General features: G+C 68.8%; 50 protein-coding genes, 1 tRNA gene and 1 pseudogene (1 of these 52 running past the window's edge). 28 read left to right on the forward strand and 24 right to left on the reverse strand.

The genetic code is table 11. From position 1 onward, the window contains the following. Positions 1 to 426: 426 nt before the first annotated feature. From ACFFC4_RS07560 to ACFFC4_RS07595, 8 genes are all read left to right on the forward strand, one after another. Positions 427 to 702 carry a hypothetical protein gene (locus tag ACFFC4_RS07560; protein ID WP_375499388.1) on the forward strand — a complete coding sequence of 92 codons (276 nt, stop codon included), beginning with the start codon at positions 427 to 429 and terminating at the stop codon, positions 700 to 702. Between the two features lie 84 nt (positions 703 to 786). Next, on the forward strand, positions 787 to 2016 hold the full coding sequence (locus ACFFC4_RS07565; protein ID WP_375499390.1) for a DUF1972 domain-containing protein: 1230 nt from the start codon (positions 787 to 789) through the stop codon (positions 2014 to 2016). Between the two features lie 27 nt (positions 2017 to 2043). After that, entirely contained in the window at positions 2044 to 3189 is a 1146-nt protein-coding gene (locus tag ACFFC4_RS07570; protein ID WP_375499392.1) for a glycosyltransferase family 4 protein, read from the forward strand. A gap of 13 nt (positions 3190 to 3202) precedes the next feature. Next, complete coding sequence (locus tag ACFFC4_RS07575; RefSeq protein WP_375499394.1) at positions 3203 to 4081, forward strand: O-methyltransferase; 879 nt, start codon at positions 3203 to 3205, stop codon at positions 4079 to 4081. Positions 4082 to 4339: 258 nt separating this feature from the next. Beyond that, complete coding sequence (locus tag ACFFC4_RS07580) at positions 4340 to 4930, forward strand: hypothetical protein (protein WP_375499396.1); 591 nt, start codon at positions 4340 to 4342, stop codon at positions 4928 to 4930. Between the two features lie 35 nt (positions 4931 to 4965). Then, complete coding sequence (locus ACFFC4_RS07585; RefSeq protein WP_375499398.1) at positions 4966 to 9156, forward strand: LamG-like jellyroll fold domain-containing protein; 4191 nt, start codon at positions 4966 to 4968, stop codon at positions 9154 to 9156. A 75-nt stretch (positions 9157 to 9231) separates the two neighbouring features. Further along, entirely contained in the window at positions 9232 to 10191 is a 960-nt protein-coding gene (locus ACFFC4_RS07590) for a glycosyltransferase family 2 protein (protein ID WP_375499400.1), read from the forward strand. Further along, complete coding sequence (locus ACFFC4_RS07595) at positions 10188 to 11126, forward strand: glycosyltransferase family 2 protein (RefSeq protein WP_375499402.1); 939 nt, start codon at positions 10188 to 10190, stop codon at positions 11124 to 11126. Before ACFFC4_RS07590 ends, ACFFC4_RS07595 begins: the two co-directional genes overlap by 4 nt. A 5-nt stretch (positions 11127 to 11131) precedes the next feature. On the opposite strand, the gene ACFFC4_RS07600 is transcribed toward ACFFC4_RS07595, so the two are convergent. The 6 genes from ACFFC4_RS07600 to ACFFC4_RS07625 all read right to left on the reverse strand — a co-directional run bounded on the left by ACFFC4_RS07600 (position 11132) and on the right by ACFFC4_RS07625 (position 17955). Continuing rightward, entirely contained in the window at positions 11132 to 12199 is a 1068-nt protein-coding gene (locus ACFFC4_RS07600) for a glycosyltransferase (RefSeq protein WP_375499404.1), read from the reverse strand. A 164-nt stretch (positions 12200 to 12363) separates the two neighbouring features. Further along, positions 12364 to 13479 carry a glycosyltransferase gene (locus ACFFC4_RS07605; protein ID WP_375499406.1) on the reverse strand — a complete coding sequence of 372 codons (1116 nt, stop codon included), beginning with the start codon at positions 13477 to 13479 and terminating at the stop codon, positions 12364 to 12366. Next, a complete protein-coding gene (locus ACFFC4_RS07610; RefSeq protein ID WP_375499408.1) occupies positions 13476 to 14150 on the reverse strand; it encodes a methyltransferase domain-containing protein in 675 nt (224 codons plus the stop codon). The genes ACFFC4_RS07605 and ACFFC4_RS07610 overlap by 4 nt, the downstream gene beginning before the upstream one ends. Before the next feature lie 64 nt (positions 14151 to 14214). Next, positions 14215 to 15375, reverse strand: a complete 1161-nt coding sequence (locus ACFFC4_RS07615) for a glycosyltransferase family 4 protein (RefSeq protein WP_375499410.1) — start codon at positions 15373 to 15375, stop codon at positions 14215 to 14217. Next, entirely contained in the window at positions 15368 to 16723 is a 1356-nt protein-coding gene (locus tag ACFFC4_RS07620) for a lipopolysaccharide biosynthesis protein (protein ID WP_375499412.1), read from the reverse strand. The genes ACFFC4_RS07615 and ACFFC4_RS07620 overlap by 8 nt, the downstream gene beginning before the upstream one ends. After that, positions 16720 to 17955, reverse strand: a complete 1236-nt coding sequence (locus ACFFC4_RS07625) for a hypothetical protein (protein ID WP_375499414.1) — start codon at positions 17953 to 17955, stop codon at positions 16720 to 16722. Before ACFFC4_RS07625 ends, ACFFC4_RS07620 begins: the two co-directional genes overlap by 4 nt. Positions 17956 to 18269: 314 nt before the next feature. Between ACFFC4_RS07625 and ACFFC4_RS07630 the strand changes: the two genes are divergently transcribed. Continuing rightward, positions 18270 to 20318, forward strand: coding sequence for a polysaccharide biosynthesis tyrosine autokinase (locus ACFFC4_RS07630; RefSeq protein WP_375499416.1), 2049 nt, complete (start codon positions 18270 to 18272; stop codon positions 20316 to 20318). Here ACFFC4_RS07630 and ACFFC4_RS07635 read toward each other — a convergent pair. Beyond that, on the reverse strand, positions 20306 to 20896 hold the full coding sequence (locus ACFFC4_RS07635; RefSeq protein ID WP_375499418.1) for a low molecular weight phosphatase family protein: 591 nt from the start codon (positions 20894 to 20896) through the stop codon (positions 20306 to 20308). The genes ACFFC4_RS07630 and ACFFC4_RS07635 overlap by 13 nt on opposite strands. A gap of 505 nt (positions 20897 to 21401) precedes the next feature. Between ACFFC4_RS07635 and ACFFC4_RS07640 the strand changes: the two genes are divergently transcribed. The 4 genes and pseudogenes from ACFFC4_RS07640 to ACFFC4_RS07655 all read left to right on the forward strand — a co-directional run bounded on the left by ACFFC4_RS07640 (position 21402) and on the right by ACFFC4_RS07655 (position 26175). Next, complete coding sequence (locus ACFFC4_RS07640) at positions 21402 to 22787, forward strand: right-handed parallel beta-helix repeat-containing protein (RefSeq protein WP_375499420.1); 1386 nt, start codon at positions 21402 to 21404, stop codon at positions 22785 to 22787. 97 nt (positions 22788 to 22884) lie between these two features. Next, positions 22885 to 23316, forward strand: coding sequence for an adenylyltransferase/cytidyltransferase family protein (locus ACFFC4_RS07645; protein WP_375499422.1), 432 nt, complete (start codon positions 22885 to 22887; stop codon positions 23314 to 23316). Between the two features lie 932 nt (positions 23317 to 24248). Then, positions 24249 to 24419, forward strand: a pseudogene (locus ACFFC4_RS07650) (pentapeptide repeat-containing protein); the annotation flags it as partial. 541 nt (positions 24420 to 24960) lie between these two features. Beyond that, positions 24961 to 26175 carry a right-handed parallel beta-helix repeat-containing protein gene (locus tag ACFFC4_RS07655; RefSeq protein ID WP_375499622.1) on the forward strand — a complete coding sequence of 405 codons (1215 nt, stop codon included), beginning with the start codon at positions 24961 to 24963 and terminating at the stop codon, positions 26173 to 26175. Positions 26176 to 26204: 29 nt separating this feature from the next. Here ACFFC4_RS07655 and ACFFC4_RS07660 read toward each other — a convergent pair whose 3' ends face one another. Genes ACFFC4_RS07660 through ACFFC4_RS07670 form a run of 3 tightly spaced genes read right to left on the reverse strand, consistent with a single transcriptional unit; the run spans position 26205 to position 28839 of the window. Further along, entirely contained in the window at positions 26205 to 26954 is a 750-nt protein-coding gene (locus tag ACFFC4_RS07660) for a CDP-alcohol phosphatidyltransferase family protein (RefSeq protein ID WP_375499424.1), read from the reverse strand. Beyond that, positions 26951 to 28672, reverse strand: coding sequence for a DUF4012 domain-containing protein (locus ACFFC4_RS07665; RefSeq protein ID WP_375499426.1), 1722 nt, complete (start codon positions 28670 to 28672; stop codon positions 26951 to 26953). Before ACFFC4_RS07665 ends, ACFFC4_RS07660 begins: the two co-directional genes overlap by 4 nt. A gap of 44 nt (positions 28673 to 28716) precedes the next feature. After that, positions 28717 to 28839, reverse strand: coding sequence for a hypothetical protein (locus tag ACFFC4_RS07670; RefSeq protein ID WP_375499428.1), 123 nt, complete (start codon positions 28837 to 28839; stop codon positions 28717 to 28719). Positions 28840 to 28919: 80 nt separating this feature from the next. On the opposite strand from ACFFC4_RS07670, the gene ACFFC4_RS07675 reads away from it, so the two are divergent. Further along, a complete protein-coding gene (locus tag ACFFC4_RS07675) occupies positions 28920 to 29345 on the forward strand; it encodes a hypothetical protein (RefSeq protein WP_375499430.1) in 426 nt (141 codons plus the stop codon). A 50-nt stretch (positions 29346 to 29395) separates the two neighbouring features. On the opposite strand, the gene ACFFC4_RS07680 is transcribed toward ACFFC4_RS07675, so the two are convergent. Further along, positions 29396 to 30175, reverse strand: a complete 780-nt coding sequence (locus ACFFC4_RS07680) for a hypothetical protein (protein ID WP_375499432.1) — start codon at positions 30173 to 30175, stop codon at positions 29396 to 29398. A gap of 391 nt (positions 30176 to 30566) precedes the next feature. On the opposite strand from ACFFC4_RS07680, the gene mfd reads away from it, so the two are divergent. The 3 genes from mfd to ACFFC4_RS07695 all read left to right on the forward strand — a co-directional run bounded on the left by mfd (position 30567) and on the right by ACFFC4_RS07695 (position 35472). Beyond that, positions 30567 to 34142: a transcription-repair coupling factor gene (gene mfd, locus ACFFC4_RS07685; protein ID WP_375499434.1), complete on the forward strand. Its 3576-nt coding sequence runs from the start codon at positions 30567 to 30569 to the stop codon at positions 34140 to 34142. Between the two features lie 69 nt (positions 34143 to 34211). Continuing rightward, on the forward strand, positions 34212 to 34829 hold the full coding sequence (locus ACFFC4_RS07690; RefSeq protein WP_375499436.1) for a hypothetical protein: 618 nt from the start codon (positions 34212 to 34214) through the stop codon (positions 34827 to 34829). A 7-nt stretch (positions 34830 to 34836) separates the two neighbouring features. Beyond that, positions 34837 to 35472, forward strand: a complete 636-nt coding sequence (locus ACFFC4_RS07695) for a MazG family protein (protein WP_375499438.1) — start codon at positions 34837 to 34839, stop codon at positions 35470 to 35472. 112 nt (positions 35473 to 35584) lie between these two features. Here the strand turns inward: ACFFC4_RS07695 and ACFFC4_RS07700 are convergent, their stop codons facing one another. Together ACFFC4_RS07700 and ACFFC4_RS07705 are read right to left on the reverse strand one after the other, a co-directional pair. Continuing rightward, entirely contained in the window at positions 35585 to 36040 is a 456-nt protein-coding gene (locus ACFFC4_RS07700; protein ID WP_375499440.1) for an EAL domain-containing protein, read from the reverse strand. After that, positions 35979 to 36833: an EAL domain-containing protein gene (locus tag ACFFC4_RS07705; RefSeq protein WP_375499442.1), complete on the reverse strand. Its 855-nt coding sequence runs from the start codon at positions 36831 to 36833 to the stop codon at positions 35979 to 35981. The genes ACFFC4_RS07700 and ACFFC4_RS07705 overlap by 62 nt, the downstream gene beginning before the upstream one ends. Positions 36834 to 37000: 167 nt before the next feature. Here ACFFC4_RS07705 and ACFFC4_RS07710 point away from each other — a divergent pair, with 167 nt between their 5' ends. The 6 genes from ACFFC4_RS07710 to ACFFC4_RS07735 all read left to right on the forward strand — a co-directional run bounded on the left by ACFFC4_RS07710 (position 37001) and on the right by ACFFC4_RS07735 (position 43799). Beyond that, positions 37001 to 38323 (forward strand): MFS transporter, encoded by a 1323-nt coding sequence (locus ACFFC4_RS07710; protein WP_375499444.1) that lies wholly within the window; start codon positions 37001 to 37003, stop codon positions 38321 to 38323. Between the two features lie 870 nt (positions 38324 to 39193). Continuing rightward, positions 39194 to 40492, forward strand: coding sequence for a diguanylate cyclase (locus ACFFC4_RS07715; RefSeq protein ID WP_375499446.1), 1299 nt, complete (start codon positions 39194 to 39196; stop codon positions 40490 to 40492). 113 nt (positions 40493 to 40605) lie between these two features. Then, positions 40606 to 41910 carry a phosphopyruvate hydratase gene (gene eno / locus ACFFC4_RS07720; RefSeq protein ID WP_375499448.1) on the forward strand — a complete coding sequence of 435 codons (1305 nt, stop codon included), beginning with the start codon at positions 40606 to 40608 and terminating at the stop codon, positions 41908 to 41910. Between the two features lie 7 nt (positions 41911 to 41917). Beyond that, a complete protein-coding gene (locus ACFFC4_RS07725) occupies positions 41918 to 42352 on the forward strand; it encodes a septum formation initiator family protein (RefSeq protein WP_375499450.1) in 435 nt (144 codons plus the stop codon). Next, complete coding sequence (locus ACFFC4_RS07730) at positions 42349 to 42894, forward strand: DUF501 domain-containing protein (protein ID WP_375499452.1); 546 nt, start codon at positions 42349 to 42351, stop codon at positions 42892 to 42894. The genes ACFFC4_RS07725 and ACFFC4_RS07730 overlap by 4 nt, the downstream gene beginning before the upstream one ends. Continuing rightward, the gene (locus tag ACFFC4_RS07735; RefSeq protein ID WP_375499454.1) at positions 42891 to 43799 is read left to right on the forward strand and encodes an exopolyphosphatase; all 909 of its coding nucleotides are present in this window, start codon (positions 42891 to 42893) and stop codon (positions 43797 to 43799) included. The genes ACFFC4_RS07730 and ACFFC4_RS07735 overlap by 4 nt, the downstream gene beginning before the upstream one ends. Here ACFFC4_RS07735 and ACFFC4_RS07740 read toward each other — a convergent pair. Then, positions 43796 to 44197: a DUF4235 domain-containing protein gene (locus ACFFC4_RS07740; RefSeq protein WP_375499456.1), complete on the reverse strand. Its 402-nt coding sequence runs from the start codon at positions 44195 to 44197 to the stop codon at positions 43796 to 43798. The two genes, ACFFC4_RS07735 and ACFFC4_RS07740, sit on opposite strands and share 4 nt — an antisense overlap. Positions 44198 to 44214: 17 nt before the next feature. Between ACFFC4_RS07740 and ACFFC4_RS07745 the strand changes: the two genes are divergently transcribed. Then, on the forward strand, positions 44215 to 45000 hold the full coding sequence (locus ACFFC4_RS07745; protein WP_375499458.1) for a uracil-DNA glycosylase: 786 nt from the start codon (positions 44215 to 44217) through the stop codon (positions 44998 to 45000). On the opposite strand, the gene ACFFC4_RS07750 is transcribed toward ACFFC4_RS07745, so the two are convergent. Together ACFFC4_RS07750 and ACFFC4_RS07755 are read right to left on the reverse strand one after the other, a co-directional pair. Beyond that, positions 44993 to 45256 carry a hypothetical protein gene (locus ACFFC4_RS07750; RefSeq protein ID WP_375499460.1) on the reverse strand — a complete coding sequence of 88 codons (264 nt, stop codon included), beginning with the start codon at positions 45254 to 45256 and terminating at the stop codon, positions 44993 to 44995. The genes ACFFC4_RS07745 and ACFFC4_RS07750 overlap by 8 nt on opposite strands. A 91-nt stretch (positions 45257 to 45347) precedes the next feature. Further along, a complete protein-coding gene (locus ACFFC4_RS07755; RefSeq protein ID WP_375499462.1) occupies positions 45348 to 45734 on the reverse strand; it encodes an acyl-CoA thioesterase in 387 nt (128 codons plus the stop codon). A gap of 48 nt (positions 45735 to 45782) precedes the next feature. On the opposite strand from ACFFC4_RS07755, the gene ACFFC4_RS07760 reads away from it, so the two are divergent. Further along, positions 45783 to 45855, forward strand: a tRNA-Leu gene (locus ACFFC4_RS07760). Here ACFFC4_RS07760 and ACFFC4_RS07765 read toward each other — a convergent pair. The 3 genes from ACFFC4_RS07765 to ACFFC4_RS07775 are packed head-to-tail and all read right to left on the reverse strand — an operon-like array spanning position 45815 to position 46847. Beyond that, positions 45815 to 46303, reverse strand: coding sequence for a CBS domain-containing protein (locus ACFFC4_RS07765; RefSeq protein WP_375499624.1), 489 nt, complete (start codon positions 46301 to 46303; stop codon positions 45815 to 45817). The genes ACFFC4_RS07760 and ACFFC4_RS07765 overlap by 41 nt on opposite strands. Further along, positions 46254 to 46430, reverse strand: coding sequence for a DUF5302 domain-containing protein (locus tag ACFFC4_RS07770; RefSeq protein WP_375499464.1), 177 nt, complete (start codon positions 46428 to 46430; stop codon positions 46254 to 46256). The genes ACFFC4_RS07765 and ACFFC4_RS07770 overlap by 50 nt, the downstream gene beginning before the upstream one ends. A gap of 12 nt (positions 46431 to 46442) precedes the next feature. Beyond that, positions 46443 to 46847: a nitroreductase family deazaflavin-dependent oxidoreductase gene (locus ACFFC4_RS07775; RefSeq protein ID WP_375499466.1), complete on the reverse strand. Its 405-nt coding sequence runs from the start codon at positions 46845 to 46847 to the stop codon at positions 46443 to 46445. A 96-nt stretch (positions 46848 to 46943) separates the two neighbouring features. Here ACFFC4_RS07775 and ACFFC4_RS07780 point away from each other — a divergent pair, with 96 nt between their 5' ends. After that, positions 46944 to 47936, forward strand: coding sequence for a pirin family protein (locus ACFFC4_RS07780; RefSeq protein ID WP_375499468.1), 993 nt, complete (start codon positions 46944 to 46946; stop codon positions 47934 to 47936). Here the strand turns inward: ACFFC4_RS07780 and ACFFC4_RS07785 are convergent. After that, positions 47921 to 48682, reverse strand: coding sequence for an ATP-binding cassette domain-containing protein (locus tag ACFFC4_RS07785; RefSeq protein WP_375499470.1), 762 nt, complete (start codon positions 48680 to 48682; stop codon positions 47921 to 47923). The two genes, ACFFC4_RS07780 and ACFFC4_RS07785, sit on opposite strands and share 16 nt — an antisense overlap. Before the next feature lie 77 nt (positions 48683 to 48759). Here ACFFC4_RS07785 and ACFFC4_RS07790 point away from each other — a divergent pair, with 77 nt between their 5' ends. Together ACFFC4_RS07790 and lon are read left to right on the forward strand one after the other, a co-directional pair. After that, entirely contained in the window at positions 48760 to 50907 is a 2148-nt protein-coding gene (locus tag ACFFC4_RS07790) for an MMPL family transporter (protein ID WP_375499472.1), read from the forward strand. A gap of 94 nt (positions 50908 to 51001) precedes the next feature. Continuing rightward, entirely contained in the window at positions 51002 to 53329 is a 2328-nt protein-coding gene (lon, locus tag ACFFC4_RS07795; RefSeq protein ID WP_375499474.1) for an endopeptidase La, read from the forward strand. 5 nt (positions 53330 to 53334) lie between these two features. On the opposite strand, the gene map is transcribed toward lon, so the two are convergent. The 4 genes from map to ACFFC4_RS07815 form a co-directional block, all read right to left on the reverse strand. Next, on the reverse strand, positions 53335 to 54102 hold the full coding sequence (gene map, locus ACFFC4_RS07800; RefSeq protein ID WP_375499476.1) for a type I methionyl aminopeptidase: 768 nt from the start codon (positions 54100 to 54102) through the stop codon (positions 53335 to 53337). A gap of 4 nt (positions 54103 to 54106) precedes the next feature. Continuing rightward, entirely contained in the window at positions 54107 to 55645 is a 1539-nt protein-coding gene (locus ACFFC4_RS07805; RefSeq protein WP_375499478.1) for a class I adenylate-forming enzyme family protein, read from the reverse strand. A 124-nt stretch (positions 55646 to 55769) separates the two neighbouring features. After that, entirely contained in the window at positions 55770 to 56978 is a 1209-nt protein-coding gene (locus ACFFC4_RS07810) for an acyl-CoA dehydrogenase family protein (RefSeq protein WP_375499480.1), read from the reverse strand. A 79-nt stretch (positions 56979 to 57057) separates the two neighbouring features. Further along, positions 57058 to 57671, reverse strand: partial view of an acyl-CoA dehydrogenase family protein gene (locus ACFFC4_RS07815; protein ID WP_375499482.1) — the 3' portion only. The gene runs 691 nt beyond the window's last position; the window shows 614 of its 1305 coding nt (coding positions 692–1305); its start codon lies beyond the right edge, outside the window; the stop codon is at positions 57058 to 57060.

A 57671-nucleotide genomic window follows, 5' to 3' on the forward strand; every position in this document is an offset into this window, starting at 1 on the left:
CCACCAGTGCCACCAGTGCCACCAGTGCCACCAGTGCCACCAGTGCCACCAGTGCCACCAGTGCTGCCGGTGCCGCCGGCCGGGCCGTCCGCGACCTTCGTGCCGTCCGAGCCGGCTTTGAGCCCGGCAGGGCCCGGCAGGCGCCGGCAGATCCAGCCAGGAACCAGCTGCGAATCGGTTGCGAACCGCGCCTGCAACTTGGCCGCAACCCGGCGGCACAGCACGCCGGGCGCGGCTCAGATGCGCGCCCGGACCCGCTCGCGGCGAAGTTTTGCCGGCCGAGTAGCGAGCCCAGACTTAACACGGTATAAATGTCGAGTCATTCGTTTCTCAGGTCCGTAGCTACGTCGCTGCCCAGGGAAGCGGAAGCGCACGGGGGGGATTGCACGTGCCGCGCACTACGCGGCGGGTGCGCAACGGGGGGTCATGATCGACGCAAGCGGGACGGGCACGGCGCCGCGGATCGCGGCTGCGCCCGGACGTGCACAGATCCTGGCCGGTGACCGTGCACGCCAGAGCTCAGACTCAGGCGATCTGCTGTTTGTGCCATGCCCGAGCGAGATCCGACTGCGCAGCGATGTGTCCGGGGAAGATTCGATCAAGCTTGATCTGCGCTACGTCGAGAACTGGTCGTTGGCGACCGACACGGCGGTAGTGCTGAAAACGGCCCGCGCCGTGCTCGCGGCTCGAGCCGCCTATTAGCGGTCGCCGGGGCATGTTCGCCGGCTCGGCACGATGCGGGCCGTCACAACTGAACGTCATTTCGAGAATCGGGGGGATTCACGAATGAAGATCGCATTGGTGGGCACGCGTGGAGTGCCCGCACGTTACGGGGGCTTCGAGACCTGCGTCGAAGAGGTCGGCAAGCGCTTGGTCAAGTCGGGTCACGAGGTCGTCGTCTACTGCCGCAAGGCCAACGCCGATGACGCTGCCGAGCTGCTCGACCAGTACGAGGGTATGCAGCTGGTTCATCTGCCCGCAGTCAGCAAGAAGGCGCTCGAGACAATGAGCCACACAGCTCTGTCGGTCAAGCACCTGCGTAAGCACCCGGTCGACGTCGCAATCGTCTTCAACTCTGCAAACGCCCCGTTCGTCCCGTTCCTGCGTTCGCAGGGCATCCCGGTTGCCACCCACGTCGACGGGCTGGAATGGATGCGCAGCAAGTGGCAGGGTGCCGGCCGCCGCTACTACCGGATGGCCGAGTCCATGGCCGTGCGCTGGTCCGACGCGCTGATCGCCGACGCCCAGGGCATCGCGGACTACTACCGCATGGAATTCGACGCCGACACCGAGCTGATCGCCTACGGCGCGCCGATCGTGTCCGACGAGCACCACGACCGGTTGCGCCAACTCGGCGTAGAGCCGGGCAAGTTCCACCTCGTCGTGGCCCGCTTCGAGCCCGAGAACCACGTCGATGTCATCGTCGACGGCTACCGGCAGAGTGCCGCGACCTTGCCGCTGCTGGTGGTGGGTTCCGCGCCGTACGCCGACGAGCACACCGCGCGCATCCACTCGCTCGCCGACGAGCGGGTGCAGTTCACCGGCGGGATCTGGGACCAGGACCTGCTGGACCAGCTGTACGCGAACTGCGCCACCTACCTGCACGGCCACTCCGTGGGCGGCACCAACCCGTCCCTGCTGCGGGCCATCGGCGCGGCCGCGCCGGTCATCGCCTACGACGTCAATTTCAACCGAGAGGTCGCCGAAGACGCCGGCGCGTACTTCCGCACTGCCGCCGACGTCGCCGCGCAGATCGAGCACGCCGAGCGGACCCCGGAGGACACGGCCCGCCGCGGCACCGCAGGCCAGCTGCTCGCCTACCGCTACGACTGGGACGAGGTAGCCGCCAGCTACGAGGCCCTGTGCGAGCGGCTCCTCACGGTCGGGGTGCGCCCGCGTCGTGACCTTCCCTCGGGACGCCGCAACGGGTTGACGGCCTACGACGCAACGGCGCCCCGGACCTACGTCCAGGACAGTTTTGGTGCCTCCGTGCCGGAGCGACAGACGCTCGGCTGAGCCGAGAGGCAGGCGGCACTGAACACGATGGACCGGGTACTTGTCGCACATCCGTCTGCTGACGTCTACGGCTCCGATCGCCAATTGGTCGAATCGATCGCCGCAGTACGGGCGGCCGGCGCCCGGGTGATCGTCTACCTGCCCGCCGGCGGCCCGCTCGAGCCGCTATTGCGCGACTGCACGGTTCGGATCATGTCGTTCCCGGTCCTGCGCAAGGCGTTGTTGACGCCGCGTGCGCTGATGCGCCTGGTCGTGACCACCCCGCTGGACCTGTACCGGCTGGTCCGGACCATCCGCGCAACCAGCCCGGATGCCGTGTACGTGAACACCCTTACGATCCCGCTGTGGATCGTGGCGGCGCGGCTCACCCGGACACCTGTCCTGGTCCACGTGCACGAGGCCGAGCAGGACGCACCGTGGCTGCTGCGGTTCCTGCTCGCCCTGCCGTTGGTTCTCGGTACGGTCGTCCTCGCGAACAGCAACGCGTCGCGCCGGGTACTTTCCACGGCGCTGGGCCGCGCCACGCCCGAGATCCACGTCGTGACCAACGGAATCCCCGACGCTGGGGCCGATGGCTACGACGCGGCCGAACCGGGTCGCCTGGCCGTCATCGGGAGGCTGTCGCCGCGCAAGGGCATCGACGTGGCCCTCGAGGCCGTCGCCCTGCTGCGCGCCGACGGCCGGGACGTGCGGCTCGACGTCGCGGGCAGCGCCTTCCCGGGCTACGAGTGGTACGAGGCGCAGCTGCGGCAACGGGCCGAGCGGCCCGATCTGGCCGGCCGGGTTCGATTCCTGGGTTACGTGCACCCGACCTCGCAGGTGTTGGCCGACGCATGCGCCGTCCTGGTGCCGTCGCGCACCGAGCCGTTCGGCAATACCGCCGTCGAGGCGCTGCTGGCCCAGCGTCCCGTCATCGCGTCCGAGGTGCAGGGACTGGCCGAGATCGTCCACGACGGTCAAACCGGCCTGCTCGTACCGCCCGACGACCCCCGTGCCCTGGCCACAGCGGCAGCTCGGGTGCTGGATGACACGCGGTGGGCCGCCCGGCTGGCCGCAGCCGGCCGTGTCGACGCACGGGAGCGTTTCGGAACCGAGCGCTACCAGGCGGAGATCGTCCAGGCAGTGACCGAGACCGCGCGCCGCCGCCGTGCCGACCTCAAACGGCTTTCCTGAGTACGCTGCTGCAGTGCCGTTCTCGCCTGCGCTGATCTCGTCGCTCAGCCACAACACCGTTCGCAACAGCCGTCGCGTGCGCGGACGTGTCCGGCTCGCGTCCGCTGACGTCACCGGCGTAGCGCCCAACGCAGTGGTTACCGCCTTGAAACGAGCAGCAGTCGGTCGGCCCAGCGCCGCTGAACGCCGGTGGATCGAGCGCGTCGAACTGATGCGCGCACTGCTGCTGACATCACAGGCGCCGCTCGAGATCGAAGATTTCGGCGCCGGGACCGGGCACCGCTTCGACACCACCGGAGCCACCCAGACACGACACATGGTGACCAAGACGCTCGGTTCGATGACGCTGTCGTCCAAGCCGCCACAGTGGGCCTACCTGCTGTTCCGACTCGTGCGTGAGCTCAAGCCGTCCGCAGTGCTGGAGATGGGCGCTTGTGTAGGTATCTCGGCCTCGTACGAAGCCGCAGCGCTGGAACTCAACGGCGCCGGAACCTTGCTCACCCTCGAGGGCGCTGACGTGTTGGCAGAGCGCTCGGCGCACACGCTGTCGGAACTTGACCTCGCGCACCGTGCCGGCGTCCGGTTGGGGCAGTTCGCCGACACGATCGGGCCGGCGGTCGCCGAACTTTCTCCGCTGGGGTTCGCGTTCATCGACGGGCACCATGTCGAGGCCGCCACCCTCGACTACATGGAACAGATCCTGCCGGCGATGTCGGACGAAGCGGTCTTCGTGTTCGACGACATCGCCTGGTCGGACGGTATGCGCGCGGCCTGGAGTCGCATCGTCGCTGACGATCGATTCGCGCTCACCATCGATCTGCGCTCGGTCGGCATCGCCGTGCTGAGTGCGTCGGCGCAGTCACGGCACAGCCTGGCCATCCCATACTTCTGACGGGCTCCGCCGCTCGGTATTCGAGCGACCGGTCCGGGCGTGGGACGCTCGTCCCGATCACGAGCGGAATCAGGGCCGAAGGTCCCCGCCCTCTGAGTGGCGTCCGCTTCACACGGATGCTACATTTGAATGGCTGGTTCGCAGCTGCGTACCGGCTCGGGGGGGACTGTTTTTCATCGGGGGATGATTGTGCGTGGGCTGAGCGCCCTTGCACCCACGTTCGGTTTTCGATCGGGGTGCTGGGTCACGCGTACCGCGATGCGGCTGGCCGCGTTGACGGTTATCGCCGCGATGGGCGCCGCCTGTACATCGTCGCAGAGCCGATCCTCGTCCGCGACCTCCGTGGCACCGTCGGGCAGCAGCGCGAGCGCCACGCCCACCTTGCGCCCCGTGCCCAGCACAGCAGTACCGGCGCCGCAGCAGGGCAATCTCCGTTCTGACGTCCCGTCCCGTGCGGTTCGCACGCTCGCCCCGGTACCGCTGAGCTCTGCCGCAAGCTTCAACAACAGCGTGTCGGCAAAGCTGCAGGGCGTCCGCCGGACACAGGTAACCGCTCGCCTGCCCGGCGAGATCTCCGGAGCCGCGCTGTCGGTGACAGTTTCGTTCACCAATCGCGCACGATCGGCGGTCTCGATGGTCAATGTCGTCGTCAACGTCACCGACGGGGCCGGCGTACCGCAGGTGCTGGTCGAGAGCGCGTCCACCCGCGTGAACGGCAAGCTGTCGCCCGGCAGCAGCAAATCCGGGACCTATCTGTTCAGCCTGTCCAAAGGGTTCGATAACCCAGCGACAGTAGGCGTCAGTTATTCGACTGCCGCACCCGTCATTTTGTTCGTCGGCAAGGTCTGATTCCGGGGGGAACGGCAGTGCACAAGATTTCGCGTTTGGGAAACAGAATGGTCGCGGTCACCGCGGCCGCCACACTCGTGGCGACGGGCGCACTGACGCTCGCGGCCGCGACACCGGCTGCCGCGGCGCCCGCGCCAGCGGGTGTCTCGCCGGTCTTGCAGCGCAGCGCGGCGAACGTCACCGCTGACGCACTGCCCACCGTGCAGATCGACGGCGTCGTGTGGTCGCAGGCCGTCGTCGGCGACACCGTGTACGCCGGCGGCGAGTTCGCGAATGCCCGGCCTGCCGGCGCGGCCGCCGGGACCCAGTTGACCCCGCGCAGCAACCTGCTCGCGTACAGCATCTCGACCGGTAATCTGGTCACTTCTTTCGCGCCGTCGCTGAATGCACAGGCCAAGATCGTGGTTGCGTCGCCGGACGGTTCGCGGATCTACGTGGGCGGCGCCTTCACGCAAGCCAACGGCGTGACTCGCAACCGGATTGCGGCCTACAGCACCTCGACCGGGCAGTTGGTCAGCACCTTCGCGCCGTCGCTCAACGCCGGTGTGTATTCGCTCTCGGTGTCGAACACGGCCGTCTACGTCGGTGGCGCGTTCAGCTCCGCCAACGGGGTCGCGCGCTCGCGCCTGGCCGCTTTCAACCCGGCCAACGGAGCTCTGCTGTCCTGGGCCCCGAGCGCAGACGCGTCAGTCAACGCGCTGCAGGTCGTGCCCGACCAGAGCCGCGTGATCGTCGGCGGCTCCTTCCAAACCATCAACGGTGCCCCCGCCTACGGCCTCGGTGCTGTCGACACGACGGGAGCGCTGGTGCCCTGGGCCGCCAACCAGGTAGTGCAGGACGGTGGCTCGAATGCGGCCGTCATTAACCTGTCAACCGATGGCACGTCGATCTTCAGCTCGTCATATGTCTACGGGCAGGGCGGCAACTTCGAGGGCAACATGTCCGCTGACCCGAACACCGGCACGATCAACTGGTTGGCGGACTGCCACGGTGACACGTACGGCACCTTCGCCACCGGCGACATCGTCTACTCCGTGGGCCACCAGCACTTCTGCTCCAACATCGGCGGTTTCCCGGACACGAACCCGCGCAACATCTGGCACCGCTCCACGGCCTTCACCAACCACGCCACCGGCACCGTCCAGCCCAATGGCGAGCCCGGCGCGGGCTACGGCAACTTTGCCGGCCAGCCCAGCCCGTCGTTGATCGACTGGATGCCCGACCTGGACTCCGGTACGTACACCGGCCAGTCGCAGGCGGCGTGGAGCGTTTCTGGTAACTCGCAGTATGTCGTCGAGGGTGGTGAGTTCCCGAAGGTCAACGGGACTGCACAGCAGGGTCTGGTGCGCTTCGCAGTTCCCGCGAAGGCGCCGAATAAGCAGGGCCCGAGACTGAGCAGCAGCCAGCTGAAGATCACCACGTTGGCGCGCTCCAACACGTCCGTGCGTGTGACGTGGGGCTCCGACTGGGATCGCGACGACCAGAACCTCACGTACACCCTTACCCGCAACGGTAAGACGGTGTACACCACGACTGCGCCCTCGCAGTCCTGGAACCTGCCGCAGCTCGGCTACATAGACACCGGACTGACCAAGGGCACCACGTACACCTACCGCATCAAGGTCACCGACCCGTCGGGCAACCTGGCCTATAGCGATAACGTCACTGCCACGACGCCCACCACCAACAGTGCTGCGGACGGTCCGTACGTCCAAGACGTGTTGCAGGACGGTGCCAGTGACTTCTGGCGACTCGACCAGACCAGCGGGGCGACCGTCAATTACGACTACGCTGGTTTCAGTGACCTGACCCTCGGCTCCGGGGTGACCGGCGGCGCCACCGGCGCAATCAACGATCAGGACGCCGGTTCGATGTTTGACGGCTCAGGAACCGGTTCCGGTGGTACCACCACACCGATCGTCGGGCCCAATACGTTCACTGAGTCGGCGTGGTTCTCGACCACGTCGACCTCCGGCGGGAAGATCGTCGGGTTCGGTGACAAGAGTTCCGGGACCAGTTCGAACTACGACCGGCACATCTATATGGACGCCGCCGGGCACATCACCTTCGGTGTCTACAACAACAACGCCTACGTGATCACCTCGCCGAAGTCGTACAACGACGGCGCGTTCCACCAGGTGGTCGCCAGCCTGAGCAGTGACGGGTTGCGCCTTTACATCGACGGCAAGCTGATCGGCACGAACGCCGGCACGACAATCGGCCAGGCCTTCACCGGTTACTGGCGCGTCGGCGGTGACTCGAGCTGGAGCGGCAGCAACTTCTTCACCGGCACGATCGACGACGTCGCTATCTACCCGACGGCGCTGACGCTGGCCCAGGTCAGGCAGCAGTACCTCGACAGTGGACGGACGCTCGCCGGGAGCACGGCTCCCGCTGACTCGTACGGCGCCGCTGTGTACAACGACGCGCCGGCGCTGTACTACCGCGTCGACGAGACGTCCGGGACGGTTGCTGCCGACCGGTCCGGCAACGGAGCTAACGGCACGTACTACGGCGGTGTGACGCAAGGGGCGAGCAGCCCGGTGTCGGGTGCGACGGGCACGGCAGCAGTGTTCAACGGTGTCGACGGCACGGTGTCCAGCAACGACCTCGCCTACAACCCGACCGTTTACTCCGAGGAGCTGTGGTTCAAGACCACGTCCACGGCCGGCGGCAAGCTGATCGGTTTCGGTGACGCCCAGAGTGGCAACAGCGGCAGCTACGATCGGCACGTCTACATGCTCTCCTCCGGCCAGCTCGTCTTCGGCACTTACACCGGTCAGCTGAACCTCGCGACGTCGCCCAAGAGTTACAACGACGGCTCGTGGCACTATGTGGTCGCAACCCAGGGTCCTGACGGTATGACCCTTTACGTCGACGGGGTAGCCGTGGCTTCCAACCCGCAGACGCAGGCGCAGGCCTTCAATGGCTACTGGCGCATCGGTGGCGACAATCTCAACGGTTGGAACGCCAACGGCGCGTTCTTCGCCGGCACGATAGACGAGGCTGCCGTCTACTACAGCGAGCTGACTTCCGCTCAGGTGGCGGCACACTACCGCGCGTCCGGGGCAGCCGTCGCCACGAACCACGCGCCGACCGCGTCATTCACGTCGACGCCGACGAACCTGTCGGTGGCCTTCGACGGGTCGGGGTCCAGTGATCCCGACGGTGACGCGTTGACCTACGCGTGGACGTTCGGCGACGGCACTACGGGCACCGGCGTAACGCCGTCGCACACCTATGCGGCAGCGGGTACGTATTCCGTGCAGTTGACGGTGTCCGACCCGGGTGGTCTGACTGGCACGAAGACGGCGTCGGTCACGGTGAGCAAGGCGAACCAGGCGCCGGTGGCGTCCTTCACCTCGACGCCGACGAACCTGTCGGTGGCCTTCGACGGGTCTGGGTCGAGTGATCCGGACGGCGACACCTTGACCTATGCGTGGACGTTCGGTGACGGGTCCACGGGCACGGGGGTGTCACCGTCGCACACCTACGCAGCAGCGGGCACGTACTCGGTGCAGTTGACGGTGTCCGATCCCAGTGGCCTCACCAACGTCAAGACGGCGTCGGTCACCGTAAGCCCGGCCGCTCCGACCGTGTTCGCCTCCGACTCCTTCACCCGGACCGGGACCTGGGGCTCTGCCGATGTCGGCGGCGCCTGGACGCTGTCCGGCGGAGCGAGTTCGTTCACGACGGATGGCAGCCGCGGCAACGTCAAGCTTGCGGCCGCGTCAGCCGGCCCGCTCGCGCTGCTCAACGGTGTATCGGCCACCAACGTCGACCAGACCGTCGACGTCAGCGTGGACAAGGACGGCTCCGGTAACGGCACGTTGGCGATGCTGCTGGCGCGGCGCTCGGGTGCCGGCGACTACCGCCTCAAGCTGAAGTTCCTGCCCAGCGGTGTCCTGCATCTCGCGTGGTCGAAGGTGGTTGCCGGCAAGGAGACCGTCGGCTCCGAGGTGACGATCAAGAACGTGACCTACGCGCCGGGCGACGTGTTCCGGATGCGCTTCCTGGTGTCCGGTAACGGCACCACCACGACGGTGTCGGGCAAGGCCTGGAAGGTCGGCACGACCGAGCCGACCGCGTGGCAGACCACCGGCACCGACACCGAGGCCACCCTGCAGGGCGCCGGCGCGGTCGGGCTTTACACCTCGCTGGGATCCACGGCCTCGAACAGCCCGGTGACCGTGTCCTACGACAACTACACGGTCAAACCGGCCTGACGCTATGCGGGGACGGTCGGGAGAGCCGACCGTCCCCGCAGTCGTTGACGGCAGCGCCGACAAACGGGAGACAGCGTGCAGGCAGCGACCGTGGTCGTCGTCAATTACGGCTCGCACCAGCTCATCGACCGTAATCTGCCCGAACTCGGTGAGACGGCGGACGTCATCGTCGTCGACAACCCGACCGGAGCGAACGAGCGACAGGCGATCCGCGAGCTGTGCCGGCGTCGGCGGTGGGCGTTGATCGAGATGCCGCGCAATGTGGGGTTCGGCGCCGCGGTCAACGTGGCGGTGCGTCAAGCCCCCGATGACGTCGACGCCGTCGTCGTCCTCAACCCTGATTGCGCGCTCGATGTCGCGGTCGTGTGTGAGCTCATCGCTGCCAGCAGGTGTGACCCGGACGCGCTGGTGACCCCGACGCTGGCGAACACCTCCGGCCACGTCGACTACGCCGGCTCGACGATGTCGCTGCGCACAGGTGAGATCAGGGGTGCCGCGTCGACCAGGCCGTACCGCACAATGCCTCGAATGCTGACGAGCGAATACGCCCCTGCTCGCGCGGACTGGGTGCCCGGCACCTGTCTGGCCCTGTCCCGAGATCTGTTCGAGCGCCTCGGTGGCTTCGACGAGGCATATTTCCTGTACTGGGAGGACGTCGACCTCAGTTACCGCTGCGTTGCGGCGGGCGGCCGGCTCGTCGTCCGACATGACCTGGTGGCCGTCCACGACAGCGGGGGCACGCAGGGCCCGCAATCCGGCCGGGCCAAATCGCCGACGTACTACCGCTACAACTGCCGCAACCGGCTGCTGTTCGCCGCCCGGCACCTCGACCGTCGCTCGCGCCTGGCCTGGGCGCTGCTCACACCCGCGGTCGGGTGGGAGATCCTGCTGCGTGGTGGTCGCCGGCAGCTGCTCCGGTCGTGGCGTCCGTGGTGGGCGGCCCTGCGGGGCAGCCTCGAAGGATTGCTCCTGTTGCTGGCCCGACGCGGCACGGTCACTCCCGCTCCGGCGATCCAACCCCCCGCGTGCCGATGACCACTACTTACACCGTCGCTGTCATTACCTACCGCAGGCCGGTCGATCTGGCCCGGCTGCTGCCCGGCCTGCGCGAGCAGGTCGCCGAGCTCAACGCGCGGTCCGAGCCGTCCTACGACGGGCGGATCCTGGTGGTCGACAACGACCCGGCGGGCAGCGGGTCGCCGGTCGTCGCGGCCTACGACGACGTTGCCTACGTGCGCGAGCCCGAGCCGGGCATCGCCGCGGCCCGCAACCGCAGCATCGCCGAGACAGGCGAGCGCGATCTACTGGTATTCATCGACGACGACGAGGTCCCGCGCGCCGGCTGGCTGGCGGCACTACTCGACATGCACCATCGAACGCACGCCGAGGCGGTCACCGGATCCGTCGTGTCGACCTTCGACGCGCCAGTCAACGAGTGGATCACCGCGGGTGAGTTCTTCACCCGTCGGCACCGGCAGGGCCTTGCGGCCGGCACCGAGCTGGCAGTCGCGGCGTCGAACAACCTCCTGCTCGACCGGCGGGCACTGGATCGGTTCGGCATTCGCTTCGATGCGGATTTCGGCCTCAGCGGGGGATCGGACACCTTGTTCAGTCGCGAACTGGTGTCTCGCGGAGGCCGCATCGTGTGGTGTCCCGACGCGTGCGTAGTCGAGCACGTCCCGGCGGCCCGGCTGAGCCGCAGGTGGCTGCTGACCCGCGCCCTGAGCTACGGCACGACGGACTGCCGGGTCGCGATCCGACTGGCCGACGGTCGCGGGCCGCGGCTGCAGGCCAGGGCGCGATGTGTCGGGCGGGGCATACCCAGGGTGCTCGTCGGCGCGGTGCGTCAGGCGTACGGCCGCCTTACCGGCTCGCCGCGGCACCAGGCCCTCGGGGCGCAGACGCTGTGGCGGGGCAGTGGCCTCGTGCTGGGTTCGTTCGGCTACAGCTACCAGCGGTACCGCCGGTAGCTGAATCAGCCGCTGCGGCTCGACACCGCGTCCTGATACCAACCGTGGACGAGGCCAGGCAGCCGGCCCCGGCTCCAACGGTCGTAGGGCGCGACCGGAGTCCCCGCGGCCCGAACCGCCGCCGCTGCGAGGTCGGGGACCGACGATCCGCCCATCGCGACGACGTGCGCGTTCGGTCCAGCGAGCAGAGCCGGTCCGCCGTGGTCGAAGCACACGACCGGGCAGCCCATCGCGGACGCCTCTGCCGCTGCCCACCCCGCCGAGTCGTGCAGGGACGGGAACAGCAGGACGTCGGCGTGCGCGAGCGCCTCGAGCACCTCCGCCCGGGCGGTGTGCCCGTGGAAGACCACCCGGTCGGCGACGCCGAGCCGCTCGGCAAGCTGTCGCATCCGGGCGTCCTCGGGCCCGCTGCCGTACACGTCAAGCGTCCACTCGCGAAGGGGCGGCTCGGCGAGGGCACTGATGGCGAGGCCGGCGCCCTTCCAGGCCACGAGGCGGGCGACGAAGATCGCCCGACCGGCGCTCGAGCCCGGTTGCCGACGACTCGAGGGCATCGGTCCCAGGGCAGCGTTCGGTTCGACGACGACCTTACGGGCTGCGCGGAACCGGTGGGCAACCTCGGCGTTCTGGGTGATCACGACCTCGGCCCGCGCGGCGGCCGGGTCGCCCCAGAGGCGGCGGCAGATGCGGGTGAAGACCGACCGTCCGGTCTCGCCGATGAAGCCGCGCACCCCGACCCAGCGCGCCATGCGCACCGGCAAGTAGGTGGCGCCTCCGACCGGACCCCAGACCAGTGGTACGCCCGCCAGCCGCGCAGCCCCGCAGGGCAGCCAGTCGGCGGCGAACGTGACGTGGTGGACGACGTCGAAACCCACCTGCGCGTGCAGCTGGCGCGCGGTGCGGGTCAATCGGCGCTGCCACAGCGCGTAGTACCAGTACACGTCGAACCCGCGCCGTTTCCAGGCCGTGACGCGGGGCGACAGGTCGAGGTAGGTGACGGTGAGTCGCTCCGCCAGCGCGGGATCGGCCGACAGCGCAGCGTCGACGGCGGCCCGGAAACGTTGGCGGGTCACGAGCCAGACACGATGGTGGCGTGCCGCGGCGCAGACAACGGCCCAGCCGGCGCTCGCCTCGGACTCGTCCCCCGGCCCGCACGCGTACGCAGAGATCAGTACGGCGAGCCCGTCGCGTTTCGGGCGTCGTGGATTGGTGCCCCCGGCCGCCGCCGGTGGGCCGGTCACTGCGCACGCGGCGCCGGCGAACCGGCCCGCCGTCGCAGCCGGGCGCTGCCGGCCCGCACCGAGTCGGCTGCGTCGCGGTAGGCCGCGGCGTGTTCGAGCGCAGCGTCGGCCCATTCGCGACCCGAGAGGTCGGGGGAGCCGCCCGTCGAGGCCGCCGTCGTGGTGAGCGCCCGTTCGAGGGCGGCCGAGTCGACGGGGGCTTCGAAACGCAGCACCCAGTCGGCACCGACCTCGTCGGCGAGTGACCTGGTGACCTCGTTGTCGGGCACCAGGACGGCGCGACCGATCGACAGCGCAAGTAGCGCAGCGCCGGAATTGTGCATAGCCCGGTAGGGCAGAACGACCAGCTGGCTGGCGGCGATCTCTGCGACGAGTTCGGAATCGGGCACGAACTCCGTCCGGGCCGTGATGCGCCGGTCCGCGGCCACCGCAGCGGTCACCAGGGTCGCGGAGTCGTGGTCGACGACCCGGCCTGCGATGTGCAGGGTGACGGTCGGGTCGGTGAGCCCACGGAAGGCATCGACCAGCGCGTCCAGGCCTTTGAAGCTACGGATGATGCCGAAGAACAGGATGCGTCCCGGGACGGGCTGCGGCCGCTCCGATGCCAGGCCGGGAACCCAGTCCCGGTAGTGACCGTGCAGGACGGTGCGGGTGGGCGTCGCAGGCGGCATCGGCGTGTGTGGGTTGAGCCGGATGGCGACGGCGGTCCGCCTCGCGAGCACGGTGGTGGCCAACCGTTCGCCCGCCGAGGGCCGCTCGTGTGGCTCCACGTTGTGCAAGGTGCGCACGATTGCCTGGCGCCGCAGACCGGTGCTGATCATCAGCGCAAGGAACAGCAGCAGTCGCGCGAGCGCAGTGAACCGGTTGCGCCCACGCAGCAACCGTTCGGGCCAATGCACGTGTAGCACGTCGTAGCTGCCGCCGAGGGCCCGTCGCCAGCTGAACAGCTCGGTGTCGACGTACGGCGTCAGGCACGTCACCAGCTGCTTGTTGTAGGGGTTGGTCGTGGCCTCCAGCCGGGGGAACGACAGTAGCACCGACAGCCGGGGGCCTGAGGTGTCCGACACACCCGTCGGGGCGCGGCCCGCGCCGGACGGACTGCCGGAACTCACGCCGGTTTCGTCCCTTCCACGACCAGCGCCGTCGCCTCCTCGGCAGGGTGCATCCGGACCTCCAGACCGGCGAGCGGCGCATGTGCGCTCTCGCCGGGACGGACACGAGTGACCACGAACCCGGCCTGCTCCATCTCGGTGGACAGCGCGGCGTAGTCGTAGATGAAACCGAGGTAGTGCTGTGCGCCGACGTAGACCTGACGCAACAGCTCCACCGGGTGCACGAAGTCGCGGCCGCGCTCGCGGTTGCGCTCCATGCCCAGCCGGGCCAGCTCCCCGTTCTCGAGATACTGCCGCGCGACGGCCTCGACGTCCGGGGTGGCGAGGCGGAAGACACCACCCGGAGCCAGCGCTGTGAACGCATGCCGGAACACCTCGCGGCCCTGCGCGAGGGTCACGTGCTCGATGACGTTGTCGGCGTAGATGTAGCCGACACTGCCTGCCGGTACCGGCCAGGCCGAGGTCGCATCGAGGTACAGCCGGCCCTGCCAGACAACGTCGGTGTTCACCCAGCCGGGGACGGCCTTGCGGCCGGCACCGATGTTGACCTTCACCTCGCCGGCATCCCGGGCCGCCGCGAACTCCTGCTGGAAGCGTCGCTCGCGGGCCGGTCGCGTCACTCGCTCGATGGCGGGGTGCGCGAATCGGGAGAGCTGGGAACGGGCGGTCATCTGACCTCTTTCTGCAGGTGCGGCATGCCTCGGCGGGCCGAAACTAACGCATCGGATGCGGGTCTCACGGGTGCACGACTTCGCGCGGGTCGGGGCGGGCCTCGGGCTCGCGACCCTCCCGGGTGCCGCCCATCAGCCAGGCGTCGGCGGCGAGCCTGCCGTCGGTACCCGGCAGATCGTCGAGCACATCCTTCGCCGGTCGTTGCGCCTGCAGCGCGGCGATCACCGCGCGGGCGATCGCATCGGTATCGGAGTCCGTGGCCACGACGACGTGCCCGTGTGCGCGCAGCCAATCAGCCAGACCGGTCTGGTCGGTGGTCACGACGGTGCAGCCGTGGGCCAATCCCTCGACGATCGGCAGGCCCACCTGCTCGCGCCAGATCGGGGTGGGCTGCGACAGCAGCACCACGACACCGGCTCGCCGAAGCTCGCGGTGGATCTGCGGGCGAGGAGGGTCGATGAGCACGTCGATGCCCGGGTCGGCCGCTGCCGCGTCTCGAACCGCCTGCTCGAGCGGACCCTTACCGACCACCGACAGGCTGGTGCCAGCGCCGCTCGCCCGCACGGCGGGCCACGCCCCTAGTAGCCGGTCGATGCCCTTGCGCTCGGTGAGTCTGCCGACGAACAGCACTCGTCCCGGTTCGCGGTTGTTGTTGTCGTCGTCGCATTCGCAGGCGGCCGGCAGGGCCGGGATGACCACCCGCACGGCGGGTAGGGCGCCCGGGGGGAACGAGGCGTCGTACAGTTCCGCCGCAGCCGGCGTGCCGAAGGCAATGCGGTCGAGGCGGGCAGCGATCCAGCGCGTCATTGCGATCTTGGCCCGGCTCGCCACCTTCGACCGTAGCGCCCGGGCCCCAGAGACGCTCGGGTCGGCTGCCACGTAGGGGTAGCGGTTCTCGATCGCGTAGCAGCCGACGACTAGCGGCCTGCGCCGGACGGCGGCCACGGCACGGGCCGTCGCGATTGACACGCAGGTATCGGCCAGGCCGAAAGGCATCAGGGGTTCGTTGACCTCGAGGACTTCCAGGTCCGAACGCAGCACAGTGCCGAGCCGGGACGGCAGCGACCCGCCGATGAGGTCGAGCCCCGCGGCCAGCTGTGGGTCGAAGTCATATTTGCGATTGGCATAGAGGATCGTCGCCGGCAATTGCTGATGTGCTCGTTCGAGGTGCGCGGTGCGGACGTTGTGATAGATCCGCCCACGTCGGTGGGCAGCCCTACGCACGAGCGCGCCTAAGGTCTCGCCGCACGTACCACCAGTTGGCGACGACCTGGCAGCAGAACACACCGACCGCGGACCCGATGACCGGGCCTACCGCGCCCCACCGTTCGGCCAACACCCATGACAGACCAAGGTTGACGGGCAGCAGCAACACGATCATCAGGGCCTGGAAGCGCAGACCGCGGGCGTCGGTCATGTACATGCCGAGTGGGTACTTGAGGGCTTGGAACACCATGAACACCGAGAAGGTGATGACAAGCGGCAGGTCCAGGTGTACTGCTCCGCCAGAGGCGGTTTTCGCCAGCCAGGGTGACGCGAGCGCAAGACACAGGCAGATGACGGCGGCCGCGCCGCCGAAGGCCAGCGACATCCGGGCGGGTGACGGAGCGTAGGAGTCCTTGCGGGCTCGCGCGCGCGCGAAGATCGGCCAGAGGGCGACACCGGCCGAGCTGACGACAGCCCAGACCGGGGTGAAGATCTGCGAGGCGAGGTTGTACCGGGCGAGGTTCGGCAGGTCGGACACATGGCTGAGCACGAGCCGGTCGGTCTGCATTGCGATGGGCAGGGCCACCATCTGCACAACGACCGGCCAAGCGGTACTGAAGACCGTGGCCCCGCGCACCGTTCGCACCCGCGGGGCGTCGCGGATCGCGCGACCGACCAGCGGGTGCACTCGCCGGCTGGCCACCACCGCCGCCACCCCCGAGATGGCGAAGGTGGTGAGGTAGGCGACCACAGCGACGTAACCGCCGAGCGGCGCGTCGACGGCAATGATCACGACAACCGACAGCAGCACGACCGGCGTCTGCAGGCCGAGCAGCAGCACCGCTACGTGGTTCTTCCCGAGCCCGCGCAGGATCTGCTGCCCGAAGCCGACCAGCAGGGTCAGCGCGAAGGCCACAACGCACAGGCCCGCCGCCCGTGAGCCCGACCCCGGGAGCAAGCCTGCACCGAGCAGGCTCGGCCACGCGTTGCTGGCGGTGAAGAGCCAGGCCGCCAGCAGCAGCACCACGCACGAGCACGCCAGCACCCGCAGCCCGGTCGTGAGGATGCGCCTGACCGCCGGGTCGTGTGCGGGGTCGTCGGACTGCCCGATCCCGTTGATCACCGAGGCGGTGATGCCGAGGTCGGCGAACGGGACGAGCCCGGCCAGCCCCACGAGCAGCCCGTACTGCGCGAAGGCACCTTCGCCGAAGTGTTCGATGATGAGCCGGGTGTTGATGATGCCCAGGATCGCGCTGACCGGCAGGATGAGGACACGCGCGCCGGCGCTGCGGCCGATGCTCAGCCACGTCTGCCGACTAGAACCGGCCGTGGCCACCGACTCGACGCCGCTGACCTGGGCAGTCATCGTCGCGCCGCCGCGCGCCGGACACCGGCGCCGGGGGAGACCGGCGCAGGAGGACGTGCGGGTCGACGATCGCGCGCCGCCAGCGCGAGTCCTACGGCCACAATCAGGGTCGGCGCAGAGGAGTAGATGGGGCTGAACAGGACGTTCCATAGGGTCCAGACCGACACGAAGAGCAACACCGGGTTCGGTGCCCCGGACTTGATCGTGAACGCGAGGGCGCGGACGATGTGGAAGACGAACAGGGCGAGCAGCAGCACCCCGGCCACTCCCCACCCCGCCCACAGGTCACCCAGCAGCGAATGCAGCTCGATGTGGCCGCCGAACATGAACTTCTCGACGTAGCCGTTGTTCGGGTTGTAGTTGATGCTCGACAGCCCCCGCTTGGCCACCAGCACATCGTTGTCCGTCGGAACCACGCCGACGCCGAAGCCGAGCGGCCGATGGCGCATCAGGGAAAGGGTCGCCTGCAACTCCGGGCGACCGCCGAGGATCACCGACCCGGACTGATCGATCTGTTCGATCGTGCGGGCCTGCGCGTTGGCACCGAGGTAGCCCGACACCAGCAGCCTCGTGCCCAGCCAGTAAGTAGCCGCCGACAGGCCGACCAGCATCGAGATGGTCAGGGCGATCGACCCGCGGCGCGACATCGCATCGGGACGGGCCTGCCAGGCAGCGAGGATGGCGCAGATGAGGAAGGTTGCGCTGTAGGAGCGTGAGTCCGACACGGCGGACACCAGCGTCAGCAGCAGCAGCACCGCCACACCGCGTGCGGCCGCCCGGCGCGGGCGCAGGTCAGCATCGTGAGCGGCCACGGCAAGCAGCGTGATGGCCAGCGGGATGGCCCACGTGTTCTTCCACGGATTCTGTGCACCGGCTCCGAACAGCGCACCGTGCGCGAGCATGCCCGCCCCGAACGCCGCGCCGACGGTGGCGATCGGCACAACGGTGCGCGCCCACAACACCACGCCGGCACCTGCCAGGATGCCCATGAGCAGCGCCGTGGACTCGAACTGCTTGTTCAGGCTCACCGCATGATCGGCGGCCGCCAGCTGTTGCAGCGCAAAGCCCGAGACCAGGGTCAGGGCGCCCAGCGTCATGAGGCCCACCGCGCCACGGAAGCGCCGGAGCAACATCACCCACAACGGGGTGCACAACAGGGCGAGAGCGTAGCCGCTCGTGATCCCCGAATGCAGTGATTGGCGCAGGCCCAGTAGGAACAACAAGACCAGCACGATTGCGCGCTCCGCGGTCTCGAACCCGTCGCCGTGTGGCAGTTGACGGCCCTGCCCGGGCTTCCGGGGCGTCGAGGTGCCACGTCGAGGCGCCGCCGTTACCGGCGCTGCGACCATGGCGCATCCCCTCTGACGCGTGTGCACGCTCGGGCGTGCGCAGTGTGTTCGAGCTTTTCGTACCGTACGCTTGTCATAATATTCGTGTTAGGTTCAGAATAGTAGTGGACGGGCACGGCGCCGAAATACGATCCGCGGCCATCGGTCGCACGTAGTGCGAGAACCTGTCGCTTGATCGGATCAGGAGGTCCGTGCACGTGGAGTTCACCCGGTTCGTCCGCGCGATCCGCAAGAGCTGGTGGATCATCGCGCTGCTGATGATCGCTTTCGGCGGCGGTGCGCTCGCCTACAGCAACGGTCAGGCGCCGGTCTACGCCAGCCACCTCAAGTTCTACGTCGGTTCGCCATCGATCGACGACTCGAGTGCCAACTCGACGAACCAGTTCGCCGAGGATCGGGCCACCTCCTACGCCGGCCTGGTGTCAAGCGACAGGCTGGCCGAGCGCATCGCCGGCCAGCCCGGTCTGCCGTCTTCCGCCGGAGCGATCAGCGCAGCCATCTCGGCCAGCGCCCAGCTGAACACGGTCTTCATCGACGTCACCGTCCAGGACACGTCGCGAAGACGTGCCTTCGCGATCGCCAGCGCGGTCGGCAGGTCCTTCCCCGGTCTGGTCGACGAGCTCGACAACACCCAAACCGGGACCACCGGAGCCACCGTCAAGCTCACCGTCGTCTCGGGCCCGTCGTCCTCGGGCGTGCCGGTCGCGCCGCGCACCCACCTCAACGTGGCGCTCGGGATCGCGCTCGGACTGCTACTCGGGTTGGTGATCGCCGCTGCGCGTGAAGTGCTCGACAACTCGGTGCGCTCGCCGGAAGACCTGGCTGCCCTCACCGGGGGGCCGGTTCTGGGCGTCATCGGCCACGAGCGCTCCATCTCCGCCCACCCGCTCATCATCGGCGAGATGTCGGCCAGCCCGCGCGCCGAAGCGGTCCGTCGGATCCGGACGAACCTGCGCTTCATGGCCGCCGCATCACCGACCCGCGTCGTGGTGATCACCTCCTCGGTCGAGGGCGAGGGCAAGTCCACGATCTCGGTGAACCTCGCACTGTCGATCGCCGAGTCGGGACGGTCGGTGTTGCTGATCGAGGGCGACCTGCGTCGCCCCGGCGTGAGCCGGCTGATGAACATCGAGGGCAGCATCGGTCTCACGAACGTCCTGGTGGGCCAGACGGCCATCGACGACGTGCTGCAGCCGTGGGGTTCGACCGGGCTGACGGTGTTGCCGAGCGGCACCCTCCCGCCGAATCCCGCCGAGTTGCTGGGCAGCCCGCGCATGCGCGAGCTGCTGACCACGCTGAGCGCCCGCTTCGACGTCGTGCTCATCGACTCACCGCCCCTGCTTCCGGTCACCGACCCGGCGCTGCTCGCTGCCGGCGCCGACGGCGCCATCGTCGTCTTCCGGCACGGCCGGACGCGGCGGTCGCAATTGGTCAACGCCTTGGAGCAGCTCGAGTCGGTTGACGCACGCGTGATCGGGACGGTGCTGAACATGCGTCCGACCTCGCGCAGCGATCGCCGCGGGTACGGGCACTACTACGGCGCCGAGCCGTCGAAGCGCTGGTGGTCGCTGGGGTTGCTGGGATTGCTGCGTCGTCATCGCCCGAGCGCTCCCGCCGTGTCGATCGAAGCCTTCGAGCAGGCAGTCACGGCCGAACGCTTTGCAACTGCGGCTGTCGTCGATGCGCCGGTCGCCGCCGAAGAGGTCCACGCCCCCGCTGAGCAGTTCGATCCGCGGCTGCCCGACGAGCCGATGCTCGACCGCGCCCAGCACGAGGTGGCAGCGCTGCGCCGTTCCGGTCGAAGTCGAGGTCGACGACGGCTGCGCCTGCCGGACGCCGGCGAACCGGTCACGGTGACCGAGCCCGTGGTCGTCAACGGCGCCGTGCCGGAAGACGGGGATTTTAGGACCGACGGCGTCAGCACAGTCGAACCCGACGCCGACAAGTCCGTTGGTGAGGTGTTTGACGCCGTGCCCGCTGACGACAACGCGGCACCGGACGTCGATGCCGTGCTGGAGCCCGACGCCATTCCTGACGGCACTCGGGCGCCCATCAACACGCAGGTGGCCCGCGACAAGAGCCGGGTCGCGCGCGAGAACGGGTCGACCCACCGCACCCGAACCCGCCACAATCGCGCGTCCCGAGAGGTACGTGCCGCCCGGCACGACGACCTCGACTCAGACGACGGCGGCTATGCCGACCTGGACGGGCTGCTGGAAACCGGGAAGTCGGCTCACCGCGCGTGATTCGCCGCTACGCGCATGGGTACGAGTGGCGCACTCAGTGCGGTTACGGCGCCCCGGATCTGGCCAGCGCAGGCGGGCAGCTTGCGCCGTAGGTGACGCACCGGGTCGACGATATCGTCGGCCCCGGCCTGCGGCGGCTGGGTATGCGTGCGCGCCTGGTTCACCGCCTCGATGAGTGCGTGTCCGGACGCGACGGACTCGTTCGGCAGCTGCGCGGCCAGCCGAGCAAAGCTCAGCAGGGCGAAGGTGTGGTGCAGCGCGCGCGGCCACATCTGCACGACGACCTGGCGGTGTGCTTCCTCGGCGGTCAGCACGAGGTCGGCCTGCTCGACCAATTGCGCCGTCAGCCGGCGACTACGCCAGGAGCCTGCGTCGCCGCTCGGGACACCCACCAGGGCGGCCACTCTGCTGTCCAGCTCTTCACCCTCGCGGGCCTGAGTTCCAGCCGACCCGATCACCCAGTCCGCTCGGGCGGCCAGCTCGGCGCGCAGCAGGTGCTCGGCAACCGGCGAGCGGTACCGGTTCGCGGTGCAGACAAGCAGAACGGTGAACGGCGTCCGTGCGCCGGTAGCGTGCAACGGTGCCTCCCCCAGTGCCCCTCGACGATACCGTTCGCGGCGCCCGCATCACCTGCCGTTTGTTTAAGTCGTCGTTTACATAGCAAGGACACTGGGCATAGGATCTGTGTAAAATTGGTCAACTCCGGCGGGGGAGTGAGCGAGCAGTGCCGTGCCCCGTCGGTTCTTCGTTTCGCGAGCCGCTGTCACCCACGCCACCGGCCTTGCGGTCGTTGCGGTCGGGTGTCTCGTCATCGGTGTCGATGCGACGGCTGCCGGAGCTGTCACTCGAACGCCGACCAGCCCCGCACCGACCAGCACGACGTCGGCCTCACGCTCGGCTGGCTCGGTCGTCGTTGGCACTGCTCGCTACCCGGTTCCCAGCCGCGCCATCGTTGTGTCCCCCACGGGTGCGGATACCTCCGACGGGTCGTTGGCTCACCCGTTGCGCACCGTCAAGGCGGCTTTGAGTCGCGCCACGGCGGGCTCCACCATTGTTTTGCGGAAGGGCATCTACCACCAGAGCGTGAACGTCGCGCGTTCCGCGTCGGTCACTATCCAGGCCTACCCGGGTGAAGCGGTGTGGTTCGACGGCAGCTCGGCCGCGACGCAGTGGACCCGTGCCGGCGGCTCGTGGGCGACGCCGTTCCACGCGCACTTCGATCACTCGGCCAGTTTCACGTCGGGCTCAGATGCAGGTGGGTTCGTCAACCCCGCCTTCCCCATGGCCGCCCACCCCGAGCAGGTGTTCGTCGACGGGGTGTCGCAGCGCCAGGTCGCCGATGGCGCCACGCCGCTGCCGGGCCAGTTCTCGGTCGACCCCTCGGCGGGTCGGCTCCTGGTCGGCTCGAATCCTGCCGACCACGCCGTACGGGTCAGCGACCTGACACAGGCTTTCGTGGTTTCCGGTCGCGTCACGCTGCGCGGCTTCGGGGTGCGCAACTATGCAACATCACTGCCGCAGATCGGCACGGTGTACCTGGGCGGGCACGTCGGTGGGGACCGCCTGGAGAACCTGGTCATTACCCAGAACGCCACGCAGGGCCTGTCGGTGGGAGCGAGCAACACCACCGTCACGCACGTGACGGCCTCCGACAACGGGATGACGGGTATCCACTCGAACCACGCCCGGAACCTGGTCATCCAGAACAGCCTCATCACCGGCAACAACCGCGAGCACTTCAACGACGCGCCCGCCGCCGCCGGCATGAAGATCACGAACGGCGACGGGATCATAGTGCGCAACAACGTCGTTTCCGCGAACGTGTCGGTCAACGGCATCTGGACGGACGTCTCCACACGCAACTTCGACATCGTCGGCAACACGGTGCGCGCCAGCGGCGGCCGGTTCGGCATCATTACCGAACTGTCCGACTCCGGCATCGTCGCCGGCAATGTCGTCGCCGGGGCCCAGTACGGCTACACCGCGTTCGACACCGGCCACGTCAAGGTCTTCAACAACACCTTCTCCGACAACCGGGTCTGGGACGTGGGCCTCACCCAGGACGCACGGCGCAACTCCGATCCGGTCACTCGTTCGGCGGTCCCGTGGTTGGTGCGCAACATCCAGGTGACGAACAACGTCTTCGGCGTCAACCCGATGTTCCAGTTCTACGCACTGGACAAGGCGACCCATCGTCCCGCCTCGCAGATGAGGATCGTCGTCAACGGCAACTTCTTCCGAGCCGGCCGGGCCGTCATGGTGGGGTGGGGCGGCGGGGACAACGTCACCGTGACGCGCTTTCGCACGCCGCAGAGTCTCGACAGCGCCCTGCGGGTCTCTTGGCGAAATGTGCTCCAGCAGACGGCCCCTGCCGACGCGCGCACGACGTCCATGGCGGTCCCGCTGCCGGCTGACGTCGCGGCTGCGATCGGCCGGACGACCGGAACGCGGCAGTTCGGAGCATCCTGATTCCGCGCCTTGTTGGTATAGTGTGAAGTGGCCGGCGTCGAGCCGGTCGGGTCGCAGACGGGTCGAGAAGATCCGTTGTCATGGGGGGTCGACCTGAATGGCTAACTCGGTAGTCGGTTACGTACCGGGCGTCTTCGACATGTTTCATGTCGGGCACCTGAATATCCTGCGCAACGCTCGGCTGGCCTGCGATCACCTCATTGCCGGGGTAGTCAGCGACGAGCGCGCGACCCTGACCAAAGGCAAGCAGCCGATCGTCGCCCTGCCCGAACGACTCGAGATCGTGCGGGCCATCCGCTTCGTCGATGATGCAGTCGTCGAGGACGTCGACGAGAAGCTGACCATGTGGGAGCGTCTGCGCTTCGACGTCATCGTCAAGGGCGATGACTGGCGCGGCACTGCGAAGGGCGACAAGCTCGAGCGCGACTTCGCCTCGGTAGGGGTCACCGTCGTCTACCTGCCGTACACAGTGCACACGTCCAGCACGCTGCTTCGGCAGGTCCTGCACTCCCGCGTGACAGCTCAGTAGTACACCCAAAAATCTTAAACTCACACGGTATTAACAACGTGCGGGTGGGTACTACTCGGACAGCGATCGGACGCCAACGCGGAAGATCGCCCGTCGAGACGGTTCAGCCGATGAGCCGGTTTCGACACCACTTAATCAACCGGGCGGGGGGCCGACCGAAAGGCTTCCCCCATGCCATTCGCCACTCCAACCCAGCGTCGCCGGCCACTTCCGTTCCCCCCACAGCCCGCTGCCGAGCAGGCCGGGCGCCGAGGTGTCCGGCCGGCTCTTGCACTCGCCACCGGAGCCCTCGTCGCCACTGCCGCCAGTTCGCTGGTCGTGCTGGGGGCCGAGGCCGCCCACGCCGACACCTACGTCGCCGCCGGCGGCTACGTCGCGCAGGACACGTTCGGGCGGACCGTGTCCGCGGGCCTCGGCAGTGCCGGTATCGGCGGGCGCTACACGACATCGGGCAGCGCCGCCAAGCTGTTCGCGGTCGACGGCACCCACGCCGTCGTCGGGCCGGTGCCGACCGGCAACGCCGCCGCGGCGACGCTGCTCTCAGTGCGGGCCGTGGACGTGCTGAGCACCCTTGACTTCACCGTGCCGACCCCGGCGTCGACGGGCAGCGGCGAGTACGTCGACGTCGAGATGCGCCGCCAGGCCAATGGTGACACCTACCGGGCCCGGGTCCGCGTCGCGACCGATGGCCGGCTCATCATCGGGATCACCCGAGTCCGCAGCGGCGTCGAGACCCAGGTCGGCTCCCTCGTCGACACCGGCCTACGCGCAACCCCCGGGCAGGTCATCCGCCTGCAGGGCTCGGTGACCGGCTCCAGCCCGACGGTGGTGAATGCGCGGACCTGGATCGCGGGCACGACGACGCCCGGCTGGCAGACGACCTACACCGACAGCGGTTCGACGCGCATCGCCGACCCGGGCTCGGTCGGCGTGTGGACGTACACCTCGGGTGGCTCGGCCGCGACGACCGTGCAGCTCGACACCTACTCGGTGGTGACGCTCTCGGCCATCGGGACACCGCCGGCGGCTACGTCCAGCGCCCCGACCTCGAGCGCGCCGACCTCGAGCGCGCCGACTTCGAGCGCGCCGACTTCGAGCGCGCCGACCTCGAGCGCGCCGACCTCGAGCGCGCCGACCTCGAGCGCGCCGACCTCGAGCACGCCCACCACCAGCGCGCCGGCGCCGACTTCGAGCGCGCCGACTTCGAGCACGCCCACCACCAGCGCACCCGTTGCGCCAGTGGCCGTCGCGACGCGCGGCTCTGTGCCGGTCGGCTCGGCGGCGTACCCTGTGCCGGCGAACGCAATCTTCGTCTCGCCCACGGCGGGCGTGGATGCCAACGCCGGAACACTGGCCAGCCCGCTGCGCACCGTGCAGGCCGCGATTGCGCGGGCCGTCGCCGGCCAGACGATCGTGCTGCGCGGCGGCACCTACCACGAGTCGGTGACCGTGGCGCCGACCAAGAGCGTCACCATCCAGGCGTACCCGCACGAGGCCGTCTGGTTCGACGGCAGCGTCGCGGTGTCGAACTGGACCCGTTCGGGCTCGACCTGGGTGAGCAACGGCTGGACCGCTCAGTTCGACCACTCGGCGAGCTTCTCCAAGGGCTCCGACGCCGGCGGCTTCGTCAACTCGACCTACCCGATGGCCGCCTACCCGGATCAGCTGTTCGTGGACGGCGCACAGTTCGCGCAGGTCGCGTCGACGACCACTCCCGGGCCGGGCCAGTTCGCGGTCAACGACTCCACCGACCAGCTCATCCTGGGCTCGGACCCGACCGGTCACTCCGTTCGCGCCAGCGACCTCAGCCAGGCGTTCGTGGTGTCGGGACAGGTGACGGTGCGCGGCTTCGGTGTCCGCCGCTACGCCACCTCGTTGCCGCAGATCGGCACGGTCTACCTCGGCGGCAGCGTCGGCGGCGATGTCCTGCAGAACCTGGTGATCTCCGACAACGCGACGCAGGGCCTTTCGTTCAGCGCCTCCCGCACCCTCGTCGACCACGTCACCGCGTCAGCAAACGGCATGGTCGGCATCCACAGCAACAACTCCAGTGGTTCAGTGATCCAGAACAGCCTGATCTCGGGCAACAACACCCAGCACTTCAACTCGGCTCCCGCCGCTGCGGGAATCAAGGTGACGCGTGACGACGGTCTGGTCATCCGCAACAACGACGTTGTCGACAACCTGGGCGTCAACGGCATCTGGACCGACGTCAGCGTGTCCAACTTCGCAATCGTCGGCAACACGGTGGCCCGCAACAACGGGACCTACGGGATCATCACCGAACTGTCGGACACCGGCATCGTGGCCGGCAACGCGGTCTCGGACGCAACCCGCGGATACACGGCCTTCGACACCGGCAATGTCCGGGTGTTCAACAACGTGTTCTCGGGCAACAGCGTCTGGGATGTCGGGGTGTGGCAGGACGCTCGGCGCAACACCGGCAGCAACGCGACGACCATCCCGTGGATCAGCCGCAACATCAGCGTCTCGAACAACGTGTTCGCCTCATCGACCGGGATGTTCCAGTTCTACGCACTCGACAAGGCGACGAACACGCCGGCGAGCGGCATGAACCTGGTCGTCACCGGCAACGTCTTCGGGCTCTTCCCGAGCGGACCTCGCATGGTCGGCTGGGGCGGCTCGAACAACGTGCAGGTGACGTCCTACGCCTCGCCGGCGGCGCTCAATACCGGCGTGCAGGTGTCGTGGCGCAACATGCAGGTTCAGCTGCAGGCGCCGGCCATGGCGACACCGGCACTCACCGCAGCGGGCACCTTGATCGCCGTCCCGTTGCCGGCCGACATCGCGAGCCAGCTCGGCGTCGCGGCCGGTACTGCGCAGTTGGGTGCTTTCTGACCCGAGACCCGGGTGGCCTCTGATCAGCGTCAGAGGCCACCCATCTCGGCGAACCACCGCAGGCACCCGATGAGCAGAAAGCCGACATTGGCCACCAGCAGGATGCTGTAGACAATGCCGAAGGTGAGCTGGAGGGGCAGCAGGAGCATGGTCAGGCACAGCACCCCGTAGTCGTTGGGGAGCACGACGAGCGAGCGCAGCACCGGCGCTCGCTCGTCGGGCGTTAAGCTCGCGGTGGTCACGGCGGTGCCGCCCTGCTGGACCCGCGCGATCCGGCGCAACATGTCGGACAGGATCAGCGCGAAGAAGAACACGCATGACACGGCCGAGAAGGCCAGCGGGACGAGCAGGACGCTCGGGTGTCGCAGGTCGTAGAAGCGATACCACGACACTGCGACGGCAAGGTGGAAGGTCGAGATCTTCACCGCGTCCAGCACGTGGTCGAGCCATTCGCCGGCCGAAGAGCCCCCGCCCCGCAACCGGGCGACCTGCCCGTCGGCCGAGTCCAGGGCATACCCCAGTACGAGCAGGACGGTCACGACGACGGCCGTGACCAGTGCCGGATGCAGGCTCGCGAACAGCCCGATGGCCGTGAACGTGCACGCGGCGCTGAGCAGGCTGATCTGGTTCGGGGTGAGCTTGAGTGCGAACCCGAGTGCCGCGAGGTGACGCCCGAGCGGGCGGTTCACCCAGCGCGAGTACCCGCCCGCGCCCCTGTTGCTCTTGCCCGCCTTGGACAACCGGGCAACGATGCGCCGATGCTCGCCCAGACTGATCACCGGGAGGCGTCGCAGGCGGTGGAAATCCTGGTGGTCAGCGGCTTCACCAGCGGTTGGCGCAGCACCGTGAGCGAGGACTGCGGGACGGGTTCAGTCAACGTGACGGTCACCGTGCGGGACTGTTGCACCGGCAGTTCCAGGTCGATCGTGGTGGCCGGCAGGCCCTGCTCGACGCCGGAACTCGTTGCGACGGGGCGGCCGTCGACCTGCACCGAGGTCACCGTGGCTCCGGAGCTCGCGTAATAGGTCACAAGCAGCCGGTTGTCGCCGGGCTTCGCCGTCGCGGCCCGATCGTCGGCACGGAAGGTGACGTACGGCGGCAGGCCGGAGCTCGGCGCATCGTTGGTCAGGGTCATCGTGGCCACGGCGGTGCTGCCCGGCGTGCACTGCGCGCGTCGGTAGGTCATCGACCTGCGTAGGTAGAAGTCCAGCTTGCTGCCGGCCGCGTTCACGACGGTGAACCCGGTGAAGGCATCGGAATTGCGCAGGTCGGCTGCGTACCCGGCCTCGACCAGCCTTCGCTCGATGGCAGGGTCAGCGCTCCACAGGGCGAGCCGCCGTTCGCTGACGCCGCGGTGCAGCGCTGCCAGAAACCGCACGGGATGCGCGCCACCGCTCTTCACGAGCTTGGCTGCAACAGCGGCAGAGATCCTGTTGAGGTAAGCATTTCGGTCTGCGTCCTTCGCGTACTTCGAATACTGGTCCTTCTCGGTCAGACCCACCACCTCGTTGCCCGCCACGGTCGAGCCGTTCGGCAGCACCGCCGGCCCGGTGACGTCGAGCAGGTAACGCAGAGCGGTGGGATCGATGACGACGGCGCCGTCGATGGTCTGGCCGGTCTTCGCCCGCCACATGCCGGCCAAGATGCGTGCCGCGTCCGGAAAGTTCGGGCTGACGTCAGAGTTGACGAAGTAGTTCTCGGGGTCGTCCTGCCCGTAGCGGGCTGCGTACTCCGGTCCGAGGTCGATCCCGGAGCGGACTTTCCGAAAGTCTGAGTCGTTGCCGAAACGGGAGAACTTCACCTTGCCTCGATCGACGGTGAGGATGGCGTAGGCGCCCGGCAACCCGCCGAGGCCACGCGCTTCGGCCTCGTTCATGAAACCGACGAAGTACCGCTGGGGCGCCTTGTCGCCCAGCATCGGCAACACAGCGCCGGTGGCCCGCTCCGCCTGATCGAGCGCGGGGGTCAGTGATGTGAGCTGGTCGGACACCCGGTTGCGCGGGGTGGACACGAGCGGCAGCCAGGACCCGGGGGTGGCGCGCACCGCCCGTTGAGCGTCGTCGACCGCGCGGCCGGTGACGGCGAGCCGGGCCAGCGCTTGCCGCGCTGCGGCGAGATCGATGCCGCTGCTGGCCCGATGTCCGGACGTGAGGCGCCGCAGCGAGGTGACCAGCGGGGGCGCTGTCCGGGCGATCCGATTGGCCTGCCTCGCGATCACTCGCGAGGTGTGCAGCGGCGTACCGACCAACGGCAGATTGGCCCCTACCCACCAGGCAGGACCTGACGTGAGGTTGTGTGCGCTCGCCGATCGGTCTGCTATCCGCGACGACAGCTGTTGCACCTTCGCAAGGTCACCCGACGCCGCGGCCTTTTTCAGGTCACGCACGTCGTACTGCGCGGATTCGAGCCTCGAGCGGGCCACCAGGCCGGTGACGATGATCCAGATCAAGGCCAGGCCTACGAGTCCGACGATCGCCGCGAACAGGCCGAAGTACACCCTTTCGGCTCGCGTGCGCGCAGCCGGCTCGCCGTCGGGTGCGCTCAGGCGCAGTCCGCGATCCCGACGGCCGGTGCCAGGAATTCGCGGCGCCGACCGTCGGGGCACGTCAGGTCAGCCGTGGCGACGACGACGACGGCCGAGGCCGAGGAAGATCGCGCCGCCACCGATCAACGCAACTGCGATCGTGGTGGCAGCAAGCGTCTGGAAGCCGGTCGAGGACAGGCCCTGGTCGCGGTGGGTGTTCGTGTTGGCAACCGAGGACGAGGACGAGCTCGGGTTGCGGTGCTCGACCGTCGGCAGGATGCCCAGCGAGTTGGGGGCGGTCGTCGTCGTGATCGTGGACGGGCCGCTCGGCGGCACTGACGTGGACGGGCTGCTCGGCGGCACTGACGTGGACGGGCTGCTCGGCGGCACCGATGTCGACGGGCTGCTCGGCGGCACCGACGTGGACGGCGTGCTCGGCGGGTACGGATCCGCCCCGGCCGGCGCGCCGTGCCAGCTCAGCAGCAGCATGGCCATGAGCGCAACGCCCAAGGCGAACACCGCTGCGGTACGGCGTGACGTCAGCCTTGCGGCCGAAGAGATGGAATTGGACGTGCTGGAATTGGACGTCATGAACTTGGACATAGCGAGTCAGGCCCCCCGTTGTGATGCGCTATTTGCCATGTGAGGTTACCGTAATCTCAGCATCGGCGCCATGTGAAGTTACCCCGCCGGTACTTAGTCGGCTCGACGGGTCAGGAAGACCACGCCGAGTCCGCCTGCCAGGAGCAGCAGCGCGGCGATGATGACGATGATCCGCAGCGGCAGCGCGAGTCCGGACGGGTTTCGCACGTCGGCATTCGGTGCCGGGCTGGTCGTAGACCCCGTCCCCGGTCCGCTGGTTGTCGCACTCGTCGGCGTCGTGCTCGCGGGCGCCGTGCTGTCAGGCGTCGTGCTGTCAGGCGTCGTGGTGTCAGGCGTCGTGGTGTCAGGCGTCGTGGTGTCGGGCGGTCGAGTGGCGCCCGACGATGCCGCGGAGCCGGGTTCTGAGGTGCTGGCGCCCCCCGGTGGGGAATCGGAGCCGCTCGGCCCCGCGCTGTTGCTGTTTCCCGTCGGGCCGGCGCCGGTCCCGGGTGCCCCGGAACTCGAGGTCGGTGCGGTCGGTGCTGGGCTGCTGGTAGTCCCACCGGAGGGCGGTACCACCGAGCAGCTGCGATGCACGGATCGGGCCGTCACAAAGGACGACGGGCCGGTGTCGAGGACGTGCACGGGCGCGGTGAAAATGCCCTCGGAATTTGCGGAATAGGAACCCAGGTTCTGCGCCTGTGGATACAGCGTGACCGCCACCAGCTGGTTGACCTCGTAGCCGCTGCCGACGAGCACGTCGTCGTGCGCGCCGTTCTGCAACCAGGAGAGGTCGCACGGAGGGGTGGGCGGGTACGGCGCAGCAGCAGCCGGGAGCCCGAAGGATCCCGCGGCCGTGCACAGGAGCACGGTAGCCAAGGCGAGCCCGGTCACCCGGGTCCTACCGCTCGACGACCGGCGCCACGCAGCGCCAAGCAACATCGCGAATTCCCCCGATTTCGCGTCCCCCCACACCGGCGCCAGGATCGGCGCGGTCAAAAAGACGTTAGCTGAATCGAAGTGTTAACGCGAGGTAAGTAAGGGCGATTCAGGGTGATTTCGCCCATTGTGTCGTCGAGAATGATGCGCCGCCGGTAACGACGCGACGGTGATCGGCGCTGTCGGTGTCTTGCGTACGCTTGTGTGGTCCGGTCTCGGCCCAGACCGTTGTGGGGCTTGTTGTGGGGCAATCGATCGCTGCGAGCCTGCGGTGCACCGGCCCGGACACACCCCGGGCGGCTGTCGTCCGGGGACGCTCGTGCTGCGCTGAAAGGCATTCGTTCACGTGTCGTTGTCCGCCCTGCTCGATGCCGCTGCCGACGATCCGGCCCTGCACGCCGCCGCGACGTCTCTCGACGAGTCGCACCTGACACTGAGCGGACCCTTGGGGCTGCAGCCGCTGGCGATCGCCAGCACGGCGCGAGCCGGGCGGTTCGTCCTGGCAGTTACGAGTACCGCTCGCGAGGCCGAGGACCTGCTCGCCGCACTCACCTGCCTACTGCCGCCTGACACGGTCGCGCTGTACCCGGGCTGGGAGACGCTGCCGCACGAGCGGCTCTCGCCGCGCGCCGACACCGTCGGCCAGCGGCTGGCAGTGCTTCGGCGCCTCGCGCACCCATCCGACAGTGACGATCCCGCGACCGGGCCGCTGTCGGTTGTCGTTGCTCCTGTGCGGTCCGTCCTGCAGCCACAGGTGCCGCAGCTGGGCGATCTCGAACCGGTCGAGCTGATGCCCGGCGATGCGGGCCTCGAGCTCACCGATCTCGTCGGGCGCCTCGTCGGCGCCGGTTACGCCCGCAGCGAGCTGGTCGAGAAGCGCGGCGAGTTCGCCGTGCGCGGCGGCATCCTCGACGTCTTCCCGCCCACCGAGGAACACCCGCTGCGCGTCGAGTTCTGGGGCGACGAGGTCGAGGAGATCCGCTACTTCAAGGTCGCCGACCAGCGCTCCCTCGAGATCGCGGCGCACGGGTTGTGGGCACCGCCGTGCCGTGAGCTGTTGCTGACCCCCGACGTCCGCGAGCGCGCCGCGGCGCTGCTGGTCGAGCACCCTGAGCTCGGCGAGCTGCTCGACCCGATCAGCCGGGGCGAGGCCGTCGAGGGCATGGAGGCGCTGGCGCCCGTCCTCGTCGACCACCTCAGCCTCGTCCTCGACGAGCTACCCGACGGCGCGCATGTCATCCTGTGCGACCCCGAGCGGGTGCGCACCCGCGCTGCCGATCTCGTTGCCACCTCCCACGAGTTCCTCGAAGCGTCCTGGGCCGCGGCCGCGGGCGGGGGCAAGGCGCCGGTCGATCTCGGTGCCGCCTCGCTGCAAGAGCTCGCGGACGTCGAGCAGGCGGCCCGAGCAGCCGGCCTGCCGTGGTGGGGTATCAGCGCCCTGACCGCGGACGCACAGCTCACCGACGAGCGCAGCACGGTCGCGAGCTCGCTGGTCCAGGCCCCGACGTACCGCGGTGACACCGACGCCGCCATCACCGACGTCCAAGCCTGGTCGAGGGCCGGCTGGCGGGTCGCGCTCGTCTTCGACGGGCACGGCTCGGCCACCCGCGCCGTCGAGCAGCTGTCGGCCGCCGAGGTCGGAGCCCGGCTCGTCGCCGAGACCGGTCTCGAGCCGGGGGTCGTCGACGTCACCACCGGTCGGTTGCTCGGCGGTCTCGTGTCCGAGCCGCTGCGACTGGCCCTGCTGTCCGAGGCCGACCTGACCGGTCAGCGTGGCTCGCTCACCAAAGACACCAGCCGCATGCCGTCGCGGCGGCGCAACGCCATCGATCCGATCCAGCTCAAGTCGGGTGACTTCGTGGTGCACGAGCAGCACGGCGTCGGCAAGTACGTCGAGATGGTGCGCCGCACCGTCAACGGCGGCGAGCGCGAGTACCTGATCATCGAGTACGCGGCGTCAAAGAAGGCCCAGCCCGGCGACCGGTTGTTCGTCCCTACCGACGCCCTCGATCAGGTCACCAAGTACGTCGGCGGCGAGTCACCCTCGCTGTCGCGCCTCGGCGGCGCCGACTGGGCCAAGACAAAAGGAAAGGCGAGAAAAGCTGTCCGCGAGATCGCCGCTGAGCTCATCCGCCTGTACAGCGCGCGAATGGCGACCAAGGGGCACGCCTTCGCCCCGGACACCCCGTGGCAGCGTGAGCTCGAGGACGCCTTCGCCTACGTCGAGACGCCCGACCAGCTCGGGGCCATCGACGAGGTCAAGGGCGACATGGAGAAGCCGCTGCCGATGGACCGCATCATCTGTGGCGACGTCGGCTACGGCAAGACCGAGGTTGCCGTGCGCGCGGCGTTCAAGGCTGTCCAGGACGGCAAGCAGGTGGCGGTGCTCGTGCCCACCACCCTGCTTGCGCATCAGCACCTGCAGACCTTCACCGAGCGCATGACGCAATTCCCGGTGAGCATCCGCGAGCTATCGCGCTTCACCCCGCCCGCCGACGTCGACGCGATCTCCACCGGCATCGTCGACGGCTCGATCGACATCGTCATCGGCACCCACCGGTTGCTGCAGCAGACCGTCCGGTTCAAGGACCTGGGCCTGGTCATCGTCGACGAGGAGCAGCGCTTCGGCGTCGAGCACAAGGAGTACCTGAAAGGGCTGCGCACAGCCGTCGACGTCCTGACCATGTCCGCCACCCCCATTCCGCGCACGCTGGAGATGTCGCTCACCGGCATCCGCGAGATGACGACGATTCTGACCCCGCCCGAGGAACGGCATCCGATCCTGACGTTCGTCGGCGCGTACGACCAGCGCCAGGTTTCCGCCGCGATCCGCCGCGAGCTACTGCGCGACGGCCAGGTCTTCTACATCCACAACCGGGTTGAGTCGATCAACCGAGCGGCGTCGAAGCTGCACGAGCTCGTGCCCGAGGCGCGCATCGCCGTGGCCCACGGGCAGATGGGGGAGGGCCAGCTCGAGCAGATCATGCTCGGGTTCTGGGAGAAGCAGTACGACGTGCTGGTCGCGACGACCATCGTCGAGTCGGGGCTCGACATTCCCAACGCCAACACGCTCATCGTCGACCGGGCCGACATGTTCGGCCTGTCGCAGCTGCATCAGCTGCGTGGGCGCGTCGGCCGGGCCCGCGAGCGCGGGTACGCCTACTTCACCTACCCGCCCGAGAAGCCGCTCACCGAGACGGCCTACGACCGGTTGGCCACCATCGCGCAGCACACCGAGATGGGCGCGGGCATGGCCGTGGCGATGAAGGACCTCGAGATCCGCGGGTCCGGCAACCTGCTGGGCGGTGAGCAGTCCGGACACATCGCCGGCGTCGGCTTCGACCTCTACGTCCGCCTCGTCGGCGAGGCGGTCGCCGACTTCCGCGGAGAGAGCCCCGAGGAGCAGAAAGAGGTGAAGGTCGACCTGCCCGTCGACGCGAACCTGCCCGTCGACTACCTGCCCGGCGAGCGGCTGCGCCTCGAGGCCTATCGGGCACTGGCGTCGGCCACCACCGACGAGGCGGTGGACGCGGTGCGCGCCGAGCTGCTCGACCGCTACGGACCCATCCCGCCGCAGGTCGAGAACCTGCTCGCGGTAGCCCGGTTCAAGGTCGCGTGCCGCAGCTTCGGCATCACCGAGGTCTCGCTGCAGGGTGGCGGCGCGCAGGGTGGCACCGTGCGCTTCTCGCCGCTCGAACTTGCCGAGTCGGCGCAGCTGCGCCTCACCCGCCTCTACGACCGGGCCGGCTACAAGCAGGCCGTCGGAACGGTCACCGTGCCGCGGCCCAGAGGCGTGGTCAAACCGGACGGGACGTTCGCGGCCGTCAAGTTCGGCGGCGAGCCGCTGCGCGACATCGCGCTGCTGCGCTGGTGCGCCGAGGTGCTCGAGGTGGTTACCGGCCGGTTGGCAGCTACAGGCTGAGCCTGCTCGTCACCGTCGCCCAACTGCATGACATTCTGGAGCCATCAGATCGACCGTCGGAGGGACGCAGTGAGACTTCGTGCGATCAGCGAACGCCGCGTGCGGACCGCCGCGGCCCTGCTCGGGGTCGTGCTGGCGGTCTCCGGGCTCAGCGCGTGCCGCACGAACGTCGGCACGGCGGCCACGATCGACGGTCACCGCCTCAGCGAGAACGACGTCAACGACTTTGTGACCGAGTCGGCCAAGCCGATCAAGAGCGGCGACGGCTCGCAGAGCATCGCGCCGAAGCCGTTCGTCGTCGACATCCTCATCGAGCGCCGGCTGTACCCGAAGATCCTCGTCGGCGCGGGCATCGGTGCACCCTCGGCAGGTCAGCTGACCACGCTACGCCGGCAGTACCTGGCCGGGGCATCGGCGACGACGGCCGTCGAGAAGCTCGGGGCGGTGGGCTACAGCTCGGCGATGAACACGACCATCGTCGACGTCCAGGTCATGGGCACCCTGCTCAACCAGGCGCAGCAGCAGGGCAAGAATCTGTCAACCGTGGTCAGCAAGCTGAAGTTCCCGGTCTCGGTCAACCCCCGCTACGGCACCTGGGACAGCAAGACGCTGCGCTTCTCGGCCGACGTCACGTCCGGGTTACCGGGATTCCTGAAGCTGCAGAGCTCGTCGACCACGCAGTCCTAGGCCAGTCGTGACGACCTCACTTCAGCGGGCCGTCGAGGTGATGGACCGGCTGCGCTCGCCCGGCGGCTGCCCGTGGGATGCCGAGCAGACACATGCCTCGCTCGCGCGCTACCTCGTCGAGGAGTGCTACGAGGTCCTCGAGGCCATCGAGACCGACGATCCTGCGCTGCTGCGCGAGGAACTCGGTGACCTGTTGCTGCAGGTGCTCTTCCACGCCCGGATCGCCTCGGAGGCACCGGACGGCTTCGGCATCGACGAGGTCGCCGGCGATCTCGCCGACAAGCTCGTGCGCCGCCACCCGCACGTCTTCGCCGGCGCGACGACCGGCTCGGCCGCAGAGCTCGACGAGACCTGGGAACGTCAGAAGGTTGCTGAGAAGGGGCGCACCTCGTCCGTCGACGGGGTGCCCGTGGCCCAGCCGGCGCTCGCCCTGGCCGCCAAGCTGGTCTCCCGCGCTCGTCGCCACGACATCGCCGCCGCAGTTGCCGCGCCCGCGGACAGCATCGGTGCACGGCTGTTCGCGCTCGTGCAGGAGGCTGTGGCCGACGGCCTGGACCCGGAGACCGAACTGCGCCAGGTGACCCGCGACTACCGGCGCGCCATCGTCGCTGCCGAGCGCGCAGCGGGCTCGGCCGGCGGCTGAACATGAAGAACCCGTCCGCCAGCACGGGGGGAGCTGTCGGACGGGTGAGCTCACCCTAACCCTGTGTAGTGATCAGGCACAAGCAGTGACGGCAGGACTATGAATCGATCAACTATGAATCGATCATCTGCGCGGCCGGGTCGTGGCGCAGGTCGATGACGCCGCGATCGAGCAACGGCACCAGGCTGGCCACGTCCATCGGACGGGCGATGCCGTGACCCTGGGCACGCAGGCAGCCCAACCGCACGAGGGCGTCGGCGTCCGCGTCGTTCTCGACGCCCTCGGCGATCAGCTCGATGCCGAGGTCGTGTGCCAGCCGCACAAGGGCGAGGACGATGGCCTGCGCGCGTCGATCGTTGGCCACTCCGGTGACCAGCGTTCGGTCCACCTTGATCGCGTCGACCGGGACGTCGCGTAAGCGGGCAAGGTTGCTGAACCCGGTGCCGATGTCGTCCAGAGCGGAGCGAACGCCGAGCTGCCGCAACCCGGCCAGGGCGGTAGTGAATTTAGCGACGTCGCCGAGCAGCACGTTCTCGGTGATCTCGACGCACACCTGCTCGCCGGGCACGCCGAGTTCGGCCAGCTGTTTCGCGAAATGGGCGACGATGTCGCCGTCCTGGATCTGGACCCGGCGAGATGTTGACGCGTAGCACGAGCTCCATGCCCGGCCGTCCGCCGGCGAAGGCCGCGAAATCTCGTAACGAGTGGTTGATGACCCAGCTGCCGAGGACGCCGATCAGACCGGTCTGTTCCGCCAGCCCGATGAACTCCTCGGGCCCGACCTCCCCGCGTTCGGGATGCGCCCAGCGTGCCAGGGCCTCGACGGCGAGGATGCGACCGGTGCGCAGATCGATCTCGGGCTGATAGCGCAGCATCAGTTCGCCTTCGAAGGGCGTGCTGCGGTCCCGAGTGGGCACGGCGGGTGGCACGTCCCCGAAGGCCGGCTCGAGGGTTGGCGGCGCGCTCACCGGGAACGGCCGTCGTGCCCACTGATCGAGCCGATCGGCGAAGTACTCGGTGGCAAAGCTCAGGAGCTCGCGCTCGCCGTCGCTCCACCTCAGCCCCGTGCTCTTCACCGCGACCAGGACCCCTGACAGGTCACCGGTCTCGGTCCGGGTCGGATTCAACGCCACCGCGGCATCAGGCAGTTCGAGGGCCCGCGGGCCGGTCCCCGCGGTATCGGCAACCGTGGCCAGCCAGTGCCGACCGACCGCCTCGAGTTGCGCAACGTCGGTGACCAGCTCGGGGTGGTCGCGGGCTGCCGTCCGATCCAACAAGACGTAGCGTGCGCGGCGGTCGATCGGCACGTTGACGATCAACCGCACCCCGATGCGATCACCGAGGGAGCGGAGGAAGTCCACGTCGGCTGACTCGCTCGTCGTGACCCCCGGATGTTTCTCGACTCCCCGTGTGAGCCGTCTGAGCGGCCTCTCATGAGGTCCGGCACAGGTCATTGTGCACGCTGGTCGGTCCACAGATCTGGAGGGCTCACCGATAGTTGTTCGGGCTACTACTACGCTGCGTCATCATGGGTTCGGCAAAGGGGCGGACTTCGGTCACACCAGCCGAAGCCGCCCGCTCGCTGGTGCGAAACCCGGACTTCCTGGTCCCCTACCTCGCCGAGGCGCAGTCCATCGCCGGCGACCAGTTCGGTCGGGTCGCGCTGTCCATCCTGGTCTTCGACCGCACCGCATCACCAGCCTGGACAGCGTTCACCTACGCCTTGACCTACCTGCCGGCCATCCTGGGCGGCTTTGTCCTGGGCGGGGTCGGCGACCGGTACCCGCGGGTCTGGGTCATGGTCCTGGCGGATGTCGCCCGCGCTGCGCTCTTCCTCGGCGTGGCGATACCCGGCGTGCCGTTACCGGTTGCCGTCGGGCTGGTGGCGGTTGCCTTCTTCATCGGCCCCGCGTTCACGGCAGCGTTAGTGAGCAGGTTGGCCGCGCTGCTGGTTCCGGACCGCTTCCGGACTGCGTCCGGGATCCGGATGATCACCGCTCAGGTGGCGCAGGTCGGTGGATTTGCGGTCGGCGGGGTGATTGTCACGTTCTTGGATCCGCGGGCCGCACTCGTCGTCAACGCCGCGACCTTCGGGTTGTCGGCCCTGATCATCGCGGTGGCGCTGGGCGGTCGACGAGCCGGCGGCATCGGCCCGTCCGCGAGCACCGACGGGGCCAGCGTCGCAATGCCGCGTACTGCGCTGGCCCTGACCCGAGCTACCGAGCCCAGGCCACCGTCACCGAGCTTTGTGCGGGATCGGTGGCTACGCCATCTGATGCTGATGACCGCGCTCGCGGCGTTCTTCGTCGTTCCCGAGGGCCTCGCCGTGCCCCTGGCCCACGATCTCGGCGCCGGCAACGCAATCAGCGGGTTGCTGCTGGCTGCCGTGCCGCTGGGCAGCGCGATCGGAGCGGCCCTATTGGTGTATTTCGTCCCGCGCCGCAACGGGATGACGGTGGCCCGATTCATGGCGATCGGATCTGGCGTGCCGCTGCTCGTGACGGCGCTGCTGCCGCCCTGGCCGGTGGTGTTCGTGTGCTGGATGGTCTCCGGGGGCCTGTGGGCCTATCAGGTGGACGTAGCGACGGCGCTCGTCCACGCCGTGACCGATCAGGTGCGCTCCACGGCGATCGCTCGGGCCAGCGCGGTACTGCTCGGTGCACAGGGCATCGGGCTCATCGTCTTCGGCGCCGTCGGCAGTCGCCTCGGTGCCCGCTGGGGTGTGGCGCTCGCCGGACTGGCTGGGGTGTGTGCCGCAGTAGTGGTCGCAGTGAGTGGCCGGCGAGCTGAAGCACGGACAGACAGCAGTGCGGCTCTGCACCAGACCGAGCCGCAGTCGTTGCATTCGTAAAGGTCGAATGGATCCAGCGGAATTGAAGCGTCAAAGGCGACGACGTAATGTCGCCGTTAGTTTGTTTCGCATGAGGTCACGCAGCGTTCCTGGCATCCCGTTGCCTGTAAGCGAATCCATCCGTCGTTTGCAGCAGCGCGCCCTGCGTGCGCCACCTGCAGAATTAACATGTTGTTTATAAAAGCCCACGACATCGCACCGAGAGCGTTACGCGGCCTTGTCCCGCCAGCTACCCGCGCGTTGCGCACCGGGTGTCGCACAGCAGCTAATGATCAGAAAGACCAGCCCTGGTTCATCGGGTTCTCCTCTCGCACGTGCGGTACGTCTGGACGGTGGTTCGGGCCGTGTCGGAGGTCGACAGGCCAAGCAATGCGGGATGCAGGGCAGCGATGCAGCCTGACGATCACGTCGTCAGGACTCCCACCTGGCCCTGAACCGGACAGCTCAGAAGCTCCAGCCCTGGTTCATGGAAGGTGCCTCCTCTCGCGGCGGTGGGGACAGTCAGCGTGCTGTGCCGGCGGCCCTCAGGCCAATGCCGGCGACGAATCAGAAGCTCCAGCCGGTGCGCATGACGGCTCCTTTCTCGGGCAGCGAACAAACGCCTGGCAATGAATCGTGCACGCCATTACCCCGCGACGAAAGCGGTGTAACACATAACAGCGAACCGGCAATGTAAAGACAAGCTACCGCAATTATCCGGCCAATTGGATCCGGGTTTGGATCACGTCTCACGCCGATTTAACTCGGTGTCTGCGAATGCACGACGCCCGATTGCAGGGCCAGGATCGTGCGCGACTCTCGCCACACGCACGCTGTAACAGTTACGATGAGGCCAGCGCTGCCGGGCGCCACATCCACCGGAGTGAGGCCATGGGTTCGGTCGAGACAACCGACACCTCGGCCGCGCGCGCCTGGCCGATCACCACGGTGCCGCGTCCCTTCGCTGCCTACCTGCTCTGCATCGACGCGTTCGTGTTGCTGTGGGTCGTGCGCGCCGTCCTCGTCATGCCGGTGTCCTGGGCCCATGTCGGACGGCTGGCTCTCGTGGCCGGCGTGGCCATTGCGTTCGAGGAGGCCGCCCTACGGGCAACCCGATTGCAGCTCCGGTTGAGTGCCGACCTCAAGCGCGACATGGTCTCGGTGTGGGCGGTGGCCGTCGCGGTCGCCTTCGACCCGGGCTACGCCGCCTTGCTGCTACTGATGGTCCTCGCGTACACGTGGTTCCGACAGCTCCGCCCAGCTGGCGAGATCCTGTACCGAAAGTGCTTCAGCGGGTCCACCGAGCTGCTGGGTTGCCTGTGCGCCGGCGTCGTGGTCGACGCAGTGACCACGCACTCCTCGCTGCCTTTGCGGTTGTCGGGCACGCTTGCCGTCGTCCTGGCCGTGGCCGTCTACACAACGATCAACCGGGTGTGCATCACGGTCGCGCTTGTCTGGGTGGGCGTCCGCGGCCGGGATCTGGTCGGCAGCCGCGACGCGAACCTGACCGAGCTCGCCACGTTGTGCCTCGGCGGTCTCGTCGGGGTGGCGATCGCCCACGAGCCTTGGCTGGTAATCCTGGCGCTGGTGCCGATGATCACCCTGCAGCGTGGTGCAGTGGTCCGTGAATTGGAAACCGTCGCGATCACCGACGCAAAGACCGGACTGCTCAACGCCGTTGCCCTCGAGCATCTGGGCGAACGTGAGGTCGCCCGAGCCGAGCGGGAGGGAACCGCACTCGCCGTGCTGATCGCTGACATCGACCACTTCAAGCTGGTGAACGACCGCCACGGCCATCTGGTGGGCGATTCGGTGCTGCGCGGCGTCGGCAAGGTGCTCACCGTAGGGGTGCGCGAGTACGACACGGTGGGCCGCTTCGGCGGTGAGGAGTTCGTCGCGATCCTGCCCAATGCCGACCAGCGCGAGGCTCTCGTGGTAGCCGAACGCCTCCGTACCCGTATCGCAGCCTTGCGCATCGCCGACCTGGACGCCCACGTGGACGCCGACAGCGAGGAAGGGCTCACGGTGTCGATCGGCATCGCCTGTTACCGCGTCGACGGGTTCGTCATGCCCGACCTGCTCTTTGCTGCCGACGCTGCGCTCTACCAGGCCAAAGCCGGTGGGCGTAACCGGGTGGTGATCGCCGAGGGCGGCGGCGAGGACACCGACCGCGAGGCCGTCACACCCTGAGGCCGCTGCTGCGATCGCCGGTGGGGCAACTCCGCCCAGGCGCCTTGCGCCGATAGGGTGACCCGGGTTCGGCCGACCGTCGAGAGGGCGCCGACTGAGGAGAGGACGCGACCGTGGCAAGCATCGACGCTGTAGGGGCGCGCGAGATCTTGGATTCGCGGGGCAACCCCACCGTCGAGGTGGAGGTTGCGCTCGATGACGGCACCCTTGCCCGCGCCGCGGTGCCCAGCGGTGCGTCCACCGGCGCATTCGAGGCGGTCGAGCTGCGCGACGGTGGTGACAGGTACAACGGCAAAGGCGTCCAACGCGCCGTCGCGGCCGTGCTGGACGAGATCGGTCCCGAGATCCTCGGCTTCGAGGCCAGTGAGCAGCGCATCCTCGACCAGACGTTGCGGGACCTCGACGGCACGCCCGACAAGAGTCGCTTCGGCGCCAATTCGATCCTCGGCGTCTCGCTCGCGGTGGCGCGCGCCGCCGCGTCAGCCGCCGAGCTGCCCGTGTTCCGCTACGTGGGCGGGCCGAACGCCCACCTGCTTCCGGTGCCGATGATGAACATCCTCAACGGTGGCGCGCACGCGGACTCGAATGTCGACGTTCAGGAGTTCATGATCGCGCCCATCGGCGCGCCGACCTTCGCCGAGGCGCTGCGCCAGGGCGCCGAGGTCTATCACGCGTTGAAGTCGGTACTGAAGCAGAAGGGTCTGTCGACCGGGCTCGGTGACGAGGGCGGTTTCGCGCCTGATCTCGCCTCGAACCGCGCAGCCCTCGACCTGATCATCGAGGCGGTTCGGGCGACCGGCCTCGTGCCCGGCGTCGACATCGCACTGGCCCTCGACGTCGCCGCGACCGAGTTCCACGACAACGGAAGCTACGAATTCGAGGGCACTGCCCGCTCGGCCGACTACCTGATCGAGTACTACACCGGCCTGGTCGACAACTACCCGATCGTCTCCATCGAGGACCCGCTCGACGAGGAGGACTGGGACGGCTGGATCGGGCTGACCACCGAGCTCGACGAGCGGGTGCAGCTGGTCGGCGACGACCTGTTCGTCACCAACCCCGAGCGGCTTGCCCGTGGCATCGAGGCCGGCGCGGCGAACGCGCTGCTCGTCAAGGTCAACCAGATCGGCACGCTCACCGAGACGCTGGACGCGGTCGAGCTCGCGCACCGGCACGGTTACCGCTGCATGATGAGCCACCGCTCGGGCGAGACCGAGGACACCACGATCGCCGATCTCGCTGTCGCGACGAACTGCGGGCAGATCAAGACGGGTGCCCCGGCACGCAGTGAGCGGGTGGCCAAGTACAACCAGCTGCTGCGCATCGAGGACGAACTCGACGACGCCGCCCGGTACGCCGGGGCGGGCGCCTTTCCCCGGTATGCGCCGGTGGAGAACGACGGGCCGGGCGAGGACTGAATGCTTCGTGGCTGACCGGGCCCGTCGCCAACAGCCGCGCGGTGCCGCAACGCGGCAACGCGGCCGTCCCGTGCTCACCGGACGCGCGCTGGTCCTCGGCGCGATCATGGTGCTGCTCGTCGTGATCCTGGCGTCGCCCATCACCCGCTACCTCGGTAGCCGCAGCGACGTCAGCCACGCCGCGGCGCAGCTACACGCCGACCGCACCGAGCTGCACCAGCTCACCCGCCAGAAGCAGCGCCTCGCCGACCCCGGTTACATCCAGCAGCAGGCGCGCAATACCCTGCAGTACGCCATGCCCGGTGACACCGTGTACGTCGTCGTGGACAAAGGGGCCAAGTCGGCTCTCGCCTCGAGCTCCGGCGGGGGAAAGAGCACGCCGCCCAAGGGACGGGCCTGGAATACCCGAATCTGGGCCAGCGTGCGCAGCGCCGGCCGGTGAGCCACCCGGTGCGGGAGAACTCTGCGCCCGAGCTCGACGAGCTGGATCGGGCTGTCGTGGGCGAGCAGTTGGGCCGCCCCCCTCGTGCTATCCGCACCGTGGCGCACCGCTGCCCCTGCGGCAATCCCGACGTCGTCGAGACGTCCCCGCGGCTGGCCGACGGCACTCCGTTCCCGACACTGTATTACCTGACCTGCCCACGAGCCGCCGGGGCCATCGGCATGCTCGAGTCCAGCGGGCTCATGCGGGAGATGTCCGACCGACTGCGCACCGATCAGGACCTCGCCGCCGCGTACGCCCGCGCGCACCGGGCGTACCTCGCCCGTCGCGCCGAGATCGCGCAGGTCCCCGAGATCGACGGTGTCAGCGCCGGTGGCATGCCCGCCCGGGTGAAATGCTTGCACGTCCTCGTCGGGCATGCCCTCGCGGCGGGCCCGGGCAACAACCCGCTCGGGGACGAAGCGCTCGCAGCGCTGCCCGAGTGGTGGTCGGCCGGTCCGTGCGTCGATCGGGTGGCCCTGGCGCACCAGGACGACGCGTGAGAGTTGCTGCGCTCGACTGCGGCACGAACTCCATCCGACTGCTGGTCGCCGACACCGACGAAGACGGCACGGGTCTGGTCGACGTGCACCGCGAGACGCGCATCGTCCGGCTGGGGCAGGACGTCGACCGCACCGGCCGGCTGGCGCCCGAGGCGCTCGAGCGCACCCGGGCAGCACTGGTCGACTACGCGCTCACGGTGACCGAGACGGGCGCCGAACGCATCCGTCTCGTGGCAACCAGCGCGACCCGGGATGCGCAAAATCGGGACGACTTCGTGGACATGGTGCGCGGTCAGCTGGGGATCGACCCGGACGTCGTCACCGGCGCCGAGGAGGCAGCGCTTTCCTTCGCCGGAGCAGTCGGCGTGCTCGGCGATGTCTCGGGCGGTTTGCTGGTGGCCGACATCGGGGGCGGCTCGACCGAGCTCGTCCGCGGCGGGGACGGGCCGCTGCGTGCGCACAGCCTGGACGTCGGCGCGGTACGCATGACCGAGCGATATTTCCGCGACGATCCGCCGACGGCAATGCAGGTGCAGGCCGCAGAGCAGGACGTTCGAGCCGCGATCAACCAAGCCCGATCCCTGATCGGCGACAACGTGCCGGTCGTCGGGGTGGCCGGTACGGTGACCACGGTCGTGGCCATGATCCTGGGCCTGACGCGCTACGACGCCGACCGGCTCGACGGCGCAGTGGTCACGGCTGATGCGGTGCGCGACGTCAGCGAGCGCTTGCTGACGATGACCCGCGAGGAGCGGTCGGCCGTTCCCGTGATCCATCCCGGTCGGGTCGACGTGATTGCGGCCGGCGCCCTGATCCTGCGCGTGCTGCTCGACGAGACTGACGTGATCGAGCTGACTTCCAGCGAGCACGACATCCTGGACGGCATCGCGCTCAGCATGATCTAGTCGTCAGCCGTCGCCTTCGACTTCTCGCTGGCCTGCGACAGCTTCTTCGCGGCCTTGCTCGGCTTGGGCGGCGGCGGCTCGAGACCGGTGATCTTGCGATAGGCGACGGCCGTGCCCTGCCGGGTGATGTATTCCGTCACCACGATGCCGGTGGCCGACAGCAGCGCCCAGGCAATGGCGTCACCCCACTGGGTGTCGATGTCCTTCACCTTGCGCGGCGGGTCGTCCGGACGAGCAGTGGCCCACGCACGCTCGACGATCTTCTTGGTCGCGATGCCGACCGGGATGCTGATCGCCAAGTTGATGACCTTCATGCCGACCTTGCTGGCGATGGCCATATCGAGCTCCTCTCGTCCGTCCGCGTTCGGGAACCCTACCCAGCCTGCGTCGTAGCCCACCCTGACACAGTGGGCACATGAGCGTGCTGCCGGGGACGGGGTGGCCCGGTGATCCGGCTACGTCCGGCACGCCCGTTGCCGGTTCAGCCGGCGACGTGGCCGGCCTTGCTGCGGGTGCCGGGAGCCTGGCCGAGCTGTCTGCGCGCGTCTCCGTCTGCAAGGCGTGCCCGCGCCTCGTCGAGTGGCGCGAGCGGGTGGCCCGGGAGAAGCGCCGGGCCTTCGCTGCCGAGACGTACTGGGGGCGCCCGGTGGCTGCCTTCGGAGTGCCCGCTCCACGCGTGCTCATCGTCGGGTTGGCGCCCGCCGCCCACGGCGCGAACCGCACCGGCCGAATGTTCACCGGTGACCGCAGCGGCGACTGGCTCTACGCAGCGCTGCATCGGGTGGGGTTGGCCAACCAGCCGACGTCGGTGTCTGCCGACGACGGGCTGACGCTGCGGGGCGTGCGGATCACCGCACCGGTGCACTGCGCGCCGCCGGCAAACAAGCCCACCACGGTCGAGCGCGACACCTGCCACCCGTGGCTCGAACGCGAACTGCGCCTGGTGTGGCCCGGAGTGCGCGCGGTGGTGGTACTGGGCGGGTTCGGCTGGGCAACGCTGTGGCCGTCACTGGCAGCCGCGGGGGTAGCCGTGCCGGTACGGCGCCCAGCGTTCGCACACGGCACCGAGGTTGTCGTCGAGGGCCGCACCGTGCTCGGCTGCTACCACGTCAGCCAGCAGAACACCTTCACGGGACGCCTCACCGAGCCGATGCTCGACGCCGTGTTTGCCCGGGCAGCAAGCGTTGCCGGCCTCACCTGAGGACGCCCCGCAGCTCCTGCACCACCGCATCCAGCCGGTCCACCGCGTCGGCCAACTCGGCACCGCGGTTTCCTGCCAGGCCGATCCGGATCAAATTGCGCGCCAGCGCGGTCGGCTTCATGCCGGCCAGAGCTGCTCGCTCTGCCAGCTCGTTGACCTCGCTGGGGTCGAGGCGCCCGTCCGGCGCCGGGCGCGTCGCCTGCGCGATGCGGCCCTCGACGGTGTCTGTGCTCAACGAAACCGAAAGGTTTGTCATGCGGCGCACGGTAGGTCGTGGCTACGACACCTTTGGTTCGGCGACAGCGCGAGGGAGAGCAGTCGCAGATCTGCAGGTGTACGACGGTCGTTTACCCATTACCTGCGTAACCAACCGTCAACGCGGCGCGCGTCGCGTCGTCAATCACTTGCGGCAGGCCGTCCGCCGCGAGCACGTACACCGTCTCGACGTGACAGCACGGCTCGCCGTCGGCGGCAATCTCGAAGGCGAGCGTGGTGCTCGTGCGTCCGACGCTGTGGCAGCGCACCGTCACCTCGACACGCTGTCCCCAGCGGGCCGGTGCAGACCAGACGAGCGACGACGCCTTGAGGTGCACGGCCTCGGCGAATGTCTGCAACCCGCGCTCGGCGCAGAACGCGGCGAGCGCCTCGTCGCACCACACCAGGTAGTGGGAGTTGAACACGACGCCCTGCTGGTCCACCTCGGCATAGCGGACGGGCGCGGACCAGATCGTCACCTGCGCCCTCTTTTCCTAGTATCCCCGGACGGCACAATGAGCCGCGCGGCCCCCGTAGCCCAATGGCAGAGGCAGACCCCTTAAAAGGGTCGCAGTGTCGGTTCGAGTCCGACCGGGGGCACCGGCTCAGCGTTGTCGCATGTGCGCGCTGCGACGTCGGCGTCGGAGCAGAAGCCGAGACCCGTGCGTTTCAGGCACAGCAGGCCCAGCAGCCGATGATTCTCATCGACGACGGCGAGTCTGCGCCGCCCCGTCTCGAGGAGCTGGCGACGCGCGTTCTCCAGGTCGGCGTCGGGGGCGATGGTGCGCCCGCGCACCCGCCCGAGTAGACGTGCTGGTGCGACCGGGTCGCCGTCGGACTCGAGATCCTCGCGCTCGACGACGGCGACCAGCGTCGACCCGTCCAGGAGAAGAACCGCGTGCAGGTGCTCGTCGCGCAACAGCTCGCGGACCTCGCCGGTGGTGACGGACGCCGGGCAGATCAGCGGCCGTCGCACCATCGCGTCGGCGACCGTGGCGTCAGCCGCCGCTCTTGCGCCGGAACGTGCGCTTGCCACCGACCGCCCCATGCGTATCCCCGACCTTCGCCTCCGCCTGGGAGGCCGCCTCGTGCGGGTGCCGCTTGCCCTGCTTGCGAGCGAGCGCCTCCCGGAACTTGGCCTTCGCATCGTCGGTGGCCTCGGGCTCGTCAGTCATGGTGCAAGCGTGTCATGTCCGTTCCAGGACGACCACAGGGATCGGTCGGTCGGTCTTGCGCTGGTAGTCGTCGTAGTCCGGCCATACCTCGGCCATGTGCTGCCACATGGCCGGCTTCTCCTCATCGGTGGCAATGCGGGCGTGCACCGGGAACTTCTCGTCCTTGATCTGGATCTCGACGCTCGGGTTCGCCTCGATGTTCTTGAACCATTCGGGGGAATCCGGGGCGCCGCCCTTCGAAGCGACGATGAGGTACGCGTCCTCCCAGTCTCGGTAGATGAGCGGGTGCACGCGCTCCGTGCCCGATGTCCGACCGGTGGTGTGCAGCAGCAGGATCGTCGTGCCCTTCTCCCAGTGGTAGCCCTCCTCTCCGCCGGTGGCCTCGTAGCGTTCCACGTGTTCTTTGCCGAAGAGCATGAGCAGTCCTCTCGATGGGTGGCTCGGAATAGCCTGCCCGGCGGGCACGTTCTCGAAGCAGTTGCAGACGCAACTACATGACGGAGGAAGGTTGCCATGGCTGCAGTCACGGCCGACACGCTAGTTCTGCCCCGGGTCAAGGGTGGAGGGCTCGGCGACACGGAGCGTCCGGTGTTAGCGGTGTCGACAGGTCCGCAGGGTTACGAGGGCGAGGGCTTCCCGGTGCGCCGGACGATGGCCGGCATCCGCTACGAGCACCTCGACCCGTTCATCATGATGGACCACATGGGCGAGGTGGACTACGCGGCCGGCGAGCCGAAGGGCACCAACTGGCACCCGCACCGCGGCTTCGAGACCGTCACCTACCTCATCGACGGTCAGTTCATCCATCAGGACACCCACGGCGGTGGCGGCGTCATCCACGAGGGCTCGACGCAGTGGATGACTGCCGGCTCGGGCTTGCTGCACATCGAGACCCCGCCGGAGCAGCTCGTCGAGAAGGGCGGGCTGTTCAACGGCTTCCAGCTGTGGGTCAACCTGCCGGCCGCCGAGAAGTTCGCGACGCCGGCCTACCAGCCGGTCGAGGCCTCGGACCTGCTGCTGCTGGCCAGCGAGGACGGCGGCGCGCTGCTGCGGGTCATCGCCGGCGAGGTCGACGGCCCCGACGGCGTCAAGCACCGCGGACCGGGGTCGACGCACTCGCCGATCACCCTGTTGCACGCGTCCGTCGCGGCCGGCGCCTCGCTGTCGCTGCCCTGGCAGGCCGACTACAACGCGCTGGCCTACGTCTACGCCGGTTCCGGCACCATGGGCACGAAGGGCGAGCCGATCCACGCCGGTCAGCTGGCCGTCTTCGGTGCCGGCGATCGGATCACCATCGCCGCCGACAACAGGCAGGACAGTCGAACCAGCTCGCTCGAAGTCATCCTGCTTGGCGGGAAGCCGATCGGTGAGCCGATGGTGCAGTACGGGCCGTTCGTCATGAACACCCGTGCCGAACTGCAGCAGGCGATGGCCGACTACCAGTCCGGCCGGCTCGGCGTCATCCCGCCCGACGCGATCATGCCGCACGTCTACTCCGGTTCCTGAGCCCAGCGGTCGGGCTCGAGGACGTAGCGCAGGAACACCGACGGGTCGGCGAGGAAGTCGGCCCAGTTCTGCACGAGCTCCAGCTGGTCCCACGCGACCTCGCGCAGGCCGTGCTCGCCGACCTCGAGGATCCTGGCTCCCGGCGTAGCCGCGATGATCGGTGAGTGGGTGGCCACCAGCGCCTGGCGTCGACCGTCGCCCGCCATCCGGTGCAGCAGGCCGACAAGGGCCAGGCACCCGCTGAACGACAGCGCGGACTCCGGCTCGTCCAGGACGTAGAAGCCGGGGTCCTCGAACCGGGCCTCGAGCACGCTCAAGAAAGATTCGCCGTGCGAGAGCTCGTGAAAGACCGGGTCGGGCCTACCCATGCGGCTCGGGCGTGCCTCGAGGTAGCTGTAGTAGCCGTGCATGGTCTCGGCGCGCAGAAAGAAGCCCCACTTCGAGGCACCGATCCCGCGCTGGACGCGCAGCACCCGGTGCAGCGCGGATTCCGATTCGCGGGTGCTGTGCCGGGCGCCTGTCGACCCGCCTTCCGAGGACAAGCCGTAGGCCTGCGCGATCGCTTCGACGAGCGTCGACTTGCCCGAGCCGTTCTCGCCGACGAGCACGGTGAGCGGCCCTAGCTCGAGACCGCGGGTGAGCAGCTCCGCGACAGCCGGGATGTCGGCCGGCCAGGTGTCCGGATCCAGCGCGACGGCAGCGTGCGGGTCACGCCGCACCGCCGTCACCGGCAGCTCCAAGAACATTCGTGCACCCTGCCAAAGTGTCGTAGGCGCCCGCTACCGTTCACCCGACGACTCGATGAGGGTGGGCTGACTACGCGATGAAGACTCTGGGCGAATTCGTACTGCGGCGCCGCCGGTGGGTGCTGGCGTTCTGGGGGCTCGTCCTGGTGGCGGGCATCGCGCTCGCTGGCAAGACGACCGATCGCCTCACGGTGGACTTCTCGTTGCCCGGCCAACCGGGTACCGACACCGCAAACTCCATCAAGGCCGCATTGGGCAATGGCGGCGACACCAGCCCCTATCTCGTCAACGTCACCCTGCCCGCCGGACAGCAGGTGGGAGCTCAGGCCAAGGCCGTGGCCGCAACCTTCTCGGCCGTCGAGCGCACCGTGCCGGGACTGCGGGTGATCGACGAGGCGAACACCGGTGACCGGGCATTCCGGACCAAGGACGGCCGGACGGCGTACGCCATCGTCTTCTATCGCACGAACCCCTCGCCGACCGCCACGTTGCCGACCGAGGGCATCCGCAAGGCGGCCACCGCGGCGGCTCCCCGCGGGGCCACTATCGGCGTTACGGGTGAAGACGCGCTGGCCGTGGGCGATGACGAGTCCGGCCCGGGCGTGCTCGGCGAGACGCTCATCGGGGCCCTGGGTGCGCTCATCGTCCTGGCGTTCGTGTTCGCGTCGTTCCTGGCCCTGCTGCCGCTGGTCGTCGCTGCCGTCTCGATCCTGGCCACCTTCCTGATGCTGCTGCCGATCACCTACTTCACGGACGTCTCGTTCATCGTCGAATTCCTCATCGCGCTGGTGGGCCTCGGCGTGGCCATCGACTACTCGCTGCTGCTCGTCACGCGTTGGCGCGAGGAACGCGACCACGGGCGCGAGAACCATGAGGCGGTCGTGGTGGCCATGCAGACTGCCGGGCACGCGGTGCTGTTCTCCGGTGTCACGGTGGCCATCGGCCTGCTCGCGCTGGTTGTGCTGCCGGTGCCGTTCATGCGCAGCCTCGGGTACGGCGGCGCGCTCATCCCGCTGGCCAGCGTGCTGACCACCCTGACCCTAACGCCGGCGATCCTGGGCGGCATCGGCCCGCGCGTGGACTGGCCACGCATCCGGCACGAGAGCAGCGCCAGCAAGGCCTGGAGCCGCTGGGCAGCGCTGGTCGTGCGCCGCCGCTGGGTCGCCGCAGTCGTGGCCCTCGCAGCGCTATTCGCCCTGATCGGCATCTTCGCCGGCGTCAAGATCGGTCTCGCGTCCTCGGAGTCGCTGGCCAAGAACGGCTCTGCCTATGACGCGCTGCAGACTTTGAAGACAGGCGGGGTCACGACGGGCACCCTGACCCCGCTCGAGGTGCTCGTCGACCGCGAACAGGCCGCCGCGACGGCCACCCGAATCCGCGGCGTCGACGGCGTGGACAAGGTGTTCGTCTCGAACGCGCCGAGCAGCAACCGCAAGGGGCAGACGGTGCTCGTCGTGGTGCCGGAAGAGGAGACGGTCAACTCCTCGAGCGTCGGTGTTGTCGACAGGGTGAAGTCCGCAGTCGACGACCGGCCCGGCGTCGTCGGCGTGGCCGGCGTCGGTGCGGCGCAGATCGACTTCCTGAACGCCGTCTACGGCAACTTCCCACTGGTCCTGTTGATCATCGCGGTGCTGACGTTCATCCTGCTGGCTCGGGCGTTCCGCTCGCTGCTGCTGCCGCTCAAGGCCGTCGTGTTGAACCTCGTGTCCCTGGGCGCCACGCTCGGGCTGCTCGTCCTGTTCTGGCAGGACGGCCACGGGTCGGGCGCGCTGTTCGGCATCGCCGGGACCGGCGCGATCACCTTCTGGATCCCGCTGATGGTGTTCGCATTCCTGTTCGGGCTGTCGATGGATTACGAGGTCTTCATCCTGTCCCGCATCCGCGAGGAGTACGACTCGGCCCGCAGCACGGACGAGGCGGTGATCGAGGGCGTCGGTCGCACCGGACGGTTGGTGACGAGCGCGGCACTGATCCTGTTCCTGGCCTTCGCCGCGCTGGCCTCCGGCCCGGGCACCGACATCAAGACGCTGGCCACGGGCCTCGGCTTCGGCATCCTGCTCGACGCCACGATCGTCCGGGCGCTGCTCGTGCCGTCACTCGTCTCGTTGTTCGGTGACTGGAACTGGTACCTGCCGGCCGGGGTCGCCCGCCTGCTGCGGGTCGAGCCGTCGAAGCCACACCCGCACCTTTCAGCTGATGAGGCGCGGGTGGGGGCCAGCTCCTGACGCGTTCGCTCTGGGCGTACGCCACCGGGAAACATCCGCCCTCGGGACCAGGTTGAGCCAGCAAGACTCAACGTCTCCAGGAACCGAGGAACCCATGTCCGACATCATCACCCTGCCGATCCTCTCGCTGCCCGATCTCGTTGTGCTGCCGGGCATGGTTGTTCCGGTCGAGTTGGACGGCGACAGCCGTCCGGTCATCGACGCCGCGCGCGCCGGGTCGGACGGGCAACTGCTGCTGGCTCCCCGACTCGCCGACCGTTACCCGACCTTCGGCGTGGTCGCGAGCGTCGAGCAGCTCGGGCGGCTACCCGGCGGTGGTCCGGTCGCCGTGCTGCGCGCCGGTGCTCGCGCCCGGCTCGGCTCGGGCGTGCCAGGCCCGGGGGCAGCGCTGTGGGTCGAGGCCGAGCCCGTCGAGGACGCCCCGACCACGGACGCGGTGCGCGCGTTGGCCGACGACTACCGCAAGGTCGTCATCGCGATCCTGCAGCAGCGCAACGCGTGGCAGGTCATCGACACCGTCCAGAAGGTCAGCGACCCGAGCGAGCTGGCCGACATGGCCGGCTACGCGCCGTACTTGTCGGACGAGCAGAAGCGCGAGCTGCTCGAGACGCCGGACATCGAGGCGCGTCTCGAGCGGGTGCTCGAATGGGCGCGCGAGCACTTCGCCGAGCTCGAGGTCACCGAAAAGATCCGTGATGACGTACGCGAGGGTATGGACAAGCGCCAGCGTGAGTTCCTGCTGCGTGAGCAGCTCGCTGCGATCCGCAAGGAGTTGGGCGAAGGAGAGCCAGAAGGAACGGAGGACTATCGCGCCCGCGTCGACTCCGCCGACCTGCCCGAGAAGGTCCGTGAGGCCGCGCTGCGCGAGGTCGGCAAGCTCGAGCGCGCGTCCGACCAGTCGCCCGAGGGCGGCTGGATTCGCACCTGGCTCGACACCGTCCTGGACATTCCGTGGTCGACCCGCACGGATGACAACACCGACCTGCTCACTGCGCGCGAGATCCTCGACGCCGACCACCACGGCCTCGACGACGTCAAGGACCGGATCGTGGAATACCTCGCGGTACGGTCCCGCCGCGCTACCCGTGGCCTCGAGGTCGTGGGCGGACGGGGCTCGGGTGCCGTACTGGCGCTCGTCGGACCGCCCGGCGTCGGCAAGACATCGCTGTGCGAGTCGGTCGCTCGTACTCTCGGTCGCAACTTCGTCCGCGTTTCCCTCGGTGGCGTACGGGACGAGGCCGAGATCCGCGGCCACCGCCGTACTTACGTGGGTGCGCTGCCCGGGCGGATCGTCCGGGCCATCACCGAGGCCGGCTCGATGAACCCGGTCGTGCTGCTCGATGAGATCGATAAGGTGGGTTCTGATTACCGCGGCGACCCGGCCGCCGCCCTGCTTGAAGTGCTGGACCCGGCACAGAACCACACGTTCCGCGACCACTACCTCGAGGTCGACCTCGACCTTTCCGATGTGCTGTTCCTGGCCACGGCCAATGTCGCCGACACCATTCCGCAGGCGCTGTACGACCGCATGGAGGTCGTCACCCTCGACGGTTACACCGAGGATGACAAGGTGGCCATCGCACGTACCCACCTGCTGCCCCGCCAGCTCGAACGGGCCGCGCTGGGCGCCGACGAGGTCACCGTGTCCGACGACGCGCTGCGCTCGATCGCCGGGCAGTACACCCGCGAGGCGGGGGTGCGTCAGCTCGAGCGGTCACTGGCCAAGGTGCTGCGCAAGGTGGCCACGCGCCTCGGCTCCACCGACGTCGCGTCGGTGGCTGTCGACGACGGCAACCTGCACGAGTACCTCGGTCGGCCGCGCTTCCTGCCCGAGTCGGCCGAGCGCACGGCGGTGCCGGGCGTGGCCACCGGGCTGGCGGTCACCGGGGCCGGCGGCGACGTGCTGTTCATCGAGGCCACCAGCATGGCGGGGGAGCGCGGCCTGACCCTCACCGGTCAGCTGGGCGACGTCATGAAGGAGTCCGCGCACATCGCGCTGAGCTACCTGCGCTCGCACGGCGCGTCGCACGGAATCGACGCCGCCGCGCTCGACCGCGCGCTGCACCTGCATGTGCCGGCCGGCGCGGTGCCAAAGGACGGCCCGTCGGCAGGCGTCACGATGGTCACGGCGCTGGCGTCGCTGGCCACCGGCCGCCCGGTGCGCTCCGACGTCGGAATGACCGGCGAGGTGACGCTCAACGGGCGCGTCCTGCCGATCGGCGGGGTCAAGCAGAAGCTCCTCGCCGCGCAGCGGGCTGGGCTCAAGACGGTCTTCATCCCGCAGCGCAACGAGCCGGACCTCGACGACGTCCCGGCTGAGGTGCTGGCCGAGCTCGACGTCCGCCCGGTGGGCGACGTCGGCGAGATCCTGGCCTACGCACTCGAGGCTGCGGCGGCCACGACGGTGACGGCTGCCGCCTGACCTGATCAGGTGCGCTCGGTCAGGACCTCGGCGCCGTAGGCGGTGATCGCGATGGTGTGCTCGCTGTGCGCGGTGCGGCAACCGGTCGCACTGCGCAGCGTCCAGCCGTCCGGATCGACGACGAGCTCGGCGGTGTCCGCCATGACCCATGGCTCGAGAGCTAGCAACAGACCGGGACGCAGCAGGTAGCCGCGCCCGGGGCGGCCGGAGTTCGAGACGTGCGGGTCCTGGTGCATCGTCGAGCCGACACCGTGGCCGCCGAACTCGGTGTTGACTTGGTAGCCCGCCTCGTGCAGAACCGCCCCGATCGCCGCGGAAAGGTCCCCGATGCGGGCACCCGGACCGGCCGCGGCGATGCCGGCCCGCAGTGCGCGATCGGTCGCGTCGATCAGGTCTGTGCTCTGCTCCGACGCCGAGCCGACGCCGAAGCTCACCGCGGAGTCGGCCACGAGACCACCGGTCGAAACAGCCAGGTCGAGGGTCAGCAGGTCACCGTCAACGAGGGCGTAGTCGTGCGGCCGCCCGTGCAGCACAGCGTCGTTGACGGACGTGCAGATGTAGTGACCGAACGGGCCGCGGCCGAAGGACGGGGCGTAGTCGACGTAGCAGGACTCCCCGCCGGCGTCGGTGATGAGCTCACGAGTCCACCGGTCGATCTCCAGGAGGTTCGTGCCGACCGTGCAGCGGCTCTGCAGGGTCTGCAGGATGCCGGCGACAACGGCACCCGCCTGCCGGGCTCGGGGCAGCTCGGTCGCGGCCAGGATCTCGATCATGCGCTCAGAACTGGCCGCGCAGCGCTTTGCGATCGAGCTTGCCGATGCTGGTCAGCGGCAGTTGCGCGATGATGTGGATCTCGCGCGGATACTTGATCGCCGACAGGTGCGCGCGGGCGAACTCGACCAGTTCGCCCTCGTCGACCGTCGCCCCGTCGTGCAGTTGGACGAACGCCACGATCTCCTCGCCCTGCTTGTCGTCGGGCCGGCCGACGACCGCGCACACTGCGACGGCCGGATGGCGGATCAGTGCTTCCTCCACGTCGCGCGGGTAGACGTTGAAGCCGCCACGAATGATGATGTCCTTCATCCGGTCGACGACATAGAGGTAACCGTCGTGGTCGAGGTGGCCGATGTCGCCGGTGTGGAACCACCCGTCGCGGATGGCGTGCGCGGTGGCGTCGGGGTCGTGCCAGTACCCGGTCATCAGACCGGGGCTGCGGACGCAGACCTCACCGTCGATGCTGGCCGGCGCGGGGTTGCCGTCGGCGGTCTCGATGCGAATCTCGATGCCGGGGCCGGCCGGCCCAACGCTGCCCGGTTTGGCGCGTCCCAGCGGTGTGGTCGACACCAGCGCGGCAGTCTCGGAACATCCGTACCCCTCGACGACCTCGACGCACGGCACCCGGCGGTTCCACGCCTCGAGCACCTCGGCCGGTAGCGGCGCGCTGCCACTGACAATGCGGCGCAGCGTGGACAGGTCGTAGGACTCAAGCGGCTGGGTGAGCAGCAGACGCAGCATGGTCGGCACGACGGACGCGACCTCGACGCCTTCGGTCTGAACGTGTTTCAGCCAGCCGGTTGGGTCGAACCACCGCATGAGGACGGTCCGGCTGGGGCGCACCGCATGCAGGCCCATCGTCGAGACCAGCAGCCCGTAAGCGTGGGCGAGCGGCAGCGGCAGCAACGACACCGAGTACTCGTCCTCGACACCGGCCAACACGGCAGCCCACGCCGACGAGGACAGCGCATCGTGGCTGAGCACCACGCCCTTCGAGCGGCCGGTGGTGCCGCCGGTGTAGAGCAGCGCGGCCATGCCGCTCGGGTCGACGTCGGCGAGCGGCGCCTCGTCGCCCGCAGCCAGTTCGTCGAAGCTGAGCGCGCCGTCGTTCCTCGGGCCGGTGACCACGACGTGCAGCGGCAATCCCGCGCCCGCGGCGAGCACCTTGGGCAGGAACTCCGGCGTGGTGACGATCGTGGACGCACCGGAGTCGCTCAGAGCGTGCTGTAGCTCGTCCGTACTGAGCAAGAAGAGCAACGGGGTGACGGCCCCACCCAGGCGCCATATTGCGGAGTACGTCTCCAGGACCTCCGGGCAGTTGGCCATGCAGACGGCGACCCGGTCGCCCGGCCCGATGCCCAACTCGGCCAGGCCGCCGGCGAACCGCCGAGCCCGAGCGTTGAGCCCGGCGCTCGTCCACACCCGCCCTTCGAACAGCAGGGTGCTCGAGTCGCCGAACCGGGCCTCGGCCTGCTCAGCCAGCGCCCCCAGCGAGGTGCCGAGGGGGGTGGTCAGCATCCGGGCGTCCGACGTCGTCGTCATGAGCCTGACGCTAGGCCCGCACGGTGTGGCACCGCAATGAGAGACCAACCCAACCTCGGGTGATCAACAGCGCCGAACTGTCGTGCAACGACAGTTCGGCGCTGTTGATCACGAAAGGGGGCGGTTACTTCAGTTCCGAGGAACTCTTGCCCAGCAGCCGGCGGGCGATGATGAGCTGCTGGATCTGTTGGGTGCCCTCGAAGATGTCCAGGATCTTGGAATCGCGGGCCCACTTCTCGAGCAGGGACTCCTCGCTGTAGCCCAGCGCGCCGGCGAGTTCGACGCAGCGCAGGGTGATCTCGGTGCCGACCCGGCCGGCCTTGGCCTTGGCCATCGAGGCCTGCAGCGAGTTGGGCTTGCGGTTGTCGGCCATCCATGCGGCTTCCAGGGTCAGCAGGTAGGCGGCTTCCCAGTCGGCCTCCATCTGGAGGTACGCCGCAGCCGCAGCCGGTTGCGAGAGGGCCGGCTTGTCCCAGTCCAGCTCGATGCCGGCTTCCTTGAGCAGATCCTGCGTCACGTCCAGCGCGGCGCGGGCACAGCCGACGGCCATGCCGGCAACCAGCGGACGGGTGTTGTCGAAGGTCTGCATCGCCCCGGCGAAGCCCTGATCGTCGTTGATGTCCGGCGAGCCGAGCATGTTCTCCTTGGGCACCCGGCAGTCGGTGAAGATGATCGTCGCGGTGTCCGAGGCGCGGATGCCGAGCTTGTGCTCGAGCCGCACGACCTCCATGCCCGGCGTGCCCTTCTCGACCACGAACGACTTGATCGCGGCGCGCCCCTTCGACTTGTCGAGGGTCGCCCACACGACGACGGCGTTCGAGCGACCGCCGGCGGTGACGTAGATCTTCTCGCCGTTGATGACGTACTCGTCACCGTCGAGCACCGCGGTCGTCGAGACGGCGGACGAGTCGGAACCGAAGCCCGGCTCGGTGATGGCCATCGAGGCCCACAGCTTGCCGAAGCGCTCGAGCTGCTCGTCGTTGGCGACGGAGGCGATGGCAGCGTCGCCCAGGCCCTGGCGGGGCATCGACAGCACCATGGCGACATCGCCCCAGCACGCCTCCATGACCGAGAGCACGCTGGACATGTTGGTGCCGTTGCGGTTCGTCGCGCTGCCGTCGCCCGGGTCGCGCCGCACGCCGCGGGCGCCCGTGCCACCCTCGCCGCCATCGTTCATGCCGTCGATGAGCGCAGCCAGCGCGTCGAGCTCCTTGGGGTACTCGTGCTCGGCGCGGTCGTACTTGCGCGAGATGGGCCGGAAGATCTCCAGCGACACCTGGTGCGCCTGGTTGACCAGCATGCCGAACTTCTTCGGTGTCTCCAGTGAAATCATGCCTGACCTCGCTTCGCTCGGGCCCAAGGTGCGCTGTGTCCGGTGTTCGCTCCGCTGATGCTGTACCCCCGGGTGCCGCTCATACCAGCACCACACCTTCCATGACCGCAGCCGCGCGCAGATCTCGGTACCAGCGCTCGACCGGGTGTTCCTTGACGAAGCCGTGGCCACCGAGCAGCTGCACGCCGTCGGAGCCGATCTTCATGCCGTACTCGGCGGTGAGCCGGCGGGCCAGCGCCGCCTCGCGGGCGTAGCTCAACCCTTGGTCGGCACGGGCCGCAGCGCGCAACATCGTCAGCCGCGCGCCTTCGAGCTCGATGGCGATGTCGGCGACCTTGAAGGCGACGGCCTGCCGGTTGCTGATCGGCTCGCCGAACGCCTTGCGGTCGTTCACGTAGGGGATCACGTAGTCGAGCACGGCCTTGCCGGTGCCGACGGCCAGCGCCGACCAGCCGATCCGCCCGAGCCGGATGCACTCGGCGTACACGTCGGCGGACGCGTCGCCCAGTAGCGCGGTCGCGGGCAGTGTCACGTCCTCGAACATCAACCGGGCGGTGGCCGCTGCGCGCAGGCCCATCGCCGGCTCGGCCTCGACGGTGATCCCCGTTGTGCCGGATTCGACGATGAACAGCGCCGGTGAGCCCTCGAGATCGGCGGCGACGATGAACAGCTCGGCCGTGGCCGCGCGCGGGA

The organism is uncultured Jatrophihabitans sp., from assembly GCF_964244045.1.
Classification (GTDB): Bacteria; Actinomycetota; Actinomycetes; order Mycobacteriales; family Jatrophihabitantaceae; genus Jatrophihabitans.

Bases quoted from the DNA above. Each gene is read 5' to 3' on its own strand.
- ACFFC4_RS07560 (WP_375499388.1), top strand. From the start codon at position 427: ATGATCGACGCAAGCGGGACGGGCACGGCGCCGCGGATCGCGGCTGCG.
- ACFFC4_RS07565 (WP_375499390.1), top strand. From the start codon at position 787: ATGAAGATCGCATTGGTGGGCACGCGTGGAGTGCCCGCACGTTACGGG.
- ACFFC4_RS07570 (WP_375499392.1), top strand. From the start codon at position 2,044: ATGGACCGGGTACTTGTCGCACATCCGTCTGCTGACGTCTACGGCTCC.
- ACFFC4_RS07580 (WP_375499396.1), top strand. From the start codon at position 4,340: ATGCGGCTGGCCGCGTTGACGGTTATCGCCGCGATGGGCGCCGCCTGT.
- ACFFC4_RS07595 (WP_375499402.1), top strand. From the start codon at position 10,188: ATGACCACTACTTACACCGTCGCTGTCATTACCTACCGCAGGCCGGTC.
- ACFFC4_RS07610 (WP_375499408.1), bottom strand. From the start codon at position 14,150: ATGACCGCCCGTTCCCAGCTCTCCCGATTCGCGCACCCCGCCATCGAG.
- ACFFC4_RS07620 (WP_375499412.1), bottom strand. From the start codon at position 16,723: ATGACTGCCCAGGTCAGCGGCGTCGAGTCGGTGGCCACGGCCGGTTCT.
- ACFFC4_RS07645 (WP_375499422.1), top strand. From the start codon at position 22,885: ATGGCTAACTCGGTAGTCGGTTACGTACCGGGCGTCTTCGACATGTTT.
- ACFFC4_RS07655 (WP_375499622.1), top strand. From the start codon at position 24,961: ATGGCCGCCTACCCGGATCAGCTGTTCGTGGACGGCGCACAGTTCGCG.
- ACFFC4_RS07710 (WP_375499444.1), top strand. From the start codon at position 37,001: ATGGGTTCGGCAAAGGGGCGGACTTCGGTCACACCAGCCGAAGCCGCC.
- ACFFC4_RS07715 (WP_375499446.1), top strand. From the start codon at position 39,194: ATGGGTTCGGTCGAGACAACCGACACCTCGGCCGCGCGCGCCTGGCCG.
- ACFFC4_RS07745 (WP_375499458.1), top strand. From the start codon at position 44,215: ATGAGCGTGCTGCCGGGGACGGGGTGGCCCGGTGATCCGGCTACGTCC.
- ACFFC4_RS07750 (WP_375499460.1), bottom strand. From the start codon at position 45,256: ATGACAAACCTTTCGGTTTCGTTGAGCACAGACACCGTCGAGGGCCGC.
- ACFFC4_RS07765 (WP_375499624.1), bottom strand. From the start codon at position 46,303: ATGGGGCGGTCGGTGGCAAGCGCACGTTCCGGCGCAAGAGCGGCGGCT.
- ACFFC4_RS07770 (WP_375499464.1), bottom strand. From the start codon at position 46,430: ATGACTGACGAGCCCGAGGCCACCGACGATGCGAAGGCCAAGTTCCGG.
- ACFFC4_RS07775 (WP_375499466.1), bottom strand. From the start codon at position 46,847: ATGCTCTTCGGCAAAGAACACGTGGAACGCTACGAGGCCACCGGCGGA.
- ACFFC4_RS07780 (WP_375499468.1), top strand. From the start codon at position 46,944: ATGGCTGCAGTCACGGCCGACACGCTAGTTCTGCCCCGGGTCAAGGGT.
- ACFFC4_RS07785 (WP_375499470.1), bottom strand. From the start codon at position 48,682: ATGTTCTTGGAGCTGCCGGTGACGGCGGTGCGGCGTGACCCGCACGCT.
- ACFFC4_RS07790 (WP_375499472.1), top strand. From the start codon at position 48,760: ATGAAGACTCTGGGCGAATTCGTACTGCGGCGCCGCCGGTGGGTGCTG.
- lon (WP_375499474.1), top strand. From the start codon at position 51,002: ATGTCCGACATCATCACCCTGCCGATCCTCTCGCTGCCCGATCTCGTT.
- map (WP_375499476.1), bottom strand. From the start codon at position 54,102: ATGATCGAGATCCTGGCCGCGACCGAGCTGCCCCGAGCCCGGCAGGCG.
- ACFFC4_RS07805 (WP_375499478.1), bottom strand. From the start codon at position 55,645: ATGACGACGACGTCGGACGCCCGGATGCTGACCACCCCCCTCGGCACC.
- ACFFC4_RS07810 (WP_375499480.1), bottom strand. From the start codon at position 56,978: ATGATTTCACTGGAGACACCGAAGAAGTTCGGCATGCTGGTCAACCAG.